Here is a 55,069-nt window from a genome sequence, read left to right as displayed (position 1 = left end):
GGTGGCGGTTGCCCGACGGGTTGGACAAGAAAGAACAGCGGTATATACCGGGCTTTCCGTTCGGCACAGACGACACGGCACCGTGGCAATGGGATGAGCAGCGGAAACGTCCTGTGCTCTATTGGGAAACAACAGAGAAAAAAGAATGATTTGAAACCAAAGACGGCGGGAAAGTTTTAGAGGGACAAGACGGCGGCACATTCGTCAAGACCGACAAATGATTTCAGAAAGAGCACCCTCCGAAAACGGAGTATAAAAGTAAAGAAACAGATATGGCACGAAAAGATTGGATTGAAAAATTGACGCCCGGGCATTTCGAGCACGGGGAAGAATTCGACCGGGAGGGTAACGAGGTTCTCCCTTGCCAATACGACACCTACGAACTGGCTTTTCAGGCAAACATCCCCCCGGCAATCGTAAGCACACCGGCGCAGACTCCTTCCGCACAAACGGTTCCCGTCGGTACGACGATGAAAATCGCCAACATCGATCGAACCCGCAACACGTTCGATTTCGTAGATGCGGCTTCGGGCGAGAATATCGTCTATCGTCGCCTTATCATTCACGGCGTGGAACCTGTCGATACAAGGTGCATCGTGAAAGAAGGCACCGAAATGGTGCAGTTTGTCATACGTGGCGGACGGGAAGTGAGCCGGAGGGCAGACGGTACTCAGACCGTAACGATCTACGCTGGCGAAAACACCTTCGCCTATTCGATGTATGCCCAACTGAAATACGAACTGAACGACGGCGTGCTGACCATTCTCGAAACGCAATAACCCGTTGAAGACTGAATAACTAACCCGCCTCCGGCAACAGAGGCATAAAACAGTAAGAAACATGAAACGAATTTATCTTATCGCCCTGATGGGCATCTTCGCAATGGGATTTGCTTCCTGCGGAGACAATGAAAATGAAGAAGTGAAAACATACTTCACTGTAACATTCGACACCGACGGCGGCATACCCGTACCGGAAAAGCAGCGCGTGGAAGAAGGTAAGACGGCTGTTGCTCCGTCGCCCGCACCGACGAAAACGGGATTTGCGTTCGTGGCATGGACAGCCGACGGCACAAACGCCTACGATTTCCGAACGCCCGTAACGCGCGACCTCGCCCTGCGAGCCAAGTGGAAAGAGAACGGCGGAACAGTAACAGAAAGTCCGAAAATCGGCGATTACTATTACAGCGACGGCAGTTTCTCCAAAGAGCTGAACAATGCTAAGACTTGTATGGGAATCGTGGTTCGTGAGAAAACCGCACAACAGAAAGGACTGGTCGTATCGCACGATGTGAGAGATGCGGGCGGATGGTGGATGCCGGTAACCGCAACGGGGTTCGTTTATAAACTCACGAATGCCAAAGACGAGAACGATGGCGCTAAAAATCTGGAAAAGATTAAGAAATGGAGAGATTGGGAGAAATGGTATCCCGCCTTTTCATGGTGTGCCAAAAAGGGCGATGGCTGGTATCTTCCTGCGATTAACGAATTGAAGACACTTTGCGATGTGTTGTTTGAAAACAGCACGCTCAATGCAAAACTCGAAGCTATTCCCGGAGGCAAACCGTTGACATTGCCTCAATACTGGTCATCGACGGAAAAATCAGACCGCACGGCGTTGGTTTATGTTCCCCAATTGAAATCCGTAGTAGCAAGGAACAAAACCTATGCTCAATCAAGCAACGTATCCGCTCGTGCTATTCGTGCTTTTTAAACTTAACCCCATGAAGAGATGATGATACAAAATTCTTTTTACGTGAGCCCAAGCCGGGGGAGACACATCGGATATTCACTTTTCGAGATGAACGAAAGTCAACAACGGACAGTCGTCCTCAAACTGTCGATTATAACTAACCCGCCTCCGGCAGCGGAGGCATAAAACACGAAAAAAATATGAAACAAGTAACAAAATGGATGACCGCGATACTTTTAGTATCCCTGTTTTACGGTTGCGGTCCCTCTGCGGAGGATGTGCTGAAAAAGTACCAACCGTATGCCCTGTTAACGACGGAGAGCGACAAACTCCCCGTCTCGTTCGGAATCATAGCAAATGCTCCGATGATAAGCTATCCGTTGTCGTTGATAAGCAGCTGTCAGGAACATGTAAACGCGCTGGCCGGACGCCGGTTCGTTGCTGACGCGCTGAACCCGGACCTACGGTTGCCTGCCAAAGTGAAAGTTCTGCCGGTGGCCGATATGGCCGCGGGCCACACGACACAATCCGCATCATACGGCAACAGTCTTGCGCTTAACAGCATCGAAACGCCGTTCCTGCTCGTCGGCTTCGAGGGTATCGCCCCCGCCGAATCGAAAGAGGCAGCTATCCCGCCGGCGTTTTCCTCCAAACAGACATATTCGGGAAAGATTCCTTTCGAAAACTCGAAAAATGTAACACTGAAGATGACACTGTCGCCCGATTTGAAGCAAGTTACCGAACTCACGATCTCCGGAGAGGAAATAAAACTCACCCCGGATCATTTCGAAAAGCAGCGCAAGCCATCGGACAAGGCTTTCAAGTTTTTGGAGAACTCGGGAATGAAAACGAATTTTGTCATCATTACGGTTAACGGCTATAGGACGGTTGATAGGGATGAAGCGGGACGTGACAAGATAGAAAGTGTAGAATTGAAAGGAGGATTTAAAACTACAGATACCATTGATATCGCCGACGGCAAAATCATATTGGACGAAATGCCGTTTATTTGTAATCTGACGGTGACGAAGGCCTGCATATACGGTCAAGTAAAACTGGAACTGAACAGAAACGGAACCCAATCGGTATATGTTGTGCTCAAAAACATCACCACGCCGCAGAACATCCCGAAAGAGATTTTAAAGAAACCATAAGCAGAAACCTAATCAGGAAACATAATAATAACGCATAAAAAACAGAACATGAAAAAATGAATATATGTAACCGTATTAATCGGACTGCTGGGTCTGCTAAGCGCATGCGAAATCAGTAGAGCAGCCCTGCCGTCCGAACGCAAATGGCGCAAATGGGCACAAATAACCCCCTTTGTCATTCCGAACACACAGTGAGGAATCTCACACGGAAAAAAAAAGATTCATCGCTGACGCTCTGAATGACAAAAGACGTAAATAAAACGAAAAGTGAAAAGTGAAAAAAGTGGCAAGGTAGTCAGAGTAGTAAAGAATAACAATTGACCATTAAGTTAGTGCAACTTGTGATATCTGAAAGCTGACCGCTGATTACTGATTGCTGAATAACCATTAACAATTATTTTACACCAAACAAAATTCGATATGAAATCAAAAATGAAAATGATGATGATCTTGCCGATTATATTTGCGGCAACCGTCGGCCTCTACGGCCAATCCTCCGAAAACAGTAAGAATACACCTTCGCAAAAGGAAATGTTGCAGGTAAAGGTTACCTATCTGGAGGAAGAGAAAAAGATACCGAACGCAGATGTTTACTTCCTCTATTACGACGAAGCAGCATCGACGTTAGTTGAGAAAACGGCTAACACCGGCAGCGGTAAGACCGTGAGTTTTCAGGTGCCGGTAACGAGTGGCGGAGCATCTTATGCTTTTGTCGTTTTCTTCTCTAAGGAAGAGGTGGCAAAGGCGAAAGAAGCACTTGAAAAAGGCAACAATCTGATGATGCTTTGTCGTCCGTCCGGAGAGACATGCGAGTCTCTCGAACTGCGTATTCAAAAAGACGGCACTATCGGCAATGAAGGCTGTGCCATACAGATGGTAATCAAATAAACACATAAACAAATAAATCGTATGAGTGCGATAGAAAAACTTACCCCGCAAGATTTCGGACGAGAATTCGATATCGTCCTGTTTTCCAAATGGAAAAGCGCATACAACAATGCGCATATACAAGGCATGTTCAACTTTGTAATTATCTTCACAACCCCCCTTCCCCTGTTTTATCTGTTAGGATTTCTCGGCACCATCCTTTGGTTTATCCTCAGCTTTGTCTGTATTATACTGATCATAACGAAATACAATAAAGTGAATAAGCTGAAAGCACAGCTGGGCATCAACAAACAGGAGATTCTCGAAGCAATCAGAAGATGCAAACAAAGAATATAAATCGTCTAAAATCAGAAAAAAGATGAAAAGAACAGATCAAAAAAGAGCAACGGGAAACAGAAGCCTGTGGGCGATGGCCATAGCGCTTCTATTCAGTCTCGCGGTCCTGTCGTGCTCCAAAACCGAGACGGGCACCATCACGAACGTCTATCAGCCCCTTGTTTCGGGGATGGTGAACACCTACATCAGTGTATTGTTCGACGACGGACAGACGGCCGAAGTCGTGCTTCCCGTCGACGATGCAATATGGAATCAGGCACGGCAGAGCAAAGGCCGGCAAGTAAAAGTCAAACGCGAAGGAGAAAAATGGTTGTTCGTCCGCTTCGTCGACCAATAACCGGAAACATTTATCTATTCATTTAAAACCAATTTTTTATGGCAATCAAATTCAAAGTAATCGAAAAAGGACAGCCCGGTGTAGCGGGCGGTGGAGTGAAAAAGTATTATGCCTCGGCCAATGTGACCGGCGAGAAAACGCTGGCAGGGCTCACGCGCGACATTGAACGGATGAGTACCGTAAGCGGTGCCGACATCCGGGCCGTGCTTTACGCGCTCGTCGATGTCATGCAGTCGTCGCTGGCCGACGGGCAGGCCGTACGTCTGGGCGAACTGGGCAGCCTGCGCATCAACATCTCGAGCGAAGGCAAAGACACTGAAAAAGAAGTGACGGCCGACGCCATCAGAAGCGCGAAAGTCATTTTCACACCCGGTGTCGACCTGAAGAAAATGCTCGCCAACCTCAAATACGAAAAGATGTAAGGTGTGCCCTCCGGAAAACACGTGTGTTTTTTTTAAAAAGACACGTGTTCTTCCGGAAAAAGACGTGTCTTTTTCGGACAGACGTGCTGACGAGCTTCCCCCTCCTCTCCGGAGGGGAGGGGCTGCAAAGGGTAAAAGATAAAACAATCGTGAAAAGACAGAACGTATGGCAACAACGCCATCAACGTTTCAACAAATGAACTACCCTCGCCGCAAGCGGACGGGGTAGTTCATTTGTTTTTGTCGGACAGCTAAGCTATTTGCGGGATATCAGGAGAGCGTTTTTGAATGTTAATTTTTTTGCGGATATGAAAAGAATATATATCTTGCGCTCGTATTGGTTCTGAAAAATCTATACAGGGAAACAATGTCATGTATTGCGATGAGCTTCGTGTCGGGAAATATCATGAAAATCACGACAGCCAGTTACAACTCTTGTTTCCGGAAATACGCTCTGAAATTTTACCGTGTGAATGAATGATAAATTGAATTTTTAAGGAGTGACTTGTATGAAACAAGAAAAGAATGCGAAGATCGGGCGCTGGAAAGCAGGGCTGCTTGCGGCGTTGATGTGTGTAGGTGTGACTGTGGCTTATGCCCAACAAGTCAAAGGAACAGTATTGGACGAGAACGGAGAACCGATTATCGGAGCCAATGTAGTAGAGAAAGGAACGACAAACGGTATAGTGACGGACTTGGATGGACATTACACCTTGTCGGTTTCCAATGTGGAACATGCCGTTTTGCAGTTTTCTTACATCGGTTATAATACGAAGGAAGAAGCTGTGAAAGGGCGCAGTACGATTGACGTAACAATGCAACCGTCTGTTGTGAATCTGGGTGAAGTTGTGGCTATCGGATACGGTACGCAGACACGCCGTCAGATTACCGGTTCGGTGGCGAATGTGACGGAAGATAACTTTAACAAAGGATTGACACGCGATGCGACCGATTTGTTGCAGGGTAAAGTGGCCGGGTTGATGATTAATTCGGGCTCGGGCGATGTGACAAGTACATCACGGATGCGGCTACGCGGTGTTACTACTTTGCAGGAAGACATGGGGCCGCTTGTCGTGATTGATGGGATACCCGGCGGCGATTTGAGCACGGTGGCACCCACCGATATTGAGTCAATTTCCGTGTTGAAAGATGCAACTTCGGCTGCGATTTACGGCTCACGTGCAGCAGGCGGCGTGATTCTTATCACAACGAAAAAGGGTGTTGGTAATCAAACGACTGTCAACTACGACGGATATATGTCGGTCGATGTGCTGGCGAATAAGCCGAATTTGCTCAATGCGGATCAATGGCGTGCCTATGCCGCTTATTCCAAACAAGACCCGTCGGTTTACGACCAGTACGGAGCTGATACCGACTGGTTCAGCGAACTGACACGTACAGGATTATCACAAAATCATAGCTTGTCGCTGTCCGGTGGTACGTCGAAGGGCAACTACCGTATTTCGTATACGTATCAGGATCGAAACGGAGTGATGCGTGACAACAAGCAGGAGCGTCACAGTTTCCGCTTCCAAGTGCAGCAACGGGCTATCAACGATCGTCTGCGTGTAGGACTGACCGGATCGGGAACGATTACCGATCAGCAATTACCGGAGGCAGGGAACTACATTTTGGCGTATAGCATGTTGCCCGTTTATCCGGTCTATAATGCCGACGGCACTTATTTTACAAAGGTCAATGCAGAGTTTGATCAGGGAAACCCTGTACAGAATCAGGACTTGAACCGCAAAGATAACGAGATGCTTTATTTCTATGGTTCGGGTGATATTCAATTTGAACTGGCTAAAGGACTGAATACAAAACTAAACCTCTACAAGAGCCGCTTCTCCGATACGCACAGCGAGTTCAATAACTCGACGACCGAAGACGGACAAAGCGATCAGGGGAATGCGTATAAACGAAACCGTGTGTGGAACCGTAACCTGCTCGAATGGACGATTGACTACGAGCGGGCATTCGGAGCCGACGAAGAACACAAGATACAGGCCTTGGCCGGTTATTCGTGGGAAGAAAATGCGTATGCTTACTTTTTTGCCCAGAACCGAAATTTCCTCTCAAACGATTTGTCTTACAACTCACTGCAATCAGGAAACGGCCTCAAAACGGGTGATGTGGAATCCGGCAAGAGCGCTTATAAGCTCGTTTCTCTATATGCCCGTGCTTTTTACGGTTATTACAATCGCTACATGATCACGGCCATGCTGCGTCGGGACGGATCGTCCAAGTTCGGTAAGAATAACAAATGGGGTATTTTTCCCTCTGTTTCTGCAGCTTGGGGTATATCCGAAGAAGCGTTTATGAAGGATATCAATTGGGTGAACGATCTGAAGCTGCGTGTAGGCTACGGTGTCACCGGTAATCAGACGGGACTCGATCCGTACCGGACTCTCGAGTTGTACGGCATGAAAGGCATCTATTACAATGATGGTTCATGGAAAACGGCTTATGCAATCAGCCAAAATGCCAATCCCGACCTGAAGTGGGAGTCGACTGCTACAATGAATCTTGGTCTCGATTTTTCGTTGTTTAACGGACGGTTCGGAGGAAGTGTCGAGTTGTACAAAAAGAAAACATCGGATATGTTGTATACGTATGCGGTTCCCACACCTCCGTTTGTTTATGACCGCATGATGGCTAATGTCGGCGATATGGAAAATACAGGTGTTGAGATGATGTTGAACATCGGTGTGATCCGAAACAAGGAGCTGGACTGGACAATGACACTCAACGGATCGTATAACAAAAATAAAATTACGCGCCTGTCAAACGACCATTACGAGACGAACAAGGTCTATGTAGGCAGTCCGTGGATTCGCGGAGGATCGGGAGTGACGTCTCATATCGTCGAAACGGGACGTCCGGTAGGACAGTTCTATATGTGGAAATGTAAAGGTATCAGCGATGAAGGAAAATATATCTTTGAAGACATCAATCATGACGGAAACATCGACGACGCGGATCGTACGTATTGCGGTACGGCATTGCCGGACGTGATTTTCGGATGGCAGAACACCGTGAACTATAAGAGCTGGGATTTTTCGGTTTTCTTCCGAGGCATGATCGGTAACGAAGTCTTTAATGGTCCTCGCGCCGCTTATGGTAACAATACGTATCTGCTCGGAACAAACGCATTGAACGATGAGTTGATCTATAAGTTGAAAGGACAGAACTCGCAGATATGTTCGTACTATGTGGAAGACGCATCGTTTATTCGTCTCGATAACATCGCACTCGGTTACACGTTCAACACGAAAAAAATCGATTGGCTCAGCAAAGCACGTATTTATGTGGCTGCCCAGAATCTCTTTGTTATCACCGGATACAAGGGACTTGATCCGGAGGTACAGTTAGGAGGACGTAACGAGACCGACCGTGCCAACAGCTCGAGAACAAGCACCGGTATCATGGCCGGTAGCGGACTTTATCCCGGTATCGAGTATCGCGATTTCTATCCCAAATCGAAGACTTTCACAGTGGGACTTAATGTAACATTTTAATAATCCGTATAAAAAATGATAATATGAAGATCAAATCAATCATATCCATGCTGGCCGGTGTTGCCATGCTGTTCTCCCTCTCCTCGTGTTTCGATCTGGAGGAGACGGTCTATGACAAAATTCCTTCCGATACTTTCGGGAAAAACAAGGCCGAAGTCGAAGCCATTATCGGGCCGGTCTATAATACATTGAAAAAATATTTCTCCTCAAACTGGCTCTATCTGAGCGAATGTACGGGAGATATGGCCATTAATCCGACCCGTAAGGGCGGCGACTGGTTCGACGGCGGAAGATATCGTGATCTGCACATGCATACATGGACTCCTCAGACGGGAACATTGCGTGGATGCTGGGATGCAGCGACGCAGTCCATCTCCTCCTGTAACTTGATTTATGCAACCATCGAAACTTCTCAAAGCATATCGGACGTGGATAAAAAAGCGGCTTTGGCTGAAATACGCGGTGTGCGTGCCTTCTGGCTCTATTGTCTGATGGACGCTTTCGGCAACGTGCCGCTGGCTGTCGACTTTAAGGATACCAGTCTGCCGGAAACGAAGACTCGTCAGGAAGTGTTCGATTATATTGTGCGTGAGCTGGACGAGATCAAAGACCTTCTTCGCTCCGATGTGTCGAGCGCAAGTTACGGCAAATTCACGAAAGGTGCCGCATATACCTTGCTGGCCAAAATGTATTTGAATGCCGAAGCGTGGGGCGTACACACGAAAAAGACGAATAACTGGCAAGAGGTCGTAAATGCCTGCGATGCAGTCATGGGGTTGGCCTATGTGCTTGAGCCGAGCTGGAAGACGAACTTCCAGATCAAGAATGAGACCTCACGCGAAGCCATCTTGTCGGCCTGCTATAGCGCTAATGATACGGAAGACAAAAACACGTTGCACCTTCGTACTTTACACTATAAAGACAACCTCGCTTTGGGAGGCACGTGGAGTGCATGGAACGGAATTTGCGCAGCAACGGACTATGCCAAACTCTTTGAAGAAGGTGATCAGCGACTGAAAGGCTCATTCTTGATAGGCGAGATGAAAGACCCTGCTACCGGTCAAGTCTTGATGACCGCACACGATCGTCCGCTGGTACACTACATCGACGTGATCCAAATCGAAGGCTCGCAGTACAAAGGTTCTGTATGGGGACAGGTCAATCAGGAAGACGGCTATCGTTGCTATAAATGGCCCTATGACAAGGCTACTTTGGGGGCGATGGAGAATGATTTCATTATTTTCCGTCTGGCCGATGTCTACCTGATGAAGGCTGAGGCGCTGGTTCGCATGGGCGGTGATAACGGTGCCGCCACGAAACTGGTCAATGCCATTCGTGAGCGAGGATTCGGCAATGCATCGCACAACTATACGTCCGTCACTCTCGAACAGGTTGCATTGGAACGTAAATTGGAATTGGCCTGGGAGTGTTTTTCCCGTCAGGACTGTATTCGCTTCGGTACTTTCCAGAACGCTCGTTATCTCAAACCTGATACAAAAGGCAAGGAGCACTTGAAAATTTTTCCGGTTCCGCAGATGGCACTTGACGCCAATCGTAACCTCAAGCAAAACCCCGGCTATTAATGACGCCTGTATTCCTTACGCCCCCGGCATAAACACGGGGGCGTAACTTTTTTGCCTTTTTCTGTGTCTTATTCCGGAAAATGATATATCTTTGCGTAATGCTACGGATTATTACACATATAGAGCGTGTACTGTTAGTCAACGACTGCGTGATTGTTCCGGACTTCGGAGGCTTTGTGCTCCGGCGACGTCCGGCTCTCTTTACAGCCGAAAAAAATGCCTTCTCTCCGGCGCATAACGAAATGGCGTTTAATCCTTCTCTCAACCATGACGACGGCCTTCTGACGGAATCATATATGCAAATGTATGGGATGGATTTCAGTGAAGCGCAGCAAACCCTCAGACAAGACCTGGACGAATGGACGAGAATACTGGATGATCACGGAACGGTTTCATGCGGTCGACTCGGATCGTTCCGCCGGAACGAAGACGGAACACTTATCTTCGAGCCGGCGACCGCTTATTATACCATTGACGCCTATGGGTTGACATCGTTTTATATGGCGCCCCTCGAAGCAGAGCTAAGTCACAGAAAACCGGTCGATTTTCCTGTTTCTCCGCAAGATTGCCGAAGTAAACAGACTATTCGTAGGGAAAAAGCGGTGCGCAAAGCACCTCTGCTGTTACGCATGATGGGACGCATCGCCGGTATAGCCGCTGCGGCTGTCGTGCTGTTCTTTCTGATTACTACTCCTGTCAAGGATGTGAACCGGAACTCCTACACGGCCGGATTTGCACCTTCAGAAATACTGACTTCTACGTTTTCAGCCGGTGAAGGAGAAAAAGAAAAAGCATCTCCGGTACAATCTGCGAAAGAAACGAATAAACCGGTCGCTCTCGTGCCCTCTCATCCGGAGCCGTCTATTGGGGCAACAGCCGAAACAGTACAGAAAACAACACCGGCATCGACTGAGATAGCCATAGAAGATGTGGTCAACCGATCGTATTATGTGATTATCGGGAGTTTTGATTCCCGCAGTCGCGCCCGGAAGTTCGTTTCGGAAGTCGATCCGGCGGAATGTCGTCAGATCGGGATAGTCCGGAGCGGTCAGCGGATACGTGTTTATGCCGCAAAATACGACAATCGGGCAGAAGCTGAAGCGTATGTAAACCGATTACGGGAAAAAGAAAAATTTAAGACATCGTGGGTCTATATCGGCCACCGAGAAAGTTGATACATCCGTATATTATTGTGACTTTTGAGGAACATACAGTCTGTTTAACAAATAAATAAAGAAAAGTTTTATGGCAGAAGCAAAAGAGAAACTTTTTTCCGAATTTCCTCCCGTATCCACGCAGGAATGGATGGACAAGATCACAGCCGATCTCAAGGGAGCGCCGTTCGAAAAGAAGTTGGTTTGGAAAACCGGCGAGGGGTTTAATGTAAATCCTTTTTATCGCGCCGAAGACATTGAGGGGATGGCGACTGTTACATCGCTGCCCGGTGAGTTTCCGTATGTCCGCGGAACAAACGTTTCTAACGCATGGCTTGTACGTCAAGATATCCAAGTGACTGACTGTGTGTCGGCCAACGAGAAAGCCAGACGTCTCGTAGCCGAGAGTGGAGTGACCTCTCTCGGATTCCGGATAAAGGGCGAACGTGTCAGCGCGGATAATATCCGGACATTGCTTGAAGGTATTTGTCCCGTAGAAACGGAACTGAATTTTATGACCTGCAATCGCAGGGCGGTAGAATTACTCGGTATTCTTACCGAGTATTACAGAGAAAAAGGAGTTGACTTGAACAAGGTGCAAGGCTCTGTGGCTTACGATGCCTTCAAGGTGCCGCTTGTCAAAGGTATTACACTTGAGAGCGATTGGGTAGAAGATGTGGTTGACGTGCTCAAAGCCGGCGAAGCATTGCCGCATTATCGTGTTTTGGCCGTACAGGCCTCCAACTTGAGCGACGCCGGTTCGTATATCACACAGGAGCTGGGCTATGCCATGGCTTGGGGGAATGAACTGCTCGCTAAACTGGCGGAAGCAGGGATACCGGTAGATAAAGTAGCTAACAAGATCAAATTTAACTTCGGTATCTCATCCAACTATTTCATGGAAATTGCGAAGTTCCGTGCGGCGCGCTGGTTATGGGCTGAAATTGTGAAGGCTTATGATCCGGTATGTACCTGTCCGCCGGACTGCTGCGATAAGACGGCAGACGACAGTGCATTCTGCCGCTGTGCCTGCAAGATGAAAATGCATGCACATACATCGGCCTGGAACATGACTGTGTTCGATGCCTATGTGAATATGCTCCGTACGCAGACCGAAGCGATGTCTGCCGCCATTGCGGGGGTTGACTCGATTACCGTATCGCCTTATGACGACGTGTTCAAAACACCGGACGAGTTCTCGGAACGCATCGCACGCAATCAGCAGTTGCTGTTGAAAGAGGAATGCCATTTCGACCGCGTGGTCGATCCGGGAGGCGGCTCATATTACATAGAAGTATTGACGAGATCCGTAGCCGAGGCTGCCTGGAAGTTGTTCCTCGAAGTCGAAGACAAAGGCGGTTTTGCCGTCGTGGCGAATGCCGGCGAGGTGCAGCAAGCCGTCAACGAGTCGAATTCTTCGCGTAAAAAACAGATTGCTACACGACGGATCAGTCTGCTCGGAACGAATATCTTCCCGAACTTCACCGAGATTGCCGGCGACAAAATCGAAGCCGATAGCGAATGTGGCTGTCATTGCCATAAAGATTCGGAAATCGCGAAACTCGATTTCTCGCGCGGGGCCTCAGAGTTTGAAGCTTTACGTCTGGAAACGGAGAAGAGCGGTAAACGCCCGAAGGTGTTCATGCTTACCATCGGTAATCTGGCCATGCGTCTGGCACGTTCGCAGTTCTCTTCGAACTTCTTCGCTTGTGCGGGCTACGAAATTTTCGATAACCTCGGCTTCGAAACGGTGGAGGCCGGAGTGAAAGCCGCTCGTGAGAAGAAGGCCGATATCATCGTGCTTTGCTCGAGCGATGACGAATATGCGACCTTTGCTCCCGAAGCGTTCAAGCTGACCGAAGGAAAAGAGCTGTTTGTGGTAGCCGGTGCTCCCGCTTGTATGGACGACTTGAAAGCGGCCGGCATCCAACATTTCATTCATGTGAAATCGAATGTGCTGGAGACGTTGCAGATGTTTAACCGAAGCCTTCTTTAAAAGAAAAAACAAAGATGATGAGACCGAATTTTAAAAATATCGATATTCAGAAAGCCGGTTTTGCTGCCACGAACGCAGCGGAATGGGCGAAGTCCAATGGCATTGAGGCCAATTGGAAGACACCTGAGCAGATTCAGGTAAAGTCAGTCTATACGAAAGAGGACCTCGACGGGATGGAGCATCTGCATTATGCCTCGGGGTTGCCGCCTTATCTGCGCGGGCCTTACAGCGGTATGTACGCCATGCGCCCGTGGACGATCCGGCAATACGCGGGATTCTCGACGGCCGAAGAGTCGAATGCCTTTTATCGCCGTAACCTCGCTTCAGGCCAGAAGGGATTGTCCGTAGCGTTCGACTTGCCGACGCACCGCGGATACAATGCCGACAACAACCGCGTCGTGGGTGACGTAGGAAAAGCTGGCGTGTCTATCTGCTCGCTCGAAGACATGAAAGTCCTGTTTGACGGAATTCCGTTGAGCAAGATGTCCGTTTCGATGACGATGAACGGAGCCGTGCTGCCGGTGCTCGCGTTTTATATTAATGCGGGTCTGGAGCAGGGAGCCAAGCTCGAAGAGATGCAGGGAACGATTCAGAACGATATTCTGAAGGAATTCATGGTGCGTAACACATATATTTATCCGCCCGAATTCTCGATGCGTATCATTGCCGATATTTTTGAGTACACTTCGCAGAATATGCCGAAGTTCAACTCGATTTCGATTTCAGGTTACCACATGCAGGAAGCCGGCGCGACGGCCGACATTGAGATGGCTTATACGCTTGCCGATGGAATGGAATATTTGCGTGCAGGTATCAATGCCGGGATTGATGTAGATGCTTTTGCTCCGCGTCTGTCGTTCTTCTGGGCTATCGGTATGAACCATTTTATGGAGATCGCCAAGATGCGTGCCGCACGCATGCTGTGGGCCAAGATTGTCAAGAGTTTCGGTGCAAAGAACCCCAAGTCGCTCGCGTTGCGTACGCACAGCCAGACGTCGGGATGGTCGTTGACCGAGCAGGACCCGTTCAACAACGTCGGTCGCACGTGTATCGAAGCCATGGCCGCTTCGCTCGGACATACGCAATCGCTGCACACGAACGCGCTCGACGAGGCTATTGCTTTGCCGACCGATTTCTCGGCACGTATCGCGCGTAACACGCAGATATATATTCAGGAAGAAACGCAGGTATGCAAGGAGATTGATCCGTGGGCCGGTTCGTATTACGTCGAAGCATTGACGAACGAATTGATCCACAAGGGATGGGCGTTGATTCAGGAGATCGACAGCATGGGCGGAATGGCTAAGGCCATTGAGACCGGTCTGCCGAAGATGCGTATCGAAGAAGCCGCCGCGCGCACGCAGGCACGTATCGACTCCGGCGTTCAGACTATTGTAGGAGTGAACAAATATCGCTTGGCTAAAGAGGCGCCGATCGATATCTTGGAGATCGACAATACGGCCGTACGTGAAGAGCAGGTAGCCCGTTTGCAGGATTTGCGCGGAAAGCGCGACGAAGCCGCCGTGCAGAAGGCGCTGGCCGATATCACGGAGTGTGTGAAGACGAAGCAGGGCAACCTGCTCGATCTGGCCGTCAAAGCGGCCGGTCTGCGTGCTTCGCTGGGCGAGATTTCCGACGCTTGCGAAGCCGTTGTAGGACGTTATAAAGCAATTATCAGAACGATATCAGGCGTGTATTCATCAGAAACAAAAGAAGACGGCGACTTCCGCAAGGCATGTGAGTTGGCCGAGGCGTTTGCCAGGAAACAGGGGCGTCAGCCGCGTATCATGATCGCCAAAATGGGGCAGGACGGACACGACCGGGGCGCCAAAGTAGTTGCAACGGGTTATGCCGATTGCGGATTCGACGTAGATATGGGACCGTTGTTCCAGACACCCGAAGAGGCGGCCCGCGACGCGGTAGAGAACGACGTGCACGTGCTGGGCGTATCGTCGCTTGCTGCCGGACATAAGACGCTTGTGCCGCAGGTAATCGAAGAGTTGAAGAAACTTGGCCGTCCGGATATTCTGGTTATTGCCGGAGGCGTTATCCCCGCACAGGATTACGACTTCCTCTACAAGGCCGGCGTAGCTGCGATTTACGGCCCGGGAACATCCGTGGCCAAAGCTGCTTGTCAGATATTGGAAATACTTCTTTCTGAGTAAAGAAGGAGAATTCTTTCATAACAATTTTAGGTTTGGAAGCCGTCTCTCGTGAGAGAGGCGGCTTCTTCGTATCCAGGTGCGACGCTGAAAAACAAAATTGGGCATCTGATGGGAGTGCGTTAGTACCGGTACTAACGGGGGGATTAGTAACAGCACACATACCTTCCGACTGGAAAAGGTTACTTAACGGCCTTCGCCGTTGTGAAATAACAAATACTTCTACCTTCAATTATCCCATGTCGGATCATAAGAAATCATGGTCGTAGAAGTCGGAGAAAGGCCGATGTAGATCAGATCGTTCATGACAAACATACAATGGATGCCTCTTGCCTGAGGAGGCAGTTGCGATTTCTTCGTCCATGTCATCGTAGACGGATTATATTCGATGATATAATATGCTTCATCAATCATGTAGATTCTGTTATGATGTGCCACGCCGGCCAAAATACCCTCGGTAGGGATTGTACAGATCGTTTCTCGTGTCCACAAAGCGGCATTCGTTGTTTTCCACAGCCCTTTATTGAAGACACCGCTTCCATTTTTACCGAGTCCGACATAAGCCGTATTCCCGATCGTTACGGCGATACCTCCGTATTGTTGAACAGGGAAATCGGGCTGTCGTTTCCATGTATTGGCTGAGATCTCGTACATCCATACCTCGTTCTTTACTGTGTCTTTGCGACCTCCTACGTAACAGATACTGTCGTTCAAAGCAAAGCCAACCGAGAGATAGGAGGAATCCGGTCTTATGGCCGTCGATCTGTCATACCAGGTGTTACTCCAAGAGTTATATTGATAAAAATCGTTTCTTGCTTTACGATCGGCAGCCATTCCTCCGAAAATAAAGGCTGATCTGTCATGCACGACAGCCGTCTGCCATTTGACCGGACCTTCCGGATGTGGCAGCATTGCTCTCCATTCGTCTGTAGTGGCATTATAGTAATGGAGTTCAGCCGTATATTGAGGGCCGATATCCCCTCCGAGAATATATCCCCAGTCTCTGATGGAGAAGTATGCCGGAGAATTTTGGATACGGGGAGCGCCTTGAAACGTTTTTAGATTTCCCTTGAAAACGTGAGGCATTGTTTTCATTTTGATCTCTCCGTATGAAGTGCCTTCATTATTCGTTGCATAAGCTCGGAAATAATATGTTGCACCTCCTTTCAGACCGGCAATCTGACTGCTGAAAACGCCTTCGGCATTCGGTTCAATTTCTAATACTTCGGCATTCGTGAGGGTAGGATTCGTGGCGGTTGCAGACCAGCAGATCCCGCACGCTTTCACGGCACTTTGTCCCGACTCTTCAACCTTTCCGCCCACTGTAACCGCTCCTTTCAAGATATTTTTTAACTCTGCCGTAGTGACAGTCGGGATATTGCTTTTTGTGATGAACGAATCTTGTTCACTGTATGAAATACCGAATTCTTTATTTCGGGCAAATGCTCGTACATAATATTTCTGTCGCGAAATCAGGTTTTCGCATTCTACCTTAAAAGTGCCGCTCCCCACGCCGCATTTGTCATCATACGTCGCATTTTCGATGGTGGGATTTTTCTTCGTGCTCCAGCAGAAACCGCGTTGAATAACGGGAGCATCTCCTTCCTTCACCACGGTAGCAGAGAAGGTGGCTGTCGTATAGCCTCTTTTTAGAATGGTTACAGGTGAAACTGTCGGCAAACCATCTCCAGTCACGAATGTTCGAAGAGGTCCGGACACAACATAATAACCGAATCGATTTCTTACAAATGCCTGAACGTAATATTTCGTAGATGCTCTCAGACCGCTGATCCGACAGATGAATGAATCGGTATCCATCGTACTTAGAACCGAATCTTTCGGAAGCATCAATGATGATGTCGAATAATACACTCCGCGAGCAAGAACAGTTCCTTCGCCGTGCAATTCTATTTTTCCTCCGGATAGCGCCGTTTTAGCACGCACACTGTCTATGATCACGAATGTACGAACCGATCCTAATCCTGTATTAGTCGAGACTTTACTTTCTTCTCCATAGGCGATGCCTTTCAGGTTTTTGGCATAAGGACGGATATAATATGTTGTGTTATTAGACAAATTTTCGATCGTGCCGCTAAATTCACCCAGTCCCTTACCGAAGGATTTAGCGCTGTCGGGGCGAACAGTCGGATTATTTTTTTTCGACCAGCATAATCCGCGCTCTTCCACTGCCGCGCCGTTGGCCTTCTCGACCGAGGCTGTCAATGTGATGGAGGAAGCTGTGCGTTCTATTTTTACGGTTGTTCCCAATTGGGGAATTTTTGCGTTTTGTATTCCCGGTTCTACCTTCGGATCGTCAAAGCATCCATAAAAAAAACCGCAGAAAAGGACAATCAGAAATATATAGTATTTAGCCTGTCTCATTGTTTGTTCATTTTTTTAGAAAACCAAGCCAACTCCCGCATTCGGATAGAAGTACTTGAAGTTAAAAGCGCTGCATCCGCCCGAAACATAGAAGCGCTTGTTTTTTAAGAAATAAGAGGCATCCAAGTCTATCTTAAACCCTTTTTTCGAGGAGTCTCGATCTTTTGCCCATCCGGTAGACTCTATGATACCTTCATCATTTACGATTTCATATTCGCGCAATACATCTCGTTGCCAATACCCTGCTCCCAAAGAAGTGTAAAAATTCTCTACGGTTCTTACCATAATACCGACCGATCCCATCATCACATTGGCTTTCGTTTTTCCTGTCGAACCATAATATTGTTGCATGTTTTCAATCACGAATCGATTTCCGTCGATACGACATTCTTCATTATGTCCTTGAAAAGAAAAGTTGGAATGCAGTTTTACATACCAGCCGATCAGACTATTTACTCCACCGACCCGAATGCCGTATGGAGCCAACAGAGAGAAATCATATCCGGCAAAGAAACGCATAGGCTCTTTGGGTTTCTTCGGAGGGGTAGGGGGAAGAGCGTTTGAACGGCGTATATCTTCGAGCTGTTTACGCCAATAGCCGGCAGTCGTCCGGTTTTCATAAGTCCCGATCCCTTGGGTATAATAAAGAATTAACTTCTGAATGGCCGATGTGTCTCGTTCCGTTGCGTATTCATTCAGGCAGTTCAAGCATTTACTCATCACTGTACGCATCGAAACATGCATTGTCTCATCTTTCAGCCATATTTCAGTGAGCTGGTGGATACTGTACTGGTCACAGTATGAAACGCCTTCTTCGTACCACATTTTTGCGTCCCGATAATCGTTGCGTTTCATCGCTTCGTCTCCTCTACGGTTATATTCGGTCTGTCGTTGTGCTCCGGCGTAGGAGGGTAGCAATAAACATCCGAATATAATCCACATCCATATTTTCATGTATCCTTTTCTTTGTTATTAGTAGGTCGTAAGTCCTTTCCCGACCAATACTCCGTTTGAGTTATAAATATCGTACAGACGGTCTTCGCGCTCAAAGGCTCGTCCGCTCTCCGACCGTCCCACACTCAGATAAATACATTTGATACGTTCGATTCCTTTGGCATCAATAGCCCCATAACGTCCGTTTTGTTTTTTCCGGACAATTGTGTAGTTGCCAAAAGTCATTCCCGATTCATACAATGCGATCCGATCGGCTATATTTTTTTCTTCTATTTTCTCCTCACAAGCTAACGATAAACGAACGACGTCTTCGGTTATCTTTATCTCTTTGGCTTTTGTGAAATCTGCTTTTGCCTCAACATAATGACCTTGATTCATTTTTATCTTTCCAGATACCAGTAACGCCGCATAATTTGCGTTCATTCGTTCGGTCTCTTCTTCTGTTTTTTTTGCGTTTGATGCTTCTTCAGAGCCTTTCTTATCCGATTCTTTGCTTGTCGTTGTTTTCTCCGATTTCTCTTCTTTCTTTATCGGAAGAGCGGTTTCGTTTCTTTCCTTTTTCTCCGTTTGCTCCGCTTTATGGATTTCATTCGTCACTTCGGAAGGAGATTGTTCCTTCAATGGGGCTTCCCTCTGAGGTTGGAGATCGACCGGAATGATCGGTTCGCCTTGTTGCATCGAGGCGTCAGCCACTAACTTGTTGTTGATGAATGTTGTGTTTTTATCGCTCCAACTGAACAGGTATGACACAGCCCAACTTACACCGGCAAACGCAAAGATTAACAAGGGTAATAAAATCCGTCGTTTACTTTTTGTACGCCGTTGTTTGGATTGCCTCGTTTTCGAAGGTATAAAAATCGTTTCCTCATTGTCCGTTGATCCGGGCTTGCAAGAAGTTGCGATCAACTGTGTGCTTTCATTTTCATCGACAGATTGTTCCGCTTCGTGCTCCTTCTTTCTTGGAATGCTTATGTTTTCTTTGCTTACGATCGATGGTGGGATATCCAAAGCATCAATCATTTCTTTTATCGACTGATAACGGTCTTTCGGATTTACCTGCATCGCTTTCAGTACGACGGCTTCCGTTTTCGGAGATATTCGTTTATTCAGTTCCGACGGATGAACTAAAGGCTTTGTCGCTCTTAAAATCGATTCGACCGGGATCACGCCGGTCAGCAGATTATACATGGTTGCACCCAAAGAATAAACATCGGGACAGGGGGAGAAATTTACCGTGCCCTCATCATCGTACTGTTCGATCGACGCAAATCCTTTTGACAGCGTAAGCGTCGTTGTGCATGCCTCTTGTTCTTCGAGATCGTAACGCTTACTGACACCAAAATCAATTAATCGGGCATTGTCATTTTTGTCGATTAAGATATTGTTGGGCTTGATATCGAGATGCAGGATATTTTTCTGATGTACAAACTCTAGCGCCTTCCCGATCTGTGCGACGTATTTGAGCACTTTCGACTCCGGCAATACCGTTTGTTCGCTCAACATGGACTTCAATGAACAGCCCGATATATGTTCCATTGCGATATAGGCTGTGTTGTTCTCTTCGAACACTTCCAACACATTGACGATATATGGATGATGTACTTCGGAAAGAATTTTGGCTTCTTCGATTTGTCGCTCTTTGAACTTATCAAAAAGAATTTTTCCGGTTCCAGAGTGCACTTTGACTTCGAATGTTGTCTCATCTCTAAAGCAATAGTCTTTAAAGAAGTACTCCTTAATACAAATGGGCACGGCTGTTTCTACAGCTCCGAGTTCACCTTTGACCTCAGTGTTCCACTCGCCCAAATAGGTGATTCCAAATCCTCCCTGGCCGATGACTCTCGTTAGACAATACTTGCCATTTTGCAAACAATATCCGTCCGGCAAATTCATAATTACTTACAGTAATCGGATTTCGCAACAAAGATACATTTTTTTAACGAAAGAATAAAAAAGGTAGAATAAATTACTTGTAACTCGATGGATTTTGCACCTTTAATACAGGCAAAAGGTAGAAAGAATAATTATCGTGGGCTTTTTCATAACACGTTTCCACAAGGATATCTTTTACCTTTTCAGGTATGCAGGGTTTTTTGAAAAGAGACGATAGTTCCTTGTCCGACAAGCAATCGGTTACTCCATCCGTACACATGAGAAAGCAATCGTTAGGTTGAATATCCGTCAGAAAGGCAATGTCTGCTTCGGTCGGATTAGCTGAGCCTGTGATCGCTCGGGTAATGATGTTTTTCTGAGGATGATGCAGGCCTTCTTTCTGAGTGATTTTCCCTGTTTTTACCCAAAAATTGACTAGCGAATGGTCTTCCGTCCGAAAGACCGGCTTTCCGTCTCGGAACTGATAGATTCGACTGTCACCGATATGTACGGACGTAACTCCTTTATTTCCAAAGTAGAGCATTGTGAGTGTGGTAGCCATTCCTTCTGCCTCGGGATGTGCCGAGATGTATTCGTCGAAACGTACCTCGGTATACCGGACAGCTCTGTGGATCAATTCGTCTGTGGCATCTTCCTCAAGAAAAGTGGAAAAGAAAATCTGAAAAGATTCACATGCCAGCGAACTGGCGATCTCTCCTTTTTCCGCACCGCCAACGCCATCGCATACAACAAAGAGATTCTGTGAACGTGTTATCATTTGAGAGGAAGGAAAGATCGCATCTTCGTTGTTCGGTCTTCTTCCTTTTTCACAGATAGCGTATGGCATTCCGAGCGTTATATTCATGGCACTAAAAGAGAGATAAGTTATTCCTTAAAGCGAACGTAGGTGTGTCCGATTTTGATTTCGTCGTTATCATTCAGCACTACCACTTCGCCTTTATCTAAAGATCTGCCGTTATATTGCGTATGATTCTTGCTCTGGTAATCCGAGAGCATGTGGATGTAGCTTCCTCGATTACCTTTCTTTACTTCTATTCGCATGTGGTTGCGGCTCATCTCTTTATCGCTGGTTTCGATACGGATTGTCGCTTCCGACACAGACGCTTTGCGTCCTACGATAAAGACTCCCTCACGCAAAGGAAATGTTTGCTCCGGAGTGTCCGGATTGGCGACCACAATTAACCGGCCGCATCCTTCTCGAATCGGCCGGATCAAAACGGTTTCGGAATCGGTCGGTTGTTCGGTTTTTAAATAAGAAACCGGAACGTCATGCCGACATTTCGGGCATTTAAATGAAGCTATTCCTTCGGGGATTTTTGTTTCATCAACTTTTAAACCGACTTTACAATGCGGGCATTTTACCGGAATCATAAAATGATTGAAACGTCTGCGTCATCCATTCCCGAAGTAATGTCGATAATGTCTTCATTAGAAGCGATTTCTACATCGTCGGAAAGGGTGATGAAATCGGTATCGTCGAGCACTTCGTCGACCATTACGAAATCACTTACGGGCGTTTCATCGACGTCGATCAGCAAGACTTCATCCAAGTCGTTGTCTACCGTTACAAATGTATGTTCATTGTCCATCTTTTTACTGTTCTTTATTAGTTATTCTGTCACAAAGATAGATGTTAAAATCTTATGTGATTTAATTCTTAACCATTAACGTACGAAGCAAGGAGATTATTGTACAAAACCCTTGTTTGGTATATATCACTCTATTTTTTCACCCATTTGGCACGACATGAGCCGACAGAGCATCTCTTTTTATTGGCCAAGGACTCCCATGGTATTTCGCCGAGAAACGTTCCGCATTTTGGACAGACATAATCGATTTTGAACTGATTGGAGAGTCGTTGCATCAAAGCCGGAATTTTTGCGGACTGTCTGGCTCCGAGGTAAATACCTAGGGTGGGAGCACATATAGCCAGTGTCAAACTGCCAATAAAGATCCCTTGGTGATGTTTTCCAAGGACTCCGATAATGAGTCCTGCCACCCCCACAAAAGCAAAAGGCAACGATTGGAAGATACGTGTCTTAAACTGGTTCGTAGACTGGATCCGTATTTTTTCTTTGATATATCTTTCATAGACCGGCTTCAAGGCTGCAAATTCTTCACTATAATCGTTATCCGATTTCAAAACGGCCATTATATCCAGAACATAATGATCTCCGAGCATAATAACATCAGAGGGGATCACTTTTTTCTTGATTACACGGTCTCCATTGACATAGATGCCGTTTGCGGAATCTGTATCCTCAATAAAAAGATGGCCGTTTTCATCGCGTATTAACCGTGCATGATACCGGCTGACGTGTACATCATCTACTACAAAGTCATTGTCATTTGCTTTACCGATTCGGATGATCATTGTGAGTCTTTGCTTTTTGTTGTGATTAGTGCATCTTGCTCCAAGCTCTCCTTCAGGGCTTTCAAAGGTTCTCTGGGTACAATCAGTTCGCGAGGCTTTGATCCCGGCACGAGCAGTAGCAATTTTTGTTTCGGTAAATTAATTTGCAAAATATAATTTTTGTTGATGATGTAGCTTTTGCCTACCCGAACGAGTTGCGATCTGGAGTCTGAGGCTTGCGTATCCAACATACCTTCGATTTTTCCGATATTGATTGCAAATGTAAACTGAATGCCCTCTGTCAATAGCAGCTTAGTGTAATTCCGATCTGCTTCGAGATAAAGTATGTTGCTGATGCGTATGCGCAATAATTCATCTCTCGTTTTTATTATCAAATACCGATCCATCCTTTTTATTTAGCAGGTATAGTCATTATTGAGGAGCAAAAGTAGACTTTTTTTAATACCCATCCAAAGAAAATATAAAAAAAGAGCATGTCAGCAATCGATGTTTATCTGACACACTCCTTTTTCTTTTTTAGGGATGGACTAAGCCTAGATTACCCTTCAATCGCAGCTTGGGCCGCTGCAATGCGTGCAATCGGCACGCGGAAAGGCGAACAGCTTACGTAGTCTAATCCTACTTGATGGCAGAATTTTACCGACGATGGCTCCCCTCCGTGTTCACCGCAGATACCGCACTTTAATTCCGGACGTACGGCGCGGCCTTTTTCCGTGGCCATGCGAATCAACTGTCCGACACCATTCTGATCGAGTACCTGGAATGGGTCTACTTTCAGAATTTTCTTTTCCAGATAAATCGGAAGGAAAGAAGCAATATCGTCGCGTGAATAGCCAAATGTCATTTGAGTCAAATCATTTGTCCCGAATGAGAAGAATTCGGCCTTCGAAGCAATCTTATTTGCAGTCAAAGCTGCACGTGGTACTTCGATCATTGTACCAACCTTAAAATCGATTTTATCTCCCTGCTCGGCAAAGAGCGCTTCCGCTTCGGCACGAATCACTTCTTCCTGCTCTTTGAATTCGTATAGGATACCGGTGAGCGGCACCATAATTTCGGGATAAGTCGATATGCCTTCTTTCTTGAGTTCAAGCGCCGCTCCGAGAATCGCGCGTGTCTGCATCTGTGTAATTTCGGGATATGTATTTCCCAAGCGGCATCCCCGATGTCCGAGCATCGGATTCTGTTCGTGCAGAGCATCCACGCGTTGCTGGATGTATTCCACACTTACGCCCATTGCATCAGCCAGCTCTTTCTGACCTTTCGGATCGTGAGGTACAAACTCGTGCAACGGCGGATCGAGCAGGCGAACCGTAACGGGATATCCGGCCATGGCTTTGAAAATCCCTTTGAAATCGGCCTGCTGATAGGGCAGGATTTTCGCCAGCGCTTTCTTTCGTCCTTCTGCATTCTCGGAGAGAATCATTTCGCGCATGGCTTTGATTTTATCACCTTCGAAGAACATGTGCTCCGTACGGCACAATCCGATACCTACAGCTCCAAAATTGCGTGCTACTTCTGCGTCGTGCGGTGTGTCGGCATTTGTACGTACTTTAAGACGGGTATATTTATCCGCCAGTTTCATAAGCTCAGCAAAGTCGTCGAGCAGTTCGGCGGCTTGCGTACGCACTTCGTCTTTATATACTTCGCCCGTCGTACCATTGATGGAGATATAATCGCCTTCCTTCAATATCGTTCCGTCTATTTCGACTGTACGATTTTTATAATCGATGTTCAATGCTCCTGCTCCCGACACACAACATTTTCCCATGCCACGAGCTACGACAGCGGCGTGCGAGGTCATTCCGCCGCGAGCGGTCAGGATACCTTCGGCCACAGCCATACCCGCTAAATCTTCAGGGGATGTCTCAATACGTACAAGCACGATTTTATGCCCTTCTTCGTACCATTTCGCCGCATCATCTGCGAAGAATACGATCTGTCCGGTAGCTGCTCCCGGTGAGGCGGGAAGTCCGCGGGTTAGCACTTTCGCTTTCTTTAAAGCTTCTTTATCAAATACAGGATGAAGCAGCTCGTCCAGTTTGTTCGCATCGATACGTTTCAAAGCCGTTTTTTCATCGATCATGCCTTGACGCAGCAGGTCCATGGCAATCTTAACCATTGCCGCTCCGGTACGTTTTCCGTTGCGGGTTTGCAGGAACCAAAGCTTGCCATCCTGTACGGTAAATTCCATATCCTGCATGTCGCGGTAATGATCTTCGAGCTTCGTCTGAATTGCATCCAACTCTTTGTATATTTCGGGCATAGCCTCTTCCATCGAAGGATATTCGGCTGCTCTGAGTACTTCAGGTACACCGGCCAGTTCTGCCCAACGTTGTGAACCGATTTTGGTGATTTGCTGTGGTGTACGGATACCGGCGACCACGTCTTCGCCTTGTGCATTGATAAGGTATTCACCATTGAATAAGTCTTCACCGTTCGCTGCGTCGCGTGAGAAACAAACGCCGGTAGCAGAAGTTTCTCCCATGTTACCGAAAACCATTGCTTGTACATTGACAGCCGTTCCCCATTCGGCCGGGATGCCTTCCATCTTACGATATAAAATGGCGCGTTCGTTCATCCACGAGTCAAAGACGGAACAGATAGCTCCCCACAACTGTTCATAAGCAGATGTCGGGAAGTCACAGCCGGTTTGTTTCTTTACGGCTGCTTTAAATTTCGCAACCAACTCTTTCAGGTCTTCTACACCAAGTTCGTTATCAAGTGTGACGCCTTTTGCTTTTTTTACCTCTTCAATGATTTCTTCGAAGGGGTCAATATCTTCTTTGTTTTCGGGTTTCATTCCCAATACCACATCCCCATACATCTGTACGAAGCGACGATACGAGTCCCATGCAAAGCGGGGATTGTCGGTCTTACGTGCCAGTCCTTCAACCACTTCGTCATTGAGTCCCAGATTCAGGATGGTATCCATCATCCCGGGCATCGAAGCGCGAGCTCCCGAACGTACCGAAACGAGCAGAGGGTTTTCTACGTCTCCGAACTTTGAATGCATTAATGATTCGACATAGGCTACCGCATTTTTTACTTCGTCTTGCAATAGTTCTACTACTTTTTCCTTTCCGATTTTATAATACTCGTTGCAGACATCGGTAGTGATGGTAAATCCCGGAGGAACGGGCACTCCAATCAAGTTCATCTCTGCCAAGTTAGCTCCTTTTCCACCCAGCAGATTCCGCATATCTGCCCGCCCTTCGGCTTTTCCATTACCAAAGGTGTAAACTCTCTTTATTTCCATATATTTGTTGAATTATGATAAGTCATTAACTTCTCGACAGTGCAAATATAGCTATTTTTATGGCTGATTTCCAAATAAAGTATGGAGGTATTTTTATGTTTTAAAACTATTTTTGATTCTATCCGGAAGTTAGTTTTTATATTTGCGTGGCGAATTTTTAATTATTCACAGATTTGACACGAAAAAAGAAGCCCTTCCCTATACTGGAAGAGGTAGAGATCACGGATGTTGCAGCCGAAGGCAAAGCGATTGCTAAAGTGAATGAAATGGTTGCTTTTGTGCCGTGGGCGGCACCGGGTGATGTGGTAGATATCCGTTTGACCCGCAAACGAAGTCATTATGCAGAGGGAAACGCTATCGCATTCCATAAGTACAGCGAGAAACGGGCAGTTCCTTTTTGCGAACATTTCGGCGTATGCGGAGGCTGCAAATGGCAACATTTGCCTTACGAAGAGCAGTTGCGTTATAAGCAAAAACAAGTTACGGATACTTTGACACGAATCGGGAAAGCTCCGATAGGAGAGGTGTTGCCCATTCTCGGCTCGGAGCGTACGACGCATTACCGTAACAAACTGGAGTTTACATTTTCAAATAAGCGCTGGCTGACTGAACGGGAGGTGGCTTCCGGTATCGAATATATGGAAATGAACGCGCTGGGATTTCATATTCCGGGTATGTTCGATAAGGTGCTCGACATCCGGCGTTGCTGGTTGCAGGACGACGTGTCGAACCGGATCCGGCTATGTGTGAAAAATTTTTGTCTGACGCATGAAGGCTATCCATTCTTCGATTTGAAAAATCAGGAAGGCTTTGTGCGCACGTTAATGATACGTACCGCTTCGACCGGTGAGCTGATGGTCGTGCTGGCTTTCTTCAGAGAAGATCAAGTACTACGCGAAGCCCTGTTGGAGCATTTACTGGAGCAAATACCGGAAATTACGTCGCTGATGTATGTCATCAACGGGAAACGGAATGATACGTTGACCGACCTTGATATCGAGTTATATTGTGGCAAAGATCATCTGATTGAGCGGATGGAGGATTTGCAGTTCAAGGTAGGGCCGAAGTCTTTCTATCAGACAAACAGTGAGCAGGCTTACCGACTGTATGATGTGGTTCGGAAATTTGCAGGACTGACCGGTACTGAAACGGTTTATGATCTTTATACCGGTACCGGGACAATTGCCAACTTTATTGCCCGCAAAGCCCGCAAAGTAATAGGTGTCGAATATGTACCGGAGGCAATCGAGGATGCGAAGGTAAATGCGCAACTGAACGGTATTGACAATGTCGCGTTCTTTGCCGGAGATATGAAAGATCTACTCACGACGGCCTTTATTGAGGAGCATGGCCGGCCGGACGTAATCATCACCGACCCTCCACGTATGGGTATGCACAACGACGTGATTGATACGATATTGAAAGCATCGCCCGAAAAAATGGTTTACGTCAGTTGTAATCCGGCTACACAGGCACGGGACATTGAACGGATGAGTGTCCATTATGAGGTGGTGAAAATTCAGCCGGTCGATATGTTTCCGCATACGCATCATGTCGAAAACGTAGCCTTGCTTCGTAAAAAAACGGAAGGCTCATAACCGGTTTGACACGAAATAACGTAGAATTATATGTAATACCATAATACAAAACAATGTATAGAAATACATTTTTCTTTCCACTTATGTCTTTGCTTTTGTTGGTGTGTGGATGCTACAGCGGAGGGAACCGTTCTCAGAGTGATGATACTTCGGATGACTGGTCTTCCATTCAAGCAAAGGGAGAAATTACAGCTGTGACGCTCAACAGTTCTACGTCGTATTTCCAATATAAGATGCAGGCGATGGGGTACGAATACGATCTCATCGCCGATTTTGCTAGCCAGAATGGATTGCGTTTGAATATCAAGGTGGCTGAAAACATTTCCCGTCTGATGGAGATGTTGCAGTCGGGCGAGGCCGATGTGGCGGCTTATCCGATTACCATCGATAATAAATTAAAAGAGCAGATGCTTTTTTGCGGCTATGAACGGCAATCAAATTTGGTCATCGTCCAGCGTGCCGGACGTGGAGATACGGTTTTGACCGATGTAACACAACTCATTGGGAAAGAGGTTTGCATAAAACCGTATAGACGTTATCAAGAGCGACTTGAAAACCTTAACAGCGAGTTGGGAGGAGGGATTCGTATTGTTAATATTGATAAAGACACTATATCGTCGGAGGACTTGATTGAAATGGTGTCTGAAGGCAAGATCGATTACACGGTGTGTGAAGACGATGTGGCCAGACTGAATCGCACATATTACCGTAATATTAATATTAGTTTAGAGATCAGTTTTAAGCAACGCTCTTCGTGGGCAGTGCGCAGAAGCTGTCCGAAGCTGGCTATGGCTATTAATACATGGGCGTCGAATATGACCGGAAAAAGTTCTTACCGGTCGGCTATCAAACGTTACTTTGAACTTTCGAAAGTATCACCGAGTCTGATCGCTATGCCAAAGGTTGCTAACGGACAAATCTCTCCGTATGACGATCTGTTCAAACGTTATGCCGGTCGACTGGGATGGGATTGGCGTTTGCTGGCATCCATTGCGTATCAAGAATCTCGTTTTCAGCCTCAGATCGTTGCCTGGAGCGGTGCCGAGGGGCTAATGGGCATCTTACCGGCTACCGCGCGTGGGTTGGGATTTGACGCAGGAGACATGCAAGATCCGGAAAAGAACCTACAGGCTGCGATTGAATGCCTGCGCCGTTTTGGAAAGGGATTTGTTTCACTCGACTCGCTCGAACGGATTAAACTTACGCTTGCTTCTTACAATGCCGGAATCGGACATATCTATGATGCGCAAAGATTGGCACAGAAGTACGGACGGAACCCGAACGTGTGGAACGACAACGTGGCCGAGTTTATCCGCCTGAAAGCCGAAACACAGTATTATACCGATTCGGTGTGCAAATTCGGCTATCTGCGTGGTACGGAGACGTATAATTACGTCTCCGATGTGCTGAATCGCTACGAATACTACCGGAAAGAAACGGAAAGCCTTGAGAAAAACTGATCGTATCTCTGACGGTCAGTGATTTTTCTTGTATTACCGTTCTCAATCACGAACCATCGTTTGCCCCAACTCGATAAGCATAGAAGCTTTTGCTGCTGTATTTATTCTAACTTCAGGACAGCAAGGAACGCTTTTTGTGGTACCTCGACCGTGCCGATCTGTTTCATGCGCTTTTTTCCTTCTTTTTGTTTTTCAAGCAACTTACGTTTACGCGAAACGTCACCGCCATAACATTTGGCTGTCACGTCTTTGCGGACGGCCTTGATTGTTTCGCGGGCAATAATTTTTGCCCCGATGGCCGCTTGTATGGCGATGTCGAATTGCTGTCGCGGAATGAGTTCCTTGAGTTTTTCGCACATGCGCCGACCGAAGCTAACGCTGTTGTCGAAGTGCGTGAGAGTAGAAAGGGCATCGACCGGTTCACCGTTAAGCAAAATATCGAGTTTGACGAGTTTGCCCGGCCGGTAATCGTGCAGATGGTAGTCGAACGACGCATATCCTTTCGAAACGCTCTTCAATTTGTCGTAAAAGTCGATCACGATTTCGCCCAGCGGGAGATCGTAGAAAAGCTCGATTCGGTTACCGGTAATGTAATCCTGTTTGATGAGAATACCGCGCTTACCAAGGCAGAGTGTCATAATCGGTCCGATATACGTCGTTTGTGTGATGATGGAAGCCCGGATAAACGGTTCCTCGATATGGTCGATCTGTGTGGGATCGGGCAAGCCACCGGGGTTGTGTACTTCGGTACAGATTCCTTTTTTGTCGTACACTTTATACGATACGTTCGGAACGGTCGTAATTACATCCATGTCGAACTCGCGATCTAAACGCTCCTGAATGATTTCCATGTGCAGCAGTCCGAGGAATCCGCATCGGAAGCCGAAGCCCAGCGCTACCGAGCTTTCAGGTTGAAACGTCAGAGAAGCATCGTTTAACTGTAATTTTTCGAGCGACGCGCGCAGGTTTTCAAAATCTTCGGGAGCAATCGGATACACACCCGCAAAGACCATCGGTTTCACCTCCTCGAATCCGGCGATGGCTTCGGCGGCAGGCCGTTTGACATGCGTAATCGTATCTCCAACCTTTACCTCTTTCGACGTTTTGATACCGGAGATAATGTATCCCACATCGCCTGTGCGTACTTCTTTGCGGGGGCTCATTTCGAGCTTCAGTACACCTACTTCGTCAGCATCATATTCTTTGCCGGTAGCAATGAACTTCACATGGTCACCCTGACGGATTGTACCGTTTACTACCTTGAAATAGGCAATGATTCCGCGAAACGAGTTGAACACCGAGTCAAAAATCAGACACTGGAGCGGAGCTTCCGGATCGCCCGAAGGAGGAGACACACGCTCCACAATTGCGTTGAGAATATCATATACGCCTTCGCCTGTCTTACCGCTGGCGCGAAGAATCGAATCTCGCGGACAGCCGATCAGTTCGACGATTTGATCCTCGATTTCTTCAGGCATCGCACTCGGAAGATCTATTTTATTGATTACAGGAATAATTTCGAGGTCATTCTCAATGGCCATATACAAGTTTGAGATCGTTTGCGCCTGAATCCCTTGTGCTGCATCGACAATGAGCAGAGCGCCTTCGCAAGCTGCGATCGAACGGGATACTTCGTACGAGAAATCAACGTGTCCCGGGGTATCGATCAGATTCAATACATATTTCTCTCCCTTATATTCGTATTCCATCTGTATCGCGTGGCTTTTGATCGTAATGCCTCGCTCGCGCTCCAAGTCCATGTTATCGAGCACTTGCGACTGCATGTCTTTTGCGGCTACGGTCTTCGTGTATTCGAGCAGGCGGTCGGCCAGAGTACTTTTCCCATGATCGATATGGGCGATGATGCAAAAATTGCGGATATGATTCATTGTGTCAAATTTCTGTTTTGCCGGCAAAGATACGAATTTCAGGAAAATTTCATACCTTTGGCATGGCTTTTGCTCTTTCGGATAACAGATGACAATTCAAGAAATACAGACCGCTTGTGCACGCACAACGGAGGCGCTCGATCGGGGGGCGCTCAAGACAGCCTTTGACACGCTTCAAGGGCTGATTGCCGGTTCACAGACCTATACATATCAAAACAAACTCGACGAATTACAGGAGACGTATCAATACATGCTTCGTTACTACATAGAAGGTTCGGGAGACCCTATGCAGGAACAGATTTATGCAGGTATCCGGACGCAAACATACGAGCTGACAGATCGGCTGCGACATGAACTTTTGGCAGATATCTCTCCTGCGAGCTGTTATGCCGCGCGTCGTACTTTGATGCTTCAGTCCGTCGAAATTGATACCCTGCTTAAACAAACACGGCTTTATGCCGAGGCCGGAGAAACGGAATCATACGAGGCGTCCGTAAATCGACTGTTCGGACATCTCTGGACAACCACCTTTCTCCCGCAGGAAACTGTCGTTACTGTTCGGGAAGTGCTCACTGATCCTCATTACCCATCGGCTGCCAGAAGTCAGATGGTGTCGGCTCTCCTGCTCGGTCTGCAAGAAACATTCGACAAGGAGAAGTTGCTGCTGCTATTTGATGCGGCTTCGTCTACGTCTGACGAAACCATTCGTATCCGTGCGCTGATTGCCATTTACCTGACGTTGTACACTTATCGCCGGCGCACAGCGTTTTATTCGGAGATTGAACATCGGCTCGGACTACTGGCCGAAGCGCCTGATTTCAAACGACTCCTGCTGACCGTCATTCTCCGCTTTATCCTTGCGCGTGAAACAGAGAAAGTATCGCACAAACTGCAGGAAGAAATTATTCCGGAGATGATGAAACTGCGCCCTAAAATCAATCCGGGGGCTTCATGGTCTGATCTCATTACGGAGCTTTCGGGCGATGAGATGAATCCGGAATGGAAAAGCGACAAACTCTCGAAATGGCTCGAAGAATACAGCGAAATGCAGGAAGAAGGTATTGACGTAATGCATTCAACATTCATCCACCTCAAACATTTTCCATTCTTTCGGGAGGTCGGAAACTGGTTTCTGCCTTTCTCAACCGACCACTCTACGCTTAAATCCAGAGCCGATATCGGTATTACAACGATTGATACCTTGTTACAGGCGTCGTTTATGTGCGATTCCGATAAATATTCGCTTTACTTCAGTCTGGAACAGATTCCCGAAACGCATCGAAAAATGATTCTTCATCAGCTCGACAGCCAGATCAATCAGATGAACGAACAGCAAGCGCAGGAGCTGAAAAATCGGCAGACCAAAGCCGAGAATATCGTCGGTTTGTATATCCAGAATCTATACCGTTTCTATAAGCTGTACCCCCGACACACCGATTTCGACGACATCTTTAACGAAAAACTTGACTTTCATCACTTGGCTATGCTGAAACCATACGTTTCGGATACGGAAACGTTATTGCAGATTGCCGAATTTTACCTCAGAAAAGGATATTTTGAAGATGCTCTGACGATTTACCGTTCCCTGATCGAAAAAGGCACAGGCGATGAGGTGCTGTATCAGAAGTCCGGATATTGCCGACAGATGACGGGTGATATGGAAGGCGCCTTGCGTGATTACTTGCGCTCAGAAATGCTGAACCCGGAAAGCCCATGGTTACTCCGGTGTATTGCAGGGTGTTATCGAACACTCAAACAGCCCGAAGAAGCCTTGAAGTTTTTCCTTCGTTACGACACGATCACCCCCGATAACCTCTCCGTCTTGATGAATATCGGACATTGCTACTTAGAGCAGAAAGATTATAAAGAGGCGCTCAAATATTATTTCAAGGTAGATTATCTTAGTCCGGATAACAGAAAAGCGCAACGAGCGATTGCATGGTGTTCGTTTTTGATCGGAAAATATGACCAGGCGCGTAATTATTACCGGAAAGTATTGGAAGATGAACCGCAGGCGCAGGATTTCCTCAATGCCGGCCATACGGAATGGGCGGTGCAGAACATGAAAGGCGTTCTCGAGCTATATAAACAGTCTGTGCATGCCGCCGGCGATTTCAAGGCGTTTCAGGAATTGTTGAAAGAAGACATTCCCGACCTGATACGCGCCGGTATCAAACCGTCGGAAATGCCTTTACTCATAGATCAGTTGCGTTATTCGCTCGGATGACTTTCCAAACGTAATACGGCACCTTTTATCCCTTTGGCCGATGCTTCGAAAGTAATCGTTCCCGCTTTCTCTCCCGACTGCACGATGGCTGTCAACATGCCTTTGAAGAGGGGCATTTCAGGCTGATGAAACGATTGCAAGCAAGTCACATCGCCGTTAGCCGCCGCGCGGTAGGTACCTGCACCCTTCACCTTAAAACGAATCATTTTGTTCGCTTCGGGACACAGATTACCATCTTTATCCACAACTTTAACCGTAATGAATGAGAGGTCTTTGCCGTCGGCTTTCAACGAAGTGCGGTCGGCCGAGAGTTCGATCCGATATGGAGCGCCGGCCGTGTGCATTTCTTTTTCGGCAACGGCAAGGCCGTTGTCGTCATAAGCTACTACTTTCACGGTACCCGGCTCGTATTTCGTATCCATCCACATCAGCCGATAGCGCTTCTGGCGAGTGAACGAAGCCTCATCTTCCGGAGTATTGCTGTTCTCTTGCGTTACGGTCATGTCTTTCGATCGTTTGCCCTGACTGATTCCGTTGATAAACAACTCGGCCGACGGATAGTTCGTGTAAACAAAAACCGGAGTTATTTCCCCCTCACGCCCCGGCCACGTCCAGTGCGGAAGGATATGCAACGTTTCCTCTTTCTTGTTCCAGTGACTGCGATAGAGGTAGTAACGGTCTTTGGGAATACCGGCCAAATCGATGATTCCGAACAGGGAACTGTGGTTAGGCCAGTCGCTGTAGTAAGGGGTCGGTTCGCCGAGGTAATCGAATCCGGTCCATACAAATTCGCCGATGCAGTAGGGACGATCTTCATGCTGTATAAAGTCATCTTCCGGGAGGCTCGACCAGTTGCAATGCTCCACATCGTAACTGCTGCTCTGATGATCTTCGTAACGTGCCATCGCTTTGCGCTCGACCGGGAATTTATAGACGCCGCGCGAGCTGACGGTCGACGCTGTCTCACTGCCCAGAATGATTTGCTGCGGAAGTTTTTCGTAGGCTTCATCGTAAGTCTTCAGGCGATAATTCATACCTGCGACATCGAACGTAGCGGCAAAATTGTTATTGATGATGGCCGATCCCTGATCCATTCCCGCTGTTACCGTGCGGGTCGGGTCTTCACGATGACAAATGTCTTGCATCCTGCGGGCAAGATGGACGCCTCCGGGCGCTACCTGATCAGGCACCTCGTTGCCGACACACCACATAACGACGCTCGGATGGTTACGATAACGGCGTACCAGATTTACCAAATCTTTTTCCATCCATTTGTCGTAGAAAAGGTTATATCCGTTACGGCACTTGGGTGTCTTCCATTCGTCGAAGCTTTCCACCATGACCATCATCCCCATTTCGTCGCAGGCCTCGATCAGTTCGGGCGCCGGCATATTGTGCGAAGTACGGATGGCATTACAGCCCATGTCTTTGAGTATCCGTATCTGTCGGCGGATCGCTGCGTCGTTGACTGCTGCTCCCAACGGTCCCAAATCGTGATGGTTGCATACGCCTCGAAAGTATGTTTTCACTCCGTTCAGGTAGAAACCGTCGTTCGGACGGATCTCGAGAGAACGGATGCCGAATCGGGCGGTCTGTTCGTCTTTCAATACATTATCAAGGTAGAGTCTTGTTACTGCCGTATAGAGCGATGGCGTTTCGGGTGTCCAGAGCAACGGATCATGGATCCATAGCGAGGTTTCCGTATAGCCTTCTACCAGCAGAGACGTGTCGATTTTCGACGAAATGACCCCGAGTTCCCGTCCGTCGGGTGTACGGATTTCCGTTTCCAGTCGTAGCTCGCCACGTGTTGCGGCAGGATAAGTCATCTGTGTACGGAATACGACTTTCGCATTTTGTTTACGCACGACGGGGGTCATGATCTGTGTGCTCCATAGCGGAAGATGCACATCGTCCATGGTAATCAGGTGTACATGGCGGTAAAGGCCTGCGCCCGGGTACCACCGTGAAGACTCCGGCTTGTTTTCGAGCCGTACAGCCAGCGTATTGTCGCCCTCACGATTGATATTGTCTGTTACATCGAAATAAAATGAATTATATCCGTAAGGCCAGTATCCGACTTCATACCCGTTTACATAAATGTGTGCGTTGCTCATCGCACCGTCGAAGAGAAGAATGACACGCTGTTCCTTTGCGGATGCCGGCAGTTGAAACGTTGTACGGTACCAGCCGACCCCGACGAAAGGCAATCCTCCCGTCCGTCCGGCATGTTCCATCGCTTCTTTCTGACCATCCTGCGTAATAGCCACTTCCTGCTTATCGTGATGGACGCTGAACGGGCCGTAAATTGCCCAGTCGTGCGGTACCGTCACTCGCTGCCATCGGCTGTCGTCAAAATCCGGTTCGGCCGATCGAGCATCGTCCGTTCGTGTAAATCGCCAATTTTTCTCTAAGACTGTCTTTGTTCGCACTTGTGCTGTCGCGACACTCAGTACCATACATGCGGTCAAAAGACCTGTTATCCATTTTCGTTTCATCTTATATTTAGTTGTTTATGGTTTATCGTTCCATCGGTAGGACACTATTGAACGGCCCGGTAGATGACACTGGATCAAACGCTCACTTTCGCCCATGAAGAATGTACAGGGGGTTGAAGATTCATTCATTACGACGAAGGCATAGCTACCGTTTGGATTCAGAAAAGCACTGCCTGTAACCCCTTCCGGTAATTTGCCCTCGATTCCGATACGCACGGCTCCGGGCTTCACGACCGATGCCAAATGTGCGATCACGAAGTAATGTGAATTGCGAGTGATTGTTTTATAATCCGTTGTATCGATATCAACAGCTCCATAACAGTTTTGGCAGCCTCCTTCACGTTTAGGTCCCTGTCTGCTGTCGAGCATCAGATTCCAGACGATGACTCCCTTGCAGTAGTTATTCACTGTTCCCAATCCGATTTCGCGCATATCTTCGAGCAGACGCATCCTAAAATTCTGCCCGTCGTTCCAGGCGCCAATGGAGGCCTCGGTAAACATCAGTTCCTTATGAGGATAAGCCGTGTGAATACGGTTCAGTTCGCTTTTATCGCCCGAATAATGGTGATAAGCAGCTCCGGCGATGTAGGACGATGCCTCGGTATCGGCGTAGAGGTGCAGCGGATAATCCTGCTGATCCTCCATTCGATCGTAATCGTAATTATGATCGAAAGCATAGATTTTCGTTTTCAGTCCGGCAGTTTGGAGTTTCGGACCGAGCGCCGTTTTTATGAATGCCAGCTGTTCACGCCATCCCATATACAGAGAAGCCGAGTTTCCTCGATTCAGCGGTTCATTCTGAGGGGTGATGGCATAGATCGGAATACCTTCTTTCTCAAATGCCTGTATCCATTTTACGAAATACGTGGCATAATCCCCGTAATAAAGCGGACTGAGGTGTCCGCCGGTCCATGAACGGAAAGAGAGCTTTGTTTTCAGGTCGGAGATTTTCATCCAAGTCGGACAAGTCCACGGCGATCCCATTACTTTTAATGACGGATTGATTCGCAGAATTTCTTTTAGGACAGGGATGACGTACATTGTTTCTTCGGCCGTCAGTGAAAAGTGTTCGATGCCTTTCTTATCGCAACACGTATATTCGCTCAGTGAAAAATCAGAGCAGCCGATCGAAATGCGTACATAGCTGAATCCCATCCTGTCGGGAGAGAACGTTTCGTATAGAAAAGCCGAACGGTTTTCCGGTGTCATCCGCATCAGGTTATAGGCTGTCGAACCTGTAAGGGCTGCTCCGAAACCGTCCATTGTCTGATAACGCACCGCCGTATCGAGCGTAATGAGGAGATCGGTATCTTTTAAGCCTTCTTCATGAAAAGAAATGATTTCATACGCAAATTCTTTCGTACGGTCGGACGTTGTCGTAAACAGATCGACTGTTTCTACAGACTGAAATTCGCAACCGCACATTCCTATCCCTGCAAGGAGTACCCCGCATATCCATTGATACATTTTTTTCATACCATCTATTCAAATATGGCGTAAATATAGGTACAAAAAACGAATACGGCATTTTTTTCGAAACGAAAAAAAGCCTCTGAAAATAGCGTATCGTTCAAAATTGAGTAATTTACTCATTGACCAGATTTTTTTTTCTTCCGACCTTTGTCCCGCGTGATAAATGTTTGCGTCGGAGTGACTGTTAAAATGATTTATTATTGAGCTGATTATCGATAAAGACATGATAAATAAAAAGGGGCGAACAGATAGACTGTTATATATAAAGGTAGGAATGCTGACAATACTGCTTTGGGGTGTCATCAGTCCATCGGTCGCACAAAAACGCTACCGCACGGGGGACGTACCCAACGTACAGCTGCGCCATGGGAAGCAGTATGTAAGTGATCCGGAAAATATAATTCGTTTCCGCGAACAGGCTCAACTGAACCGTTTACTGGGCGAACTGCGTGATTCGCTCCATATAGAAACGGCAATAGTCGTACTTCCTGCCATTGACCGTGATCGGTACGATTCGACTCGCAAATTCGCCAACAAGCTATTCAACACATGGGGTATCGGCGACAAGCAAACCAACCGGGGACTGCTGATCGTATTGCTTACGAACGATGAGGCACGTGAAATTGTGTTCGAAACAGGGGCCGGACTTGAAAATGAATTGACCGATGCTGTATGTAAAGAGATTCAGACTCATCATATGATTCCACTCTTTCGTAAGCAGGCTTTTGGAGAAGGATTGCTCGCGGGCGTGAAGGAAGTGCGACGCGTTATGAGTAACCGACCGAAGAACAACGCCCTTTCTATCATGAAAGAGAAAAATACGGACGACGTGGACGGAGGAATCAGCGGTATTCTTGTGATATTGGCTGTCGTCGTATCGGCTATCTTGTTTTTCGCTATCTCGTACGACGAATTTAAGTTTGCCCGTAGCGGCAGGATAGGACGAAGTGTCGTTTCCCGCAAAACATCGTTCTATGTGATAGGAATTATTGCGATCTGTTGCTTTCCGGGGCTTATTTTACTGCCTTTATTCGTGTTGTTCAAACTGCTGTTTCGCCGTCGTCTGACCTGTAGTGTGCCGTGTCCGTCGTGTCGTGCGGTGGGAGCATTCAAGAATATCCGGAAAGAGTTTCATGTAGAGTTTGAAACGGTCGGAAATAAAAAGTTGAGAACACAACATTGGAGCTTCGTCTGTAAAAAATGTGGCTTTCGGATGAAAGAAAAGGTATATGATGATGTAAGTGAATTTGCTATGTTGACACAGAATGTGATTCAAACGATGAGAAGCAAAGGTGGAAATAGCGACAATGACGAGGGGGGCTCGTGGGGAGGAGGCCATAGCGACGGCAGTGGTGCGTCGACACGCTTCTGACCGGGTTTATGAATAACTGATAGAATAAATCGATGATGAGAAAAAAGATGTATATCCTTGCGGCATGCCTGATGGCATGGATTGCAATGCCGCAGCAAACCAGCGCACAGGTGCTGCGTGGTAATAATAATCAACAGATTGGAAGCATCAGCTCCGATGGGACAATCCGCAATCGAAGCCATGCGGAAGTAGGGAGAATCAAAGCCGACGGTACGATTTGTGACCGAAGTAACAGGCAAATCGGTATAATCTCTTCCGACGGCATCGTACGCGATCGCAGTCATGCGGAAATCGGACGAATCAATTCCGATGGCACCGTGCGTGACCGCAGTAACAAGTATCTTGGTAAGATCGATACCGACGGTACGGTACGTAACAGCAACAATGCCAGCATCGGCAAAGCATCGGGAGTGAAAAAAGAATGGGCAGCCGTTGCCTTCTTCTTTTTCGACTTCTGAATCTGCTCCGGTGGAGTCCGCCGAAACCGGAAAAAAGAATCAAACAAAATGATACACGATTATGTATTGCGATAGATGTATAACTAAAAAGACTACAAAGAAATGAAACAAAATGTATTAAACCAGTTTAATGGATGGATGCTTGCAGTAGCAAGCGTGATGTTGCTCTCATTAGGAGCATGTGATAAAAATGAGCCGGGAGGGGAGAAACCGAAGAATTTGCCCGATATCGATGTGAAGATAGAGGGTACGATCGATCATCAAAAGTTGGTTAAAGGGCAAAAAGGTTCGGTTACGTTTAACCGCTTTCCTGCTACGGTCCAAGAGTTCAGAGAAGTGCGTGAGAAAATCGGCAAGGAACCCCACGGAGCCGTGGCCTTGCAGGTCATGGCCTATGAAATGTTTCGCCGTAATCAAAGGATAGGGATGGAATGCATTAATCTGAACAGTACGAATACGAATTCAGGTGAAAAAAGCAGCGCGGTCAGACAGCTGAGACTCTTGTTCAACAATGATGATTCTTCACGTCCTTACCAGATGGCGGCTTATCTGAAAGGGGCTACCTTCGAAAATGGTTACAGCCCGACCAAACCCTACACGGTAGAAGTGATCGTAGACGAAGGACGGGGATATGGATATTCAAACGATTATCAGGCTCCTATCGTCAAACTTTTAGTGCTGACAAAAGGAAAAGAAAGACCCGATCCGATCGCTTTGGTAAAGACCAAAGACCCGAAAGAATCGAGCGAAGGCAAATATTTTATCGTAAGCGAGTGTTCCAGTATCTATGTGCGTGTGCGAGCGATAGCATTTGATCATCCGTTTAAAGGATTAGATTAACTTTTTCTCCGAAAACATACATCATAACCGAAAAAAGATGATAAGAAAAATTTTATGTACAGTCGTTGCCGCAATATTCTTCTTGCATTTGTCGGCACAAGACCAAACTTATAGGGGAGCATGGTTTGAAGTGAAATATCCGTCCGACTTCACCGCCCAAGGATCGATGGGATCCGGAAGTGCCGAGGATGATCAGTTCGACAGTGCGTTCTTCACCTCTCCCGATGGAGAAGTCGAGTTTTATATCTTCTCGCCTCAATGGGGAGGCGAACCGACCGATATTGCCCTTCGGCCGAATGAAAAAGAAGGAGATAGAAAGGTTAAAAAGGCCGCGAACCAGACCGTTACCTATTGGACGATCGGAGCTAAAGACGGTAGCTATGTACGCAGCTATCAGGAGACTCGCAACGAAATCGAAAATACGGTGTGGGTTGTCGGGATCAAGTATAAGAATCGGAAAGCGTACGATCGCTACAAAAAGCAATACGTCGCTTTTAAAAGCTCATTACAACAATTCGCAGACTAATAATAAGAGAATAAAAACAGAAATACATACAGAAAAGACAATGAAAACAATGATTTATTTATTGGTAGGAGTGTTTCTATGGACTTCCTGCAAGAATATGACCTCGTTGGGACAATCGGGAGAAAATACCGAAAGCATTGTCACTCAAGAGACGATGCTTATAGATAGTCTCGAAAAAAAACTGATTGCTTCGGATAATGAGTTGGAACGTATCGGTCTACACCGACAGATTACCGACCTGAAATTCAAACATGCCACGGATGATGAAAAAGCAGGCCTTTTCAATGATTTCACTACGTTTTTATATGTGGAACTGGAAAATCTTAACGAAAAGGAATTCGGTTATCTGGAACATTATTATGAATATCGGATGAATGAGAATGGAGATCACATCGAACCGCACGATTCCATTAAACAAAAGGAAAGGTCTTATAGGGAGGTCGGTTTGGAATTTAAGGAAATGGGCGAGGGAATCGTTTCGATTGCACCGAGTGCGGCTCTTTTCGAAAACTATCTCAAACAATTGCCGGCATCCTATCAGGAGTATTGGCAATTACTGAGAGACGCTGAAAATGTGGTTGCCGATGCGAGTTTAATCGTTACCTGGCGAGAATTGGGAGACCTGATCGCCCGATGCGAAGCATTCGCGAATAAATATCCCGATCATATCGGCTTTTTCAAAGTGCTTGCGGAAGATTATCAATTTCTCCAAAACGTTTACACAACGGGGACGGATAATACGTCTATCGCTGACGAAACAGGGAAACTCGATCCCGATCTGAAAGCCGAATGGATGCGTTTCGGTAAAGCTTTTCCCAACAGTCCGACAACGAGCTTGATCAAAATAGCGCTGGCAGAGAAGAATTACAAAGACCGATACGCTATTTACGAAAAGATATACGACGCACAACTGAAGTCGAACGATCCGTTGATGCGTGAATACAATAAATAGCGAATCCATCATGATGTACTGTTCATGCAAACGCATTATAATAATTAAGAGAATAAAAAATCTTTTTAAAAAACAATCAAGATGAAGAAAAACATGAATTATTTTGCAGTGGTGCTTTTGTTGGGAATAGCTGTACCGACTCAAGCACGAGTTTTGGACCGTCAGGGAAGAAACGGAGATGCCGGCAGAACTGCCGACAGAGTAGGAGAGAATAGCATAACGGTACAAGCCGCCGTCTCGTCAGGTAAAACCTACTATGTAAGTCCCAACGGCAGTGTACGTGCCGACGGACTCAGTAAAGATACGCCTTTGAAAGATCTGCAAAAAGCCATCGATCTCGCCGAAGAAGGGTCTGCCATTCTGGTCGCCGAAGGCAATTATCTGGGCAATATGGACAGAGGGTATATTGAATGCGGCCGGTTCGGGAACGGCGCCGATAACGGAAAGTTCCTGAAGTTTTACGGAGGCTATTCGTTGGATTTTTCAGAACGTGACCCAGTCAAATACATTACTAAAATTCAGCCCAACGAAAAATCGCCGCGCAGCATCGGGGCGGCCCTGTTTCATATCACAGCCCGTCGGGCTTACGGTGATAAACGTCCGGCCGGCGAAGTCGTAGTCGACGGATTCACGTTCGATGGCGGGGAGTTTATCCAATACTACAAACCCGATGTGAATGATCCCAGAACCGGTACTCCCAACAAGGAAGTACTTACCGGCATGTTGATTCACCCCGATGCGCAAGCCGGAAATTCGGTGGGAATATCGAAAGCCGATTGGCGTGCGTTGCATTTGACCGTTGAGGGGAAAGTAAAAATAACGAACTGTGTGTTTGTGAACTGCCGTAACTTCGGGCTGCAAGGAGGCATGGGAGCCGGGCATATCGAAGTCTGCAATAACGTGTTTGTGGCCAACCGTTATGCCGCCTGCGAAATATGGGGAACGCTGGCATCCGGCAGAGAAAACGAAATATCGCTCGATTTCCATCATAACACCGTGCTGTTTTCGTGGCCGATCACCAAAGAGTTTGAAACGATGGGACAGGGTTTCCGTTTTATGAACGGTATCCGTACCATCAACGTGTATAACAACATCTTTGCGTTCAATGCCCGGTGCGGAGTGGAACGTTGCCGATATGAAAACAAAAAAGAATACGAGAAATTGAAGCAAAGCAATTTGTATAACAATTATTTTCTGGGGAACAAGTACGACCTTGAAATCTGCGACAGTTCCGCACCGATCAATGTGCCGGCATCCCGTATCGAAGAAGCCGAAGAAATCGGACCGAAATACGAAGGGAATAAAGAAATGCCGTTTGACCAGTCGTTCATTTCGGCCATAGATGCTCCCTACCTGAAAGGTTTCACCGAATTGAAAATATCGACCTCCGAGAACTACGACGCCAACTCGTCGGCCAACCAGTTGAACCGTTTTCTCGGACTTAACCAGCAAGGTACGAGTACGACGCGCGTCAGCATGTTTGCCAATAAATACCCATGGGAGAAAGCGCGTAATTTATTTGGCGCCGTGAAAGATTATGGAGCGCAAACACCGGAGAAAAAATAATCGGATAAATCGGGCTCGGGGGAGGATAGCGAATAAAAGCACTGTATCATAAAAATATCCGCTACCTCCCCCTCACGACTCTTATCTTTCAATATGAAAAGAAAAATGAAACAGCGAATGTTTAATTGGGGCATGGTGGTATGGACCGTCTTGCTGATAAGTTGTAAAAACACGGGAGCAACGACATCGGACGGTGCGGCCGACAGTACGCAGGTAGCATCGGTCGAACAAACCCTGAAACTGCCTGCACTCAAACCCGGAGAGGAAATTGTATTTGAAGACGACAAGGTTCGCATTGTCGAAGGGGGAATCGTCAATACGGACGGAGGTATGTATAACACCCTCAACATGCAGCCTAAAAACGCGTCATACAAACAGTTTAAGATCGAAGGTACGGTTCTTGCTTTCGAGAACGTCGTTGGCAATGCAATACTGGCCAGCGAAGGCACGGGAACCATACGCATGCTGTGGGTATACGATCTGACTACAGGCGAAAAGTTGCTCGGAGTAGAATCGTTTGCAGACCATGGAATCGTAATCGAAAACGATCATCAATTCTCTTTCTATCGATACGACGACGCTTTGCCTCAAGTCTTTTGGAACGAAGAAAAGGCCGTATGGGAGAATCGTAATCACGTGCCTTCCGAGTTGCAAAACGCCGATTTGGAGGAAGCCAAGAAAAAAAGTCGGGAATATTTGTTTAACGGACTTACGCTGATGGCGCATCAAAAAATACAAGTCGATATTCAAGTACGGAAAGCGACTCCGCAGAATGAATATAAATGGGAATATATCGAATAAACAGGTATCGGGGAGGAGAGGTAACGTAACGACAATTCTCCCCGTATCTATTCATGCTTTAAACATTAAAAAACAGATGAAACGAATACTGTGTATCTTGTTATGTCTCTTGTCCATGGTCGGCATAGCGGCGCAGAACAACAAACCGACCAACAGGAAAACAAACATCAAAGATATTTTTCTGATGCTGCCCGACAACGCGTTCGGACATCCGGATTTTACGCTTGAAAAGCGAAAGGAAATGCTTAAAACCATCGGTCAACAGCCGAATATAAACGTCGAAAATTATGACGGTACTTACGCCTATATTGAGCTGTGCGACGAACGAAACGGTTATCTCTCCGCATTCTATTATTTTCTGGAAGGTTACAAATACGAAATCTGTTACTGGAATCTCAAAGACGGACGAAAACTCGTTGCGGTAAACAAAGATGAAGGACACGGAGATGTCAATTTCTATCTATACGAAAACGGTAATCTGAGCGAAGACTTGTATTATTGTCCGGATATTTACAATGTGCAACTCGATGACTTCTTCGAAACGTCGCATCTCGACGAAAAGGAAAAGGGCATCCTTCAGGATTTATTCGAAAACCGGATCGTTTTTCAACATCTGCTTCCACGTAAAGGCACATCGATCGAAATGCGTATCGGCAGCATTCCTTTCGATATGAGTTACGAATCCATGTTCGAAGAGGCCGGCCTGAAAGATGAGAGAATCAAATTTAAACATCTTATCTTTAAATGGGTAAACGAAAAATGGGTCAAGGAAGTTCGAAAAGGTATTGGAACTGCTGAGTAAATAGCCGTATGCGAAAACAACTTGCGGGAGACAAATTAAATCACAACTATGATTTATTAGAAACAACGGTACCTCCGTGATTCTCCACCGCTATGAAAATAGAAAAGCAGGGAAGGCGAATACCTCGAACGGTCTGCCTTCCCTGCCTGTTTCCTGATGAAACAGTATCGGCGTTTAGCCTTCTCGTAAAGCCTCGACGGCAGCAACGCTGCGGTCAATTTTTTTGCCCAACAACTTCGATCCGTCAGGCGTAATAAGATAATCTTCTTCGTTACGGATGCCGCCGAAATCTTTGTATGTAACAACCTTGTCGTAGTTAATAAATTCCTCGAACATCTTTTCGCTCTTCCAGCGGTCGATCAGTTCGGGAATAAAGTATATGCCCGGCTCGATGGTCAATACGAAACCGGCCTCCAGTTCGCGGGCCAGTCGCAACGATTTACGTCCGAACTGCTTGCTCTTCGGCTTCTCATTGTACCCGACATAAACTTCGCCGAGATTTTCCATATCGTGCACATCGAGTCCCATCATGTGCCCCAGTCCGTGCGGAAAGAAGAGCGCATGCGCTCCGGCCTGCACGGCTTCGACAGCATCTCCTTTCATCAGTCCGATATTTTTCAGTCCGTCGACAATCGTTGCTGCCGACAAATCGTAAACTTCTTCAAAACGAATACCGGGCCGCAGGGCGGCTACGGCTGCTTCGTGGCCGGCTACCTGAATTTCGTAGACTTCACGCTGGCGGGTCGTGTATTTCTTGTCGGCCGGCACGGTCGAAGAGAAGTCGCCGGCATATCCCATTTCCGTCTCCGCACCGGCGTCGACGAGGAATAAATCGCCGCTTTTCACCATGTTTCCGTGGTCATGGTTGTGAAGCGTCTGACCGTTGACCGTTGCGATGATCGGGAACGATAACCCGTAATTGTGCGAAGCCGCTACTTCCTGAATGGCGGCCGCCACCTCGCACTCGCGTATTCCCGGCCGAACCATCCGCATTGCCCTCAGGTGCATATCGGCCGTTACGTTACACGCTTTTTCGATTTCTGCGATTTCTTCGTCCGTCTTGTAGTTACGTAGGTTGACAACGCCGCGGATAAACGCAACGGAAGGTTTTTCGGCGCCGGGCTCTATACCGAGCAGGCTCCAGAGTTTGATTTTATGTTCGGCGCGATAGCCGGGCAGATAGTGAATCGTTTGACCTTTCTCAAGGGCGCTTTTCAGGTATGTCGCCACTTGTCCCGAAGGTTGCACGTTCGTAATCCCTGCCGCTTCGCTTTTCTCGTGCAATGTCGGCTGTGTTCCCATCCAAACGATGGCGTCCATGGTCAGTTCATCGCCGAAGATGATCTCTTTGCTCTCGTCGATGTCAATGACGGCAGTCAATCCGGCATATGGCAGTCCGAAAAAGTACAGAAATGTCGAATCCTGCCGGAAAGGATACGTGTTATCTTCGTAGTTACAACTCGCTTCATCGTTTCCGAGAAACAGTAACAAACCCGACCCCACGACTTTTTTCAGGGCTTCCCGTCGTTGAATATAAGTCTCTTTCTTAAACATAACAATGATTTTTTTTGAATTAAGTTAAACAAAGGTACGGTATTTTTTTGTTACCTTTGTCAAGTCATCCTGAAAATTTGGAATAAAAATGATGTTTGAAAAAGAACAGTTGCCTCTCAATATACCTTTTGACACTGCTTCGGAAAGCAACGAACAGCCCGTGTCAACTTCTTTTCTCCAACGCCCTTATTATGCGGCTTTTCTTCAGCGGCTGGGGTTGCGCGAAATCAAAGATCAGGTGCAATATCTCCTGACGCAGCGCGATGCGAAAAACTGGAAGCCGGCGCTCGAAGAAGTCGCTTCGGCTATGCAGCAACTATGCCGGGAGGGTGATCTGACTTGGGCGCAAGCGCTGACTGTTTTAGAGTTTGTAATCGCGAAATTAGACCGGAACAAAACTGTTGCGCCCTGTGTGGGGGCATACATGTGTCACGACGGAATACGGCGCACCGTACTGCGTATGTTCAACGAATCCATCGGCAGCCGGTACACCGATCTGACCGAACTGTCGTGCCGCATCGCCAACCATCCCGACGAAGCCAACGAAACCTTCAACGCCATCCGCATCTGCGATCCGGCCATGGGATCCGGCTTTTTCCTGATACAGTCGCTCAACGAAATGATTGCCGTCAAATCGCAACTCGGCATCCTGTCCGACAGAGACGGCAACCCGCTTTTTCCGTACCGAATACTCGTACACGACGGGAAACTCGTTGTACGCGATAAGCGACGGTCCGAAACCATCGAACTGACAGCGGACACTCCCGAGAGCCGACGCATTCAAGACACGTTGATGAAAGAAAAACAGACCCTGATCGAACATTGCCTCTTCGGCGTCGATATCGACCCGATTGCCGTAACCATCGCGCGCATCCGTCTTTGGGTCGAAGTACTCAAACATCTATGCCGGGAAGACTGTCAGCTTCTTTCTCTGCCTCTTATTGAGCCTAATCTGCGATGTGGGGATGCCCTCGTCAGCCGGATCTCCATATACGACGACCTCAAGCCCGTCTTCCAACGTATCGGGTATTCGGTAAGCGAATATAAAATGCTGGCTGACGATTATAAAAAAGCCCGCACTCCGGAAGAGAAAAATACGGCAGCGCAGATGCTGGCAGCGATTAAGCGAAAGTTGTTGATGGAAATCACGTGGGATGATAAAAACAACGAAGAATTGTTCCGTTGGCAACGCGAATTGGCAACGCTCAAAGCGCCAAGTCTTTTCGAAATGAACCAAGAAGAAGTCAAAGTTGTGAAAGCCCGCCTGCTCGATGCACAGTCGATGGTGGATAAATACAAGCAAAAAATCGAAGACTCCAAGAACAATCCGATTTTTAAACATGCCATCGAATGGCATTGCGACTTCCCACAATTGCTGGATGAATCAGCCGATTTCATCGGCTTCCATCTGATCATTGGGAATCCGCCGGATACACTCGTACAGATCGGGAGCGAACCGATCGATATCTATAAACAGCTTAACTACCGGGCTTATAAACGCACGGGCGAAGTCTCCAGCCTCTTTTACGAACTCGGCAATAAACTGCTTAAACCCGAATATTACCTTTCTTACATCACGTCGAACGGATGGATGAAATCTGTTCAGGCCAGCAAGATGCGTCAATATCTCATGGAAGAGACGAACCCGCTGCTCATGATCGAATTCAGCGACAGCTGTAAGATCGATAAAACGTTGGCCGATCATGGCATTGTTATCCTCCAGAAAGCCCTCAACCGGCATCGAACATTGAATTGCTGCGTCAAAAGTGATTTTGATCCGCAAACCTCCGACTGGGAACGGTATCTGAATGACCATGCAACGTATGCCTCGGCCGAGACGGCTACAGATGAAACGCAATCCGCGTCTTCGTCTACGACCAGTTTCGTCATCCTCACGGAAACGGAGAAACATATCCGGGGAAAAATAGAACAGACCGGAACCCCTCTCGAAGCATGGGATATCCAATTGTATTCGGGTATCAGAACAGGCCTCGATGAAGCTTTTATCATCGACGGAGCCACGAAGGACGAATTTATTCTGGCCGATTACAAAAATGTCGATATCCTCAAACCTTTGCTAAAAGGAGAAGATATCCGGCGTTACATCCCCGAAAAATCCGACCAGTGGCTTATCTATGTCCCTTGGCATTTTCCCCTGCTTTATGACCGAACTATCACAACGGCTTCTGAACGCGCCGAACAGCGATTCCGACAGCAATATCCAGTCATTTACGAACATCTGGCCGCATACAGGAGTAAACTTGCTGCACGGGATGCGGCAGAGGTCGGTGTCTCATTCGAGTGGTATGCCTTGCAGAACTACGCAGCCAGCAATGAATGGGACGACTTTACGCAGCAGAAAATTGTTTGGAAACGCGAAACGTCTGCTTCAGCCTTTTGCCTCGACTACCGGGGATGCGCTACATTAGACACGACTTGTTTCGCGACAGGGCAACATCTCAAATACCTGCTTGGAGTGCTTAATTCCAAGCTCGGAAGATACATGTTGCAAGATGCGCCGCATCTCCCCAACGGTGATATGCAGATCAGTGTCCTCACCCTCGAAGCCTTGAAAATACCGGTACCCAATATCAAGGTCGAGTCGGAAGTCATATCGCTTGTCAACAAACGTACATCCGATGTGCATAAATCGGAGAACGAGGAACTGGATGCCAAGATAGATCGGCTCGTTTACGAGATGTATAATCTGAATGAGGAAGAACGACGTTTTATTGATTCAAATATTTTACATACATAGACAGTATGCCGGTTTCTTGTGAAAAGACAACTCATCCTCTAATATGCGGTTCGGGCATGATGATATTTTGTTCGAATCATATCGTACAATCTACAATTATTCGTACTTTTGTAGTTTCAAAATCCGGTATAAGACAAAAGACGAAAAGGAACACGTTTACGTATGATTGAACGAACGTATATTTTGGACAATGTAGATCCGGTTGCATTTTACGGCGTGAACAATGTCAATATGCAATTGCTTAAGACGCTGTATCCCAAACTTCGGATTGTGGCACGAGGAAACATCATGAAGATTATCGGCGACGAAGACGAACTGGATACTTTTCTCCGCAAAATCAAAGAAATCGAAAAGTATTGCGAAGAATACAATACGCTTTCCGAAGAAATATTAACCGATATCGTCAAAGGAAAAGAGGTGACTTCGGCCAAACAGGAACACCTAATTATCCACGGTGTCAATGGCAGAGCGATTGTCGCACGTTCGGCCAATCAGCAATTGCTGGCCAAAAGTTTTGAAGAAAACGATCTGACGTTTGCGATCGGGCCCGCAGGATCCGGAAAAACATTCGTCGCCATTGCTCTGGCTGTAAAAGCACTGAAGAGCAAACAGGTGAGAAAAATCATCCTCAGCCGTCCGGCAGTCGAAGCCGGTGAGAAGTTAGGCTTTCTGCCCGGCGAAATGAAAGATAAGCTCGACCCGTACCTCCAACCGCTCTACGACGCGTTGCAGGAAATGATTCCTCCGGCTAAACTCAGGGAATATATGGAACACAACGTCATTCAGATAGCCCCGCTGGCTTTTATGCGTGGGCGGACGCTGAATGATGCCGTCATTATCCTCGACGAGGCGCAAAATACGACAAAACATCAGATCAAAATGTTTCTTACCCGTCTCGGTCTGAATGCCAAAATGATCGTTACGGGCGATGTAACCCAGATCGATCTTCCTCCTCAAGCCGCTTCGGGATTGGTACATGCCATGCAGGTGCTTCGTAAAGTACAGGGTATCGGGAAGGTGGAATTCGAAAAGAAAGATATTGTGCGACATAAGCTTGTGCAGCGCATTGTCGAAGCATACGAGAAAAACGACAAACAACCCGAAGCACAGGAATCAACAACCCAACGAAACAAATAACTTCTTTATATACAGATTATATGAAAGCATTAGTCAAAACAGAATTTCAATTCTCCGGACAAAAAAGTGTTTATCACGGCAAAGTTCGCGATGTATATAACATTCACGACGAAACACTCGTCATGGTCGTAACCGATCGCATTTCGGCGTTTGATGTCGTACTGCCCGAGGGGATTCCTTACAAAGGTCAGATGTTGAACCAGATTGCGGCTAAATTTCTGGATGCGACGAAAGATATCTGCCCGAACTGGAAACTGGCTACGCCCGATCCGATGGTTACCGTCGGCTTACAATGCAAAGGATTTCCGGTCGAAATGATTGTACGCGGTTATCTCTGTGGCAGCGCGTGGCGTGCCTATAAGAATGGGGTGCGCGAGATTTGCGGCGTAAAAATTCCCGACGGAATGCAGGAGAACCAAAAATTCCCCGAACCGATTATCACCCCAACGACGAAGGCCGAGATGGGGATGCATGACGAAGACATTTCAAAAGAAGATATTATCAAGAAAGGGCTGATGTCACGCTCCGATTATGCCACACTCGAGAAATATACGCTCGCGCTCTTTGAACGGGGTACGCAAATAGCTGCCGAACGGGGCTTGATCCTTGTCGATACGAAATATGAATTCGGAACTTACGAAGGCGATATCTATTTGATCGATGAAATCCATACGCCCGATTCGTCTCGCTATTTTTACTCCGAAGGGTATGAAGAACGTTTAGCCAAAGGCGAGCCGCAACGCCAATTATCAAAAGAATTTGTGCGCGAATGGCTGATGGAAAACGGATTTCAGGGCAAAGAAGGACAGCAGGTACCCGAAATGACACCGACGATCGTCGAAAGCATTTCGAATCGTTACATCGAGTTGTACGAGCAAATCACCGGCGAAACGTTCGTGAAAGCCTCAACGGACGACCTTCTCGGACGGATTGAAAAGAATGTGAAAGACTTTCTGAAAAAGAAATAGGCACGTATGTCGGTCGAGGTGGAACGAGTGTTGCCATACGCAGGCGACGAAGACAAAGGGACACAAGTTCGGCGGATGTTCGACACCATTGCCGGACGGTACGATATGCTGAATCACATGCTCTCGTTCGGCATGGATCGGTCGTGGCGCAGAAAGACGGTCGATTCACTTCGTCCTTCTTCGCCGCAACGCATTCTGGATGTCGCCTCGGGAACGGGCGATCTGGCTCTGCTGATGTGTCGACGGTTGCAGCCGCAGCAAATCGTTGCGGCTGACCTCTCGGAAGAGATGATGGCCGTCGGACGACGAAAAGCGGCTGAAGCAGGCTATGCTTCCCACGTCTCTTTCGAACATCAGGACTGCATGGCGCTGACTTACCCCGACCATTCGTTCGATGCCATTACCGTCGCTTTCGGGGTACGTAACTTTGCCAACCTCGAACGAGGTCTGTCGGAAATGGGGCGGGTGCTCCGCCCCGACGGACAACTAAGGATACTGGAGTTATCGACTCCGGAATATTTCCCGATGAAACAGCTTTACACGCTCTATTCGAAGACTTTTATTCCTCTGGTGGGAAGCTGGTTCAGTCTCGAAAAATCAGCCTACCGCTATTTGCCTGCCTCGATCCGGAAGATGCCGCAGGGACGTGAGATGGCGCGATTGCTCGAACAACAGGGATTTACGAACGTGCGGGTAAGGACGTTCACCGGAGGGGTTTGCTCACTCTATTCGGCTACGAAATACGGACATTCAAATACGATCGGCAAATGAAAAAATACGGCTTAATCGGATATCCGCTGGGACATTCTTTCTCACGGAATTTCTTTAATCAGAAGTTTCAATCGGAAAATATCGATGCGGAATACGTTAATTTTGAGATTAAAGATATTAGAGAACTGAAAGACGTCTTACATGATCATCCCGATTTGTGCGGGTTGAATGTGACCTTACCTTATAAAACGGCAGTCATTCCGCTGCTTGATGACCTCACGGAAAATGCCCGCAACATCGGTGCAGTCAATGTCATCAAATTCAAACGCGGGCATTTTGGAAAACTCAAACTGATCGGACACAATTCCGATATCACCGGATTCAAACAATCGATCGATCCGTTACTGCATGAGTCGCACACGAAAGCGCTTATCCTCGGAACGGGCGGAGCATCGAAAGCCGTCTTTCATGGGCTCAAACAGTTGGGAGTAGGAGCGACGTATGTCTCGCGAACCAAACAGAATACCGGATTCACTTACGATGAGCTTACCCCCGCCATTATGGAACAGTATAAAGTAATCGTCAATACCACTCCGCTGGGTATGTATCCCAAAGTCGATGAGTGTCCGAATATTCCGTATGATTGGATAACCCCTGATCACCTGCTTTATGATCTACTCTATAACCCTGATGAAACGTTGTTTATGCGCAAGGGAAAAGAACGCGGAGCCGTTGTCAAGAACGGTCTTGAGATGCTTCTTTTGCAAGCGTTCGCGGCATGGGATATTTGGAACAGTTAAACACTCAAAGAACAGAAAAATAATATCATGACGAAAAAGATAAAACAAAATATCCGTAAAATAGCGTCAAGTTTGATGCTGCTTGGTTGTATCGTTCAGGTTAATGCAGAATCGTTCGACCCGGTAGAATATGTGAATCCGTTAATGGGGTCACAATCGGTGCACGAACTGTCTACAGGCAATACGTATCCGGCCATCGCCCGTCCGTGGGGGATGAACTTTTGGACTCCGCAGACGGGGAAGATGGGAGACGGATGGGCGTATATCTATACGGCTCATAAGATACGGGGATTCAAACAGACGCATCAGCCCAGCCCGTGGATCAACGATTACGGACAATTTTCGATCATGCCCGTGACAGGTGCACCTGAATTTGATGAAAACAAACGTGCCAGCTGGTTCTCGCATAAAGCGGAAGTAGCAAAACCGTACTATTATAAAGTGTATCTGGCCGAACATGATGTGGTAACGGAAATGACGCCAACCGAAAGGGCTGCGATGTTCCGGTTTACGTTTCCGGAGAACGAACATTCTTATATCGTCGTCGATGCTTTTGATAAGGGATCGTTTGTGCGGGTGATTCCGGAAGAGAACAAGATCGTCGGTTATACGACGAAGAACAGCGGAGGCGTACCGGAGAATTTTAGAAATTATTTTGTGATTGTCTTCGATAAACCGTTTACATACCGTGCTACGTTTGCCAATCAAACGCTGCACGAGGACAAATTGGAGCAGACGGCCGGACATACAGGAGCCGTGATTGGCTTCCGGACGAAAAAAGGAGAGATTGTCCATGCACGTGTCGCTTCGTCTTTTATCAGCCCGGAACAGGCCGAACAAAACCTGAAAGAACTGGGAAACGATCGTTTCGATGCGATAGCTGCGCAGGGTAAAGCCGAATGGAACAAGGTACTTGGTCGTATCCATGTAGAAGGAGGGAGCCTTGACCAGTATCGTACGTTCTATTCATGCCTGTATCGCTCGCTGCTTTTCCCACGGAAGTTTTACGAAGTGGATGCCGAGGGAAAGATCGTGCACTACAGCCCGTATAACGGGAAAGTACTGCCCGGATTTATGTACACCGACACGGGTTTTTGGGATACTTTCCGCTGCCTGTTCCCGTTCCTGAACCTGATGTTTCCGGAGCAGAACAAAGAAATGCAGGAGGGATTGATTAATACCTATAAGGAGAGCGGCTTTTTCCCCGAATGGGCAAGCCCGGGACATCGCGACTGTATGATCGGAAACAACTCGGCATCGGTACTCGTAGATGCATATATGAAAGGAATAAAGGTTGAGGATGTGGAGACACTGTATCAGGGATTAATCCACGGAACGGAGCATGTACATCCAAAAGTATCTTCGACAGGGCGTCTCGGACACGAATACTACAATCGGCTGGGCTATGTTCCGTACGATGTAAAGATCAGGGAGAATACGGCTCGTACACTCGAATATGCGTATAACGACTGGTGCATCTACACCTTGGCGAAAGCGTTGAAACGTCCGAAGAAAGAAATCGCACAGTATGCCCGACGGGCGATGAACTACCGGAATGTGTTCGACAAGGAAACGAACCTGATGCGCGGACGTAATGAAAACGGTACGTTTATGTCGCCATTTTCGCCCTTGAAATGGGGGGATGCTTTTACGGAAGGGAACAGTTGGCATTATACGTGGTCGGTCTTCCACGATCCGCAAGGGCTAATCGATTTGATGGGTGGACGTCAGGCGTTCGTGACGATGCTCGACTCGGTATTTACCGTTCCGCCACTGTTCGACGAAAGCTACTATGGCGCGGTGATCCACGAAATACGCGAAATGCAGATCATGAATATGGGAAATTACGCGCATGGTAATCAGCCCATCCAACACATGATTTATCTCTACAACTACGCCGGTGAGCCTTGGAAAGCGCAGTACTGGCTGCGCCGCGTGATGGATCAGCTTTATTTGCCGACTCCCGACGGATATTGCGGCGACGAAGATAACGGACAAACATCAGCATGGTACGTCTTTTCAGCATTAGGCTTCTATCCCGTATGCCCGGGAACAGACGAATATGTGTTGGGAGCTCCACTGTTCAAAAAAGCAATACTGACATTCGAGGATGGCAAGCAGATGGTTATTAACGCACCGGAGAATAACGCCCACAATGTTTATGTGGAATCGTTACATCTGAACGGACAACCGCACACCAAAAACTATGTGAAGCATGCGGATTTGCTGTCGGGCGGTACGCTCGACTTTCGAATGTCCGATCACCCGAATCATGACCGAGGGACAAAGCCTTCGGACTTCCCGTACTCGTTTTCGGTATCGGAAAAGAAGTAAAAGTGAGGGGGATGCACAAACGTATGTGGAGAGGCAGAGAGAAATGATGGGTATCTTTGCCAAAAAAAGATGAATTGTCCACGATGTGGAAGCATAAATCATCAGAAGTATCAAGGCAATGGATACACGAGCATATACACTCACATTTACATATTTGAATCCGAATATATTTTTGTAAGTTATTTGTAAGTTTTTCTGCAAACATATCATGGTTTTCGTTTGTTTTTGCTACCCCCTGAAAACG

The 55,069-nt window shown here is 47.3% G+C and carries 42 protein-coding genes; 29 read left to right on the top strand and 13 right to left on the bottom strand.

Going from position 1 to position 55,069, the window contains the following annotated elements; translation table 11 throughout:
• Positions 1–272 precede the first annotated feature (272 nt).
• From ACTTKA_RS06390 to scpA, 12 genes are all read left to right on the top strand, one after another.
• On the top strand, positions 273–779 hold the full coding sequence (locus ACTTKA_RS06390; protein WP_442724379.1) for a hypothetical protein: 507 nt from the start codon (positions 273–275) through the stop codon (positions 777–779).
• A gap of 61 nt (positions 780–840) precedes the next feature.
• Positions 841–1,713 carry an InlB B-repeat-containing protein gene (locus tag ACTTKA_RS06385; protein ID WP_442724378.1) on the top strand — a complete coding sequence of 291 codons (873 nt, stop codon included), beginning with the start codon at positions 841–843 and terminating at the stop codon, positions 1,711–1,713.
• A gap of 179 nt (positions 1,714–1,892) precedes the next feature.
• Positions 1,893–2,846 (top strand): hypothetical protein, encoded by a 954-nt coding sequence (locus ACTTKA_RS06380; protein WP_442713244.1) that lies wholly within the window; start codon positions 1,893–1,895, stop codon positions 2,844–2,846.
• 420 nt (positions 2,847–3,266) lie between these two features.
• Positions 3,267–3,734, top strand: a complete 468-nt coding sequence (locus ACTTKA_RS06375) for a hypothetical protein (RefSeq protein WP_442724377.1) — start codon at positions 3,267–3,269, stop codon at positions 3,732–3,734.
• A gap of 21 nt (positions 3,735–3,755) precedes the next feature.
• Entirely contained in the window at positions 3,756–4,070 is a 315-nt protein-coding gene (locus tag ACTTKA_RS06370) for a hypothetical protein (RefSeq protein WP_442724376.1), read from the top strand.
• 22 nt (positions 4,071–4,092) lie between these two features.
• Complete coding sequence (locus ACTTKA_RS06365) at positions 4,093–4,407, top strand: hypothetical protein (RefSeq protein ID WP_442724375.1); 315 nt, start codon at positions 4,093–4,095, stop codon at positions 4,405–4,407.
• Positions 4,408–4,445: 38 nt separating this feature from the next.
• The gene (locus ACTTKA_RS06360) at positions 4,446–4,829 is read left to right on the top strand and encodes an HU family DNA-binding protein (RefSeq protein ID WP_442724374.1); all 384 of its coding nucleotides are present in this window, start codon (positions 4,446–4,448) and stop codon (positions 4,827–4,829) included.
• 509 nt (positions 4,830–5,338) lie between these two features.
• Positions 5,339–8,347: a SusC/RagA family TonB-linked outer membrane protein gene (locus ACTTKA_RS06355; RefSeq protein ID WP_442724373.1), complete on the top strand. Its 3,009-nt coding sequence runs from the start codon at positions 5,339–5,341 to the stop codon at positions 8,345–8,347.
• Between the two features lie 23 nt (positions 8,348–8,370).
• Positions 8,371–9,930, top strand: coding sequence for a RagB/SusD family nutrient uptake outer membrane protein (locus tag ACTTKA_RS06350; protein ID WP_442724372.1), 1,560 nt, complete (start codon positions 8,371–8,373; stop codon positions 9,928–9,930).
• Positions 9,931–10,028: 98 nt separating this feature from the next.
• Positions 10,029–11,105, top strand: coding sequence for an SPOR domain-containing protein (locus ACTTKA_RS06345; protein WP_442724371.1), 1,077 nt, complete (start codon positions 10,029–10,031; stop codon positions 11,103–11,105).
• 70 nt (positions 11,106–11,175) lie between these two features.
• Entirely contained in the window at positions 11,176–13,080 is a 1,905-nt protein-coding gene (gene mutA, locus ACTTKA_RS06340) for a methylmalonyl-CoA mutase small subunit (RefSeq protein ID WP_442724370.1), read from the top strand.
• Positions 13,081–13,097: 17 nt separating this feature from the next.
• A complete protein-coding gene (scpA, locus tag ACTTKA_RS06335; protein ID WP_442724382.1) occupies positions 13,098–15,245 on the top strand; it encodes a methylmalonyl-CoA mutase in 2,148 nt (715 codons plus the stop codon).
• Between the two features lie 225 nt (positions 15,246–15,470).
• On the opposite strand, the gene ACTTKA_RS06330 is transcribed toward scpA, so the two are convergent.
• The 9 genes from ACTTKA_RS06330 to ppdK form a co-directional block, all read right to left on the bottom strand.
• Positions 15,471–17,510 carry a Kelch repeat-containing protein gene (locus tag ACTTKA_RS06330; RefSeq protein WP_442724369.1) on the bottom strand — a complete coding sequence of 680 codons (2,040 nt, stop codon included), beginning with the start codon at positions 17,508–17,510 and terminating at the stop codon, positions 15,471–15,473.
• Between the two features lie 129 nt (positions 17,511–17,639).
• Positions 17,640–18,578: a hypothetical protein gene (locus ACTTKA_RS06325; RefSeq protein WP_442724368.1), complete on the bottom strand. Its 939-nt coding sequence runs from the start codon at positions 18,576–18,578 to the stop codon at positions 17,640–17,642.
• Between the two features lie 18 nt (positions 18,579–18,596).
• The gene (locus ACTTKA_RS06320; RefSeq protein ID WP_442724367.1) at positions 18,597–20,471 is read right to left on the bottom strand and encodes a protein kinase domain-containing protein; all 1,875 of its coding nucleotides are present in this window, start codon (positions 20,469–20,471) and stop codon (positions 18,597–18,599) included.
• 73 nt (positions 20,472–20,544) lie between these two features.
• Positions 20,545–21,297 carry a PP2C family protein-serine/threonine phosphatase gene (locus ACTTKA_RS06315; RefSeq protein WP_442724366.1) on the bottom strand — a complete coding sequence of 251 codons (753 nt, stop codon included), beginning with the start codon at positions 21,295–21,297 and terminating at the stop codon, positions 20,545–20,547.
• Between the two features lie 38 nt (positions 21,298–21,335).
• On the bottom strand, positions 21,336–21,686 hold the full coding sequence (locus tag ACTTKA_RS06310) for an FHA domain-containing protein (RefSeq protein ID WP_442724365.1): 351 nt from the start codon (positions 21,684–21,686) through the stop codon (positions 21,336–21,338).
• Positions 21,687–21,838: 152 nt separating this feature from the next.
• The gene (locus ACTTKA_RS06305; protein WP_442713258.1) at positions 21,839–22,060 is read right to left on the bottom strand and encodes a hypothetical protein; all 222 of its coding nucleotides are present in this window, start codon (positions 22,058–22,060) and stop codon (positions 21,839–21,841) included.
• Between the two features lie 131 nt (positions 22,061–22,191).
• Positions 22,192–22,845 carry an FHA domain-containing protein gene (locus ACTTKA_RS06300; protein ID WP_442713259.1) on the bottom strand — a complete coding sequence of 218 codons (654 nt, stop codon included), beginning with the start codon at positions 22,843–22,845 and terminating at the stop codon, positions 22,192–22,194.
• The gene (locus tag ACTTKA_RS06295; protein WP_442713260.1) at positions 22,842–23,231 is read right to left on the bottom strand and encodes a LytTR family transcriptional regulator DNA-binding domain-containing protein; all 390 of its coding nucleotides are present in this window, start codon (positions 23,229–23,231) and stop codon (positions 22,842–22,844) included. Before ACTTKA_RS06295 ends, ACTTKA_RS06300 begins: the two co-directional genes overlap by 4 nt.
• A gap of 152 nt (positions 23,232–23,383) precedes the next feature.
• Positions 23,384–26,104 (bottom strand): pyruvate, phosphate dikinase, encoded by a 2,721-nt coding sequence (ppdK, locus tag ACTTKA_RS06290; RefSeq protein WP_442724364.1) that lies wholly within the window; start codon positions 26,102–26,104, stop codon positions 23,384–23,386.
• 173 nt (positions 26,105–26,277) lie between these two features.
• Here ppdK and rlmD point away from each other — a divergent pair, with 173 nt between their 5' ends.
• Positions 26,278–27,702 carry a 23S rRNA (uracil(1939)-C(5))-methyltransferase RlmD gene (gene rlmD, locus ACTTKA_RS06285; RefSeq protein WP_442724363.1) on the top strand — a complete coding sequence of 475 codons (1,425 nt, stop codon included), beginning with the start codon at positions 26,278–26,280 and terminating at the stop codon, positions 27,700–27,702.
• A 53-nt stretch (positions 27,703–27,755) separates the two neighbouring features.
• Positions 27,756–29,162, top strand: a complete 1,407-nt coding sequence (locus ACTTKA_RS06280; RefSeq protein WP_442713263.1) for a transglycosylase SLT domain-containing protein — start codon at positions 27,756–27,758, stop codon at positions 29,160–29,162.
• Between the two features lie 101 nt (positions 29,163–29,263).
• Here the strand turns inward: ACTTKA_RS06280 and lepA are convergent, their stop codons facing one another.
• Positions 29,264–31,051 (bottom strand): translation elongation factor 4, encoded by a 1,788-nt coding sequence (gene lepA, locus ACTTKA_RS06275; protein WP_442713264.1) that lies wholly within the window; start codon positions 31,049–31,051, stop codon positions 29,264–29,266.
• An 88-nt stretch (positions 31,052–31,139) separates the two neighbouring features.
• On the opposite strand from lepA, the gene ACTTKA_RS06270 reads away from it, so the two are divergent.
• A complete protein-coding gene (locus ACTTKA_RS06270; RefSeq protein ID WP_442724362.1) occupies positions 31,140–33,278 on the top strand; it encodes a tetratricopeptide repeat protein in 2,139 nt (712 codons plus the stop codon).
• Here ACTTKA_RS06270 and galB read toward each other — a convergent pair.
• Complete coding sequence (gene galB / locus ACTTKA_RS06265; protein ID WP_442724361.1) at positions 33,263–35,773, bottom strand: beta-galactosidase GalB; 2,511 nt, start codon at positions 35,771–35,773, stop codon at positions 33,263–33,265. The genes ACTTKA_RS06270 and galB overlap by 16 nt on opposite strands.
• A 15-nt stretch (positions 35,774–35,788) precedes the next feature.
• Positions 35,789–37,198 (bottom strand): glycoside hydrolase family 30 protein, encoded by a 1,410-nt coding sequence (locus tag ACTTKA_RS06260; RefSeq protein WP_442724381.1) that lies wholly within the window; start codon positions 37,196–37,198, stop codon positions 35,789–35,791.
• 322 nt (positions 37,199–37,520) lie between these two features.
• Between ACTTKA_RS06260 and ACTTKA_RS06255 the strand changes: the two genes are divergently transcribed.
• The 8 genes from ACTTKA_RS06255 to ACTTKA_RS06220 all read left to right on the top strand — a co-directional run bounded on the left by ACTTKA_RS06255 (position 37,521) and on the right by ACTTKA_RS06220 (position 44,563).
• The gene (locus ACTTKA_RS06255) at positions 37,521–38,618 is read left to right on the top strand and encodes a TPM domain-containing protein (RefSeq protein WP_442724360.1); all 1,098 of its coding nucleotides are present in this window, start codon (positions 37,521–37,523) and stop codon (positions 38,616–38,618) included.
• Positions 38,619–38,650: 32 nt separating this feature from the next.
• A complete protein-coding gene (locus ACTTKA_RS06250; RefSeq protein ID WP_442724359.1) occupies positions 38,651–39,076 on the top strand; it encodes a 5-fold beta-flower protein in 426 nt (141 codons plus the stop codon).
• Between the two features lie 102 nt (positions 39,077–39,178).
• Positions 39,179–39,916: a DUF6935 domain-containing protein gene (locus tag ACTTKA_RS06245; protein WP_442724358.1), complete on the top strand. Its 738-nt coding sequence runs from the start codon at positions 39,179–39,181 to the stop codon at positions 39,914–39,916.
• Positions 39,917–39,953: 37 nt separating this feature from the next.
• A complete protein-coding gene (locus ACTTKA_RS06240) occupies positions 39,954–40,442 on the top strand; it encodes a hypothetical protein (RefSeq protein ID WP_442713270.1) in 489 nt (162 codons plus the stop codon).
• A 40-nt stretch (positions 40,443–40,482) separates the two neighbouring features.
• The gene (locus tag ACTTKA_RS06235; RefSeq protein WP_442724357.1) at positions 40,483–41,394 is read left to right on the top strand and encodes a hypothetical protein; all 912 of its coding nucleotides are present in this window, start codon (positions 40,483–40,485) and stop codon (positions 41,392–41,394) included.
• An 81-nt stretch (positions 41,395–41,475) separates the two neighbouring features.
• Positions 41,476–42,960, top strand: a complete 1,485-nt coding sequence (locus ACTTKA_RS06230) for a right-handed parallel beta-helix repeat-containing protein (protein ID WP_442724356.1) — start codon at positions 41,476–41,478, stop codon at positions 42,958–42,960.
• 105 nt (positions 42,961–43,065) lie between these two features.
• A complete protein-coding gene (locus ACTTKA_RS06225) occupies positions 43,066–43,761 on the top strand; it encodes a hypothetical protein (protein ID WP_442724355.1) in 696 nt (231 codons plus the stop codon).
• 76 nt (positions 43,762–43,837) lie between these two features.
• Positions 43,838–44,563, top strand: a complete 726-nt coding sequence (locus ACTTKA_RS06220; protein WP_442724354.1) for a hypothetical protein — start codon at positions 43,838–43,840, stop codon at positions 44,561–44,563.
• 174 nt (positions 44,564–44,737) lie between these two features.
• Here ACTTKA_RS06220 and ACTTKA_RS06215 read toward each other — a convergent pair whose 3' ends face one another.
• A complete protein-coding gene (locus tag ACTTKA_RS06215) occupies positions 44,738–46,117 on the bottom strand; it encodes an aminopeptidase P family protein (RefSeq protein ID WP_442724353.1) in 1,380 nt (459 codons plus the stop codon).
• 88 nt (positions 46,118–46,205) lie between these two features.
• Between ACTTKA_RS06215 and ACTTKA_RS06210 the strand changes: the two genes are divergently transcribed.
• From ACTTKA_RS06210 to ACTTKA_RS06185, 6 genes are all read left to right on the top strand, one after another.
• A complete protein-coding gene (locus ACTTKA_RS06210) occupies positions 46,206–48,875 on the top strand; it encodes an Eco57I restriction-modification methylase domain-containing protein (protein WP_442724352.1) in 2,670 nt (889 codons plus the stop codon).
• A 162-nt stretch (positions 48,876–49,037) separates the two neighbouring features.
• Complete coding sequence (locus ACTTKA_RS06205) at positions 49,038–50,012, top strand: PhoH family protein (RefSeq protein WP_442724351.1); 975 nt, start codon at positions 49,038–49,040, stop codon at positions 50,010–50,012.
• A gap of 20 nt (positions 50,013–50,032) precedes the next feature.
• Positions 50,033–50,980, top strand: a complete 948-nt coding sequence (locus ACTTKA_RS06200; protein ID WP_442713277.1) for a phosphoribosylaminoimidazolesuccinocarboxamide synthase — start codon at positions 50,033–50,035, stop codon at positions 50,978–50,980.
• A gap of 6 nt (positions 50,981–50,986) precedes the next feature.
• Positions 50,987–51,751, top strand: coding sequence for a bifunctional demethylmenaquinone methyltransferase/2-methoxy-6-polyprenyl-1,4-benzoquinol methylase UbiE (ubiE, locus tag ACTTKA_RS06195; RefSeq protein WP_442724350.1), 765 nt, complete (start codon positions 50,987–50,989; stop codon positions 51,749–51,751).
• On the top strand, positions 51,748–52,491 hold the full coding sequence (locus tag ACTTKA_RS06190) for a shikimate dehydrogenase family protein (RefSeq protein WP_442713279.1): 744 nt from the start codon (positions 51,748–51,750) through the stop codon (positions 52,489–52,491). Before ubiE ends, ACTTKA_RS06190 begins: the two co-directional genes overlap by 4 nt.
• A gap of 75 nt (positions 52,492–52,566) precedes the next feature.
• Positions 52,567–54,825 (top strand): GH92 family glycosyl hydrolase, encoded by a 2,259-nt coding sequence (locus ACTTKA_RS06185; RefSeq protein ID WP_442724380.1) that lies wholly within the window; start codon positions 52,567–52,569, stop codon positions 54,823–54,825.
• Positions 54,826–55,069: the final 244 nt, after the last annotated feature.

The sequence above is a fragment of the Tannerella sp. genome, from assembly GCF_052170195.1.
Lineage (GTDB): Bacteria > Bacteroidota > Bacteroidia > Bacteroidales > Tannerellaceae > Tannerella.
Note: the sequence above shows the minus strand (reverse complement) of the source record. Positions and strands in the feature narration are given on the sequence as shown.

Bases quoted from the DNA above. Each gene is read 5' to 3' on its own strand.
- ACTTKA_RS06390 (WP_442724379.1), top strand. From the start codon at position 273: ATGGCACGAAAAGATTGGATTGAAAAATTGACGCCCGGGCATTTCGAG.
- ACTTKA_RS06385 (WP_442724378.1), top strand. From the start codon at position 841: ATGAAACGAATTTATCTTATCGCCCTGATGGGCATCTTCGCAATGGGA.
- ACTTKA_RS06380 (WP_442713244.1), top strand. From the start codon at position 1,893: ATGAAACAAGTAACAAAATGGATGACCGCGATACTTTTAGTATCCCTG.
- ACTTKA_RS06375 (WP_442724377.1), top strand. From the start codon at position 3,267: ATGAAATCAAAAATGAAAATGATGATGATCTTGCCGATTATATTTGCG.
- ACTTKA_RS06370 (WP_442724376.1), top strand. From the start codon at position 3,756: ATGAGTGCGATAGAAAAACTTACCCCGCAAGATTTCGGACGAGAATTC.
- ACTTKA_RS06365 (WP_442724375.1), top strand. From the start codon at position 4,093: ATGAAAAGAACAGATCAAAAAAGAGCAACGGGAAACAGAAGCCTGTGG.
- ACTTKA_RS06360 (WP_442724374.1), top strand. From the start codon at position 4,446: ATGGCAATCAAATTCAAAGTAATCGAAAAAGGACAGCCCGGTGTAGCG.
- ACTTKA_RS06355 (WP_442724373.1), top strand. From the start codon at position 5,339: ATGAAACAAGAAAAGAATGCGAAGATCGGGCGCTGGAAAGCAGGGCTG.
- ACTTKA_RS06350 (WP_442724372.1), top strand. From the start codon at position 8,371: ATGAAGATCAAATCAATCATATCCATGCTGGCCGGTGTTGCCATGCTG.
- ACTTKA_RS06345 (WP_442724371.1), top strand. From the start codon at position 10,029: ATGCTACGGATTATTACACATATAGAGCGTGTACTGTTAGTCAACGAC.
- mutA (WP_442724370.1), top strand. From the start codon at position 11,176: ATGGCAGAAGCAAAAGAGAAACTTTTTTCCGAATTTCCTCCCGTATCC.
- scpA (WP_442724382.1), top strand. From the start codon at position 13,098: ATGAGACCGAATTTTAAAAATATCGATATTCAGAAAGCCGGTTTTGCT.
- ACTTKA_RS06325 (WP_442724368.1), bottom strand. From the start codon at position 18,578: ATGAAAATATGGATGTGGATTATATTCGGATGTTTATTGCTACCCTCC.
- ACTTKA_RS06320 (WP_442724367.1), bottom strand. From the start codon at position 20,471: ATGAATTTGCCGGACGGATATTGTTTGCAAAATGGCAAGTATTGTCTA.
- ACTTKA_RS06315 (WP_442724366.1), bottom strand. From the start codon at position 21,297: ATGCCATACGCTATCTGTGAAAAAGGAAGAAGACCGAACAACGAAGAT.
- ACTTKA_RS06305 (WP_442713258.1), bottom strand. From the start codon at position 22,060: ATGGACAATGAACATACATTTGTAACGGTAGACAACGACTTGGATGAA.
- ACTTKA_RS06300 (WP_442713259.1), bottom strand. From the start codon at position 22,845: ATGATCATCCGAATCGGTAAAGCAAATGACAATGACTTTGTAGTAGAT.
- ACTTKA_RS06295 (WP_442713260.1), bottom strand. From the start codon at position 23,231: ATGGATCGGTATTTGATAATAAAAACGAGAGATGAATTATTGCGCATA.
- ppdK (WP_442724364.1), bottom strand. From the start codon at position 26,104: ATGGAAATAAAGAGAGTTTACACCTTTGGTAATGGAAAAGCCGAAGGG.
- ACTTKA_RS06280 (WP_442713263.1), top strand. From the start codon at position 27,756: ATGTATAGAAATACATTTTTCTTTCCACTTATGTCTTTGCTTTTGTTG.
- lepA (WP_442713264.1), bottom strand. From the start codon at position 31,051: ATGAATCATATCCGCAATTTTTGCATCATCGCCCATATCGATCATGGG.
- ACTTKA_RS06270 (WP_442724362.1), top strand. From the start codon at position 31,140: ATGACAATTCAAGAAATACAGACCGCTTGTGCACGCACAACGGAGGCG.
- galB (WP_442724361.1), bottom strand. From the start codon at position 35,773: ATGAAACGAAAATGGATAACAGGTCTTTTGACCGCATGTATGGTACTG.
- ACTTKA_RS06260 (WP_442724381.1), bottom strand. From the start codon at position 37,198: ATGTGCGGTTGCGAATTTCAGTCTGTAGAAACAGTCGATCTGTTTACG.
- ACTTKA_RS06255 (WP_442724360.1), top strand. From the start codon at position 37,521: ATGCTGACAATACTGCTTTGGGGTGTCATCAGTCCATCGGTCGCACAA.
- ACTTKA_RS06250 (WP_442724359.1), top strand. From the start codon at position 38,651: ATGATGAGAAAAAAGATGTATATCCTTGCGGCATGCCTGATGGCATGG.
- ACTTKA_RS06245 (WP_442724358.1), top strand. From the start codon at position 39,179: ATGAAACAAAATGTATTAAACCAGTTTAATGGATGGATGCTTGCAGTA.
- ACTTKA_RS06240 (WP_442713270.1), top strand. From the start codon at position 39,954: ATGATAAGAAAAATTTTATGTACAGTCGTTGCCGCAATATTCTTCTTG.
- ACTTKA_RS06235 (WP_442724357.1), top strand. From the start codon at position 40,483: ATGAAAACAATGATTTATTTATTGGTAGGAGTGTTTCTATGGACTTCC.
- ACTTKA_RS06230 (WP_442724356.1), top strand. From the start codon at position 41,476: ATGAAGAAAAACATGAATTATTTTGCAGTGGTGCTTTTGTTGGGAATA.
- ACTTKA_RS06225 (WP_442724355.1), top strand. From the start codon at position 43,066: ATGAAACAGCGAATGTTTAATTGGGGCATGGTGGTATGGACCGTCTTG.
- ACTTKA_RS06220 (WP_442724354.1), top strand. From the start codon at position 43,838: ATGAAACGAATACTGTGTATCTTGTTATGTCTCTTGTCCATGGTCGGC.
- ACTTKA_RS06215 (WP_442724353.1), bottom strand. From the start codon at position 46,117: ATGTTTAAGAAAGAGACTTATATTCAACGACGGGAAGCCCTGAAAAAA.
- ACTTKA_RS06210 (WP_442724352.1), top strand. From the start codon at position 46,206: ATGATGTTTGAAAAAGAACAGTTGCCTCTCAATATACCTTTTGACACT.
- ACTTKA_RS06205 (WP_442724351.1), top strand. From the start codon at position 49,038: ATGATTGAACGAACGTATATTTTGGACAATGTAGATCCGGTTGCATTT.
- ACTTKA_RS06200 (WP_442713277.1), top strand. From the start codon at position 50,033: ATGAAAGCATTAGTCAAAACAGAATTTCAATTCTCCGGACAAAAAAGT.
- ubiE (WP_442724350.1), top strand. From the start codon at position 50,987: ATGTCGGTCGAGGTGGAACGAGTGTTGCCATACGCAGGCGACGAAGAC.
- ACTTKA_RS06190 (WP_442713279.1), top strand. From the start codon at position 51,748: ATGAAAAAATACGGCTTAATCGGATATCCGCTGGGACATTCTTTCTCA.
- ACTTKA_RS06185 (WP_442724380.1), top strand. From the start codon at position 52,567: ATGCTGCTTGGTTGTATCGTTCAGGTTAATGCAGAATCGTTCGACCCG.